This window comes from Pseudomonas sp. PDM19, assembly GCF_014852215.1.
In the GTDB taxonomy this organism is placed as follows: Bacteria; Pseudomonadota; Gammaproteobacteria; order Pseudomonadales; family Pseudomonadaceae; genus Pseudomonas.
On sequence record NZ_JACVBG010000005.1, the window covers coordinates 393,070 to 448,075 of the forward strand.

At 66.4% G+C, this 55,006-nt stretch carries 55 protein-coding genes and 2 pseudogenes (2 of these 57 running past the window's edge); 19 read left to right on the plus strand and 38 right to left on the minus strand.

Translation table 11 applies throughout. The annotated features are described in order from the left end of the window. The 15 genes from IB273_RS28225 to IB273_RS28295 all read right to left on the minus strand — a co-directional run. On the minus strand, nucleotides 1-649 hold the 5' portion of the coding sequence (locus IB273_RS28225) for a FliA/WhiG family RNA polymerase sigma factor (protein WP_081518780.1). Its footprint begins 113 nt before the window's first position; only the first 649 of its 762 coding nucleotides appear in the window; its start codon is at nucleotides 647-649; the stop codon falls past the left edge of the window. A gap of 6 nt (nucleotides 650-655) precedes the next feature. Next, a complete protein-coding gene (locus tag IB273_RS28230) occupies nucleotides 656-1,144 on the minus strand; it encodes a flagellar basal body-associated FliL family protein (RefSeq protein ID WP_192225553.1) in 489 nt (162 codons plus the stop codon). Between the two features lie 44 nt (nucleotides 1,145-1,188). Continuing rightward, complete coding sequence (locus IB273_RS31790) at nucleotides 1,189-2,349, minus strand: flagellar hook-length control protein FliK (protein WP_192225554.1); 1,161 nt, start codon at nucleotides 2,347-2,349, stop codon at nucleotides 1,189-1,191. A 3-nt stretch (nucleotides 2,350-2,352) separates the two neighbouring features. Continuing rightward, on the minus strand, nucleotides 2,353-2,670 hold the full coding sequence (locus IB273_RS28240; protein WP_081518783.1) for a hypothetical protein: 318 nt from the start codon (nucleotides 2,668-2,670) through the stop codon (nucleotides 2,353-2,355). Beyond that, a complete protein-coding gene (fliS, locus tag IB273_RS28245; RefSeq protein ID WP_192225555.1) occupies nucleotides 2,654-3,052 on the minus strand; it encodes a flagellar export chaperone FliS in 399 nt (132 codons plus the stop codon). The genes IB273_RS28240 and fliS overlap by 17 nt, the downstream gene beginning before the upstream one ends. Beyond that, complete coding sequence (gene fliD, locus IB273_RS28250) at nucleotides 3,049-4,398, minus strand: flagellar filament capping protein FliD (RefSeq protein ID WP_081518785.1); 1,350 nt, start codon at nucleotides 4,396-4,398, stop codon at nucleotides 3,049-3,051. Before fliD ends, fliS begins: the two co-directional genes overlap by 4 nt. Nucleotides 4,399-4,725: 327 nt before the next feature. Next, complete coding sequence (gene flgN, locus IB273_RS28255) at nucleotides 4,726-5,166, minus strand: flagellar protein FlgN (RefSeq protein ID WP_081518786.1); 441 nt, start codon at nucleotides 5,164-5,166, stop codon at nucleotides 4,726-4,728. Then, nucleotides 5,163-5,447: a flagellar biosynthesis anti-sigma factor FlgM gene (gene flgM, locus IB273_RS28260; protein WP_081518787.1), complete on the minus strand. Its 285-nt coding sequence runs from the start codon at nucleotides 5,445-5,447 to the stop codon at nucleotides 5,163-5,165. Before flgM ends, flgN begins: the two co-directional genes overlap by 4 nt. Nucleotides 5,448-5,619: 172 nt before the next feature. After that, a complete protein-coding gene (locus tag IB273_RS28265; RefSeq protein ID WP_192225556.1) occupies nucleotides 5,620-6,042 on the minus strand; it encodes a flagellar FliJ family protein in 423 nt (140 codons plus the stop codon). After that, nucleotides 6,042-7,373, minus strand: coding sequence for a flagellar protein export ATPase FliI (fliI, locus tag IB273_RS28270; RefSeq protein ID WP_081518788.1), 1,332 nt, complete (start codon nucleotides 7,371-7,373; stop codon nucleotides 6,042-6,044). The genes IB273_RS28265 and fliI overlap by 1 nt, the downstream gene beginning before the upstream one ends. A 2-nt stretch (nucleotides 7,374-7,375) precedes the next feature. After that, complete coding sequence (gene fliH, locus IB273_RS28275) at nucleotides 7,376-8,074, minus strand: flagellar assembly protein FliH (RefSeq protein WP_081518789.1); 699 nt, start codon at nucleotides 8,072-8,074, stop codon at nucleotides 7,376-7,378. A gap of 6 nt (nucleotides 8,075-8,080) precedes the next feature. Next, on the minus strand, nucleotides 8,081-9,121 hold the full coding sequence (locus tag IB273_RS28280) for a FliG C-terminal domain-containing protein (RefSeq protein ID WP_045213334.1): 1,041 nt from the start codon (nucleotides 9,119-9,121) through the stop codon (nucleotides 8,081-8,083). After that, the gene (gene fliF / locus IB273_RS28285; RefSeq protein ID WP_151188969.1) at nucleotides 9,099-10,799 is read right to left on the minus strand and encodes a flagellar basal-body MS-ring/collar protein FliF; all 1,701 of its coding nucleotides are present in this window, start codon (nucleotides 10,797-10,799) and stop codon (nucleotides 9,099-9,101) included. The genes IB273_RS28280 and fliF overlap by 23 nt, the downstream gene beginning before the upstream one ends. A gap of 9 nt (nucleotides 10,800-10,808) precedes the next feature. Beyond that, nucleotides 10,809-11,144, minus strand: coding sequence for a flagellar hook-basal body complex protein FliE (locus IB273_RS28290; RefSeq protein WP_081518791.1), 336 nt, complete (start codon nucleotides 11,142-11,144; stop codon nucleotides 10,809-10,811). A gap of 22 nt (nucleotides 11,145-11,166) precedes the next feature. Next, nucleotides 11,167-12,567 (minus strand): sigma-54 dependent transcriptional regulator, encoded by a 1,401-nt coding sequence (locus tag IB273_RS28295; protein WP_151188968.1) that lies wholly within the window; start codon nucleotides 12,565-12,567, stop codon nucleotides 11,167-11,169. Between the two features lie 452 nt (nucleotides 12,568-13,019). Here IB273_RS28295 and IB273_RS28300 point away from each other — a divergent pair, with 452 nt between their 5' ends. Genes IB273_RS28300 through IB273_RS28330 form a run of 7 tightly spaced genes read left to right on the plus strand, consistent with a single transcriptional unit; the run spans nucleotide 13,020 to nucleotide 19,304 of the window. Further along, on the plus strand, nucleotides 13,020-13,859 hold the full coding sequence (locus IB273_RS28300; protein WP_081518792.1) for a FliM/FliN family flagellar motor switch protein: 840 nt from the start codon (nucleotides 13,020-13,022) through the stop codon (nucleotides 13,857-13,859). Continuing rightward, nucleotides 13,856-14,227, plus strand: coding sequence for a flagellar motor switch protein FliN (fliN, locus tag IB273_RS28305; RefSeq protein WP_081518793.1), 372 nt, complete (start codon nucleotides 13,856-13,858; stop codon nucleotides 14,225-14,227). Before IB273_RS28300 ends, fliN begins: the two co-directional genes overlap by 4 nt. Continuing rightward, nucleotides 14,227-14,979 carry a flagellar type III secretion system pore protein FliP gene (gene fliP, locus IB273_RS28310; RefSeq protein WP_151188966.1) on the plus strand — a complete coding sequence of 251 codons (753 nt, stop codon included), beginning with the start codon at nucleotides 14,227-14,229 and terminating at the stop codon, nucleotides 14,977-14,979. The genes fliN and fliP overlap by 1 nt, the downstream gene beginning before the upstream one ends. A 22-nt stretch (nucleotides 14,980-15,001) precedes the next feature. After that, nucleotides 15,002-15,274, plus strand: coding sequence for a flagellar biosynthetic protein FliQ (locus IB273_RS28315; RefSeq protein ID WP_045213351.1), 273 nt, complete (start codon nucleotides 15,002-15,004; stop codon nucleotides 15,272-15,274). Between the two features lie 4 nt (nucleotides 15,275-15,278). Further along, nucleotides 15,279-16,079, plus strand: a complete 801-nt coding sequence (fliR, locus tag IB273_RS28320) for a flagellar biosynthetic protein FliR (protein WP_081518794.1) — start codon at nucleotides 15,279-15,281, stop codon at nucleotides 16,077-16,079. Then, nucleotides 16,072-17,205: a flagellar biosynthesis protein FlhB gene (gene flhB / locus IB273_RS28325; RefSeq protein ID WP_192225557.1), complete on the plus strand. Its 1,134-nt coding sequence runs from the start codon at nucleotides 16,072-16,074 to the stop codon at nucleotides 17,203-17,205. The genes fliR and flhB overlap by 8 nt, the downstream gene beginning before the upstream one ends. Nucleotides 17,206-17,207: 2 nt before the next feature. Further along, entirely contained in the window at nucleotides 17,208-19,304 is a 2,097-nt protein-coding gene (locus IB273_RS28330; protein WP_192225558.1) for a flagellar biosynthesis protein FlhA, read from the plus strand. A 212-nt stretch (nucleotides 19,305-19,516) separates the two neighbouring features. Here IB273_RS28330 and IB273_RS28335 read toward each other — a convergent pair whose 3' ends face one another. Next, the gene (locus IB273_RS28335) at nucleotides 19,517-19,879 is read right to left on the minus strand and encodes a PilZ domain-containing protein (protein ID WP_017521274.1); all 363 of its coding nucleotides are present in this window, start codon (nucleotides 19,877-19,879) and stop codon (nucleotides 19,517-19,519) included. Between the two features lie 213 nt (nucleotides 19,880-20,092). Beyond that, nucleotides 20,093-21,022: an AEC family transporter gene (locus tag IB273_RS28340; RefSeq protein WP_192225559.1), complete on the minus strand. Its 930-nt coding sequence runs from the start codon at nucleotides 21,020-21,022 to the stop codon at nucleotides 20,093-20,095. 101 nt (nucleotides 21,023-21,123) lie between these two features. On the opposite strand from IB273_RS28340, the gene IB273_RS28345 reads away from it, so the two are divergent. Beyond that, nucleotides 21,124-22,005 (plus strand): LysR substrate-binding domain-containing protein, encoded by an 882-nt coding sequence (locus IB273_RS28345; protein WP_192225560.1) that lies wholly within the window; start codon nucleotides 21,124-21,126, stop codon nucleotides 22,003-22,005. A 154-nt stretch (nucleotides 22,006-22,159) separates the two neighbouring features. Here the strand turns inward: IB273_RS28345 and IB273_RS28350 are convergent, their stop codons facing one another. Both IB273_RS28350 and IB273_RS28355 read right to left on the minus strand, forming a co-directional pair. Further along, nucleotides 22,160-22,840 (minus strand): SDR family NAD(P)-dependent oxidoreductase, encoded by a 681-nt coding sequence (locus tag IB273_RS28350; protein WP_192225561.1) that lies wholly within the window; start codon nucleotides 22,838-22,840, stop codon nucleotides 22,160-22,162. A gap of 138 nt (nucleotides 22,841-22,978) precedes the next feature. Next, the gene (locus IB273_RS28355; RefSeq protein ID WP_081518807.1) at nucleotides 22,979-23,929 is read right to left on the minus strand and encodes an adenosine deaminase; all 951 of its coding nucleotides are present in this window, start codon (nucleotides 23,927-23,929) and stop codon (nucleotides 22,979-22,981) included. Between the two features lie 198 nt (nucleotides 23,930-24,127). On the opposite strand from IB273_RS28355, the gene IB273_RS28360 reads away from it, so the two are divergent. The 4 genes and pseudogenes from IB273_RS28360 to IB273_RS28370 all read left to right on the plus strand — a co-directional run bounded on the left by IB273_RS28360 (nucleotide 24,128) and on the right by IB273_RS28370 (nucleotide 26,293). Continuing rightward, the gene (locus IB273_RS28360) at nucleotides 24,128-24,607 is read left to right on the plus strand and encodes a hypothetical protein (RefSeq protein ID WP_192225562.1); all 480 of its coding nucleotides are present in this window, start codon (nucleotides 24,128-24,130) and stop codon (nucleotides 24,605-24,607) included. Between the two features lie 94 nt (nucleotides 24,608-24,701). Then, nucleotides 24,702-25,289: pseudogene (locus IB273_RS32040) on the plus strand (calcium:proton antiporter); the annotation flags it as partial. A gap of 60 nt (nucleotides 25,290-25,349) precedes the next feature. Further along, a pseudogene (locus IB273_RS32045) lies at nucleotides 25,350-25,784 on the plus strand (calcium:proton antiporter); the annotation flags it as partial. Between the two features lie 2 nt (nucleotides 25,785-25,786). Continuing rightward, the gene (locus IB273_RS28370) at nucleotides 25,787-26,293 is read left to right on the plus strand and encodes a nucleoside 2-deoxyribosyltransferase (protein ID WP_192225563.1); all 507 of its coding nucleotides are present in this window, start codon (nucleotides 25,787-25,789) and stop codon (nucleotides 26,291-26,293) included. A gap of 106 nt (nucleotides 26,294-26,399) precedes the next feature. Here IB273_RS28370 and IB273_RS28375 read toward each other — a convergent pair whose 3' ends face one another. After that, complete coding sequence (locus tag IB273_RS28375; protein WP_192225564.1) at nucleotides 26,400-27,422, minus strand: energy transducer TonB; 1,023 nt, start codon at nucleotides 27,420-27,422, stop codon at nucleotides 26,400-26,402. Between the two features lie 85 nt (nucleotides 27,423-27,507). Continuing rightward, entirely contained in the window at nucleotides 27,508-28,470 is a 963-nt protein-coding gene (locus tag IB273_RS28380; protein WP_192225565.1) for a CobW family GTP-binding protein, read from the minus strand. 77 nt (nucleotides 28,471-28,547) lie between these two features. On the opposite strand from IB273_RS28380, the gene IB273_RS28385 reads away from it, so the two are divergent. Next, nucleotides 28,548-28,904, plus strand: a complete 357-nt coding sequence (locus IB273_RS28385; RefSeq protein ID WP_192210449.1) for an NADH:ubiquinone oxidoreductase — start codon at nucleotides 28,548-28,550, stop codon at nucleotides 28,902-28,904. Nucleotides 28,905-29,041: 137 nt separating this feature from the next. Here the strand turns inward: IB273_RS28385 and IB273_RS28390 are convergent, their stop codons facing one another. The 3 genes from IB273_RS28390 to dksA are packed head-to-tail and all read right to left on the minus strand — an operon-like array spanning nucleotide 29,042 to nucleotide 31,301. After that, the gene (locus IB273_RS28390; RefSeq protein ID WP_151188959.1) at nucleotides 29,042-29,674 is read right to left on the minus strand and encodes a DUF1826 domain-containing protein; all 633 of its coding nucleotides are present in this window, start codon (nucleotides 29,672-29,674) and stop codon (nucleotides 29,042-29,044) included. Further along, on the minus strand, nucleotides 29,674-30,876 hold the full coding sequence (gene zigA / locus IB273_RS28395; RefSeq protein WP_192225566.1) for a zinc metallochaperone GTPase ZigA: 1,203 nt from the start codon (nucleotides 30,874-30,876) through the stop codon (nucleotides 29,674-29,676). The genes IB273_RS28390 and zigA overlap by 1 nt, the downstream gene beginning before the upstream one ends. Before the next feature lie 20 nt (nucleotides 30,877-30,896). Beyond that, the gene (gene dksA / locus IB273_RS28400; protein ID WP_081518815.1) at nucleotides 30,897-31,301 is read right to left on the minus strand and encodes an RNA polymerase-binding protein DksA; all 405 of its coding nucleotides are present in this window, start codon (nucleotides 31,299-31,301) and stop codon (nucleotides 30,897-30,899) included. A gap of 115 nt (nucleotides 31,302-31,416) precedes the next feature. On the opposite strand from dksA, the gene IB273_RS28405 reads away from it, so the two are divergent. After that, entirely contained in the window at nucleotides 31,417-31,818 is a 402-nt protein-coding gene (locus tag IB273_RS28405; RefSeq protein ID WP_192225567.1) for a hypothetical protein, read from the plus strand. 69 nt (nucleotides 31,819-31,887) lie between these two features. Continuing rightward, nucleotides 31,888-32,775, plus strand: coding sequence for a GTP cyclohydrolase FolE2 (folE2, locus tag IB273_RS28410; protein ID WP_081518817.1), 888 nt, complete (start codon nucleotides 31,888-31,890; stop codon nucleotides 32,773-32,775). On the opposite strand, the gene IB273_RS28415 is transcribed toward folE2, so the two are convergent. Together IB273_RS28415 and cfaB are read right to left on the minus strand one after the other, a co-directional pair. Further along, complete coding sequence (locus tag IB273_RS28415) at nucleotides 32,772-33,248, minus strand: GNAT family N-acetyltransferase (protein ID WP_192225568.1); 477 nt, start codon at nucleotides 33,246-33,248, stop codon at nucleotides 32,772-32,774. The genes folE2 and IB273_RS28415 overlap by 4 nt on opposite strands. 131 nt (nucleotides 33,249-33,379) lie before the next feature. Further along, the gene (gene cfaB, locus IB273_RS28420; protein WP_192225569.1) at nucleotides 33,380-34,564 is read right to left on the minus strand and encodes a C17 cyclopropane fatty acid synthase CfaB; all 1,185 of its coding nucleotides are present in this window, start codon (nucleotides 34,562-34,564) and stop codon (nucleotides 33,380-33,382) included. 380 nt (nucleotides 34,565-34,944) lie between these two features. Between cfaB and IB273_RS28425 the strand changes: the two genes are divergently transcribed. Then, complete coding sequence (locus IB273_RS28425; protein ID WP_263866276.1) at nucleotides 34,945-36,417, plus strand: MDR family MFS transporter; 1,473 nt, start codon at nucleotides 34,945-34,947, stop codon at nucleotides 36,415-36,417. Between the two features lie 15 nt (nucleotides 36,418-36,432). On the opposite strand, the gene IB273_RS28430 is transcribed toward IB273_RS28425, so the two are convergent. The 8 genes from IB273_RS28430 to IB273_RS28465 form a co-directional block, all read right to left on the minus strand. Beyond that, nucleotides 36,433-37,737: an MFS family transporter gene (locus IB273_RS28430; RefSeq protein ID WP_138213292.1), complete on the minus strand. Its 1,305-nt coding sequence runs from the start codon at nucleotides 37,735-37,737 to the stop codon at nucleotides 36,433-36,435. Between the two features lie 534 nt (nucleotides 37,738-38,271). Then, nucleotides 38,272-40,107: a glutamine--fructose-6-phosphate transaminase (isomerizing) gene (gene glmS, locus IB273_RS28435; protein ID WP_192225570.1), complete on the minus strand. Its 1,836-nt coding sequence runs from the start codon at nucleotides 40,105-40,107 to the stop codon at nucleotides 38,272-38,274. A gap of 15 nt (nucleotides 40,108-40,122) precedes the next feature. After that, nucleotides 40,123-40,893, minus strand: a complete 771-nt coding sequence (locus IB273_RS28440) for a DeoR/GlpR family DNA-binding transcription regulator (protein WP_081518822.1) — start codon at nucleotides 40,891-40,893, stop codon at nucleotides 40,123-40,125. 158 nt (nucleotides 40,894-41,051) lie between these two features. Next, nucleotides 41,052-43,052, minus strand: a complete 2,001-nt coding sequence (locus tag IB273_RS28445; RefSeq protein WP_192225571.1) for a GGDEF domain-containing protein — start codon at nucleotides 43,050-43,052, stop codon at nucleotides 41,052-41,054. Beyond that, nucleotides 43,049-43,921: an endonuclease/exonuclease/phosphatase family protein gene (locus IB273_RS28450; protein WP_192225572.1), complete on the minus strand. Its 873-nt coding sequence runs from the start codon at nucleotides 43,919-43,921 to the stop codon at nucleotides 43,049-43,051. Before IB273_RS28450 ends, IB273_RS28445 begins: the two co-directional genes overlap by 4 nt. 12 nt (nucleotides 43,922-43,933) lie before the next feature. Further along, entirely contained in the window at nucleotides 43,934-44,575 is a 642-nt protein-coding gene (locus IB273_RS28455) for a thiol:disulfide interchange protein DsbA/DsbL (protein ID WP_192225573.1), read from the minus strand. A gap of 179 nt (nucleotides 44,576-44,754) precedes the next feature. Then, the gene (locus IB273_RS28460) at nucleotides 44,755-45,360 is read right to left on the minus strand and encodes a c-type cytochrome (protein ID WP_081518826.1); all 606 of its coding nucleotides are present in this window, start codon (nucleotides 45,358-45,360) and stop codon (nucleotides 44,755-44,757) included. Nucleotides 45,361-45,406: 46 nt separating this feature from the next. Then, nucleotides 45,407-45,697 (minus strand): c-type cytochrome, encoded by a 291-nt coding sequence (locus tag IB273_RS28465; protein WP_017521244.1) that lies wholly within the window; start codon nucleotides 45,695-45,697, stop codon nucleotides 45,407-45,409. A 180-nt stretch (nucleotides 45,698-45,877) separates the two neighbouring features. On the opposite strand from IB273_RS28465, the gene yihA reads away from it, so the two are divergent. Beyond that, nucleotides 45,878-46,540, plus strand: a complete 663-nt coding sequence (yihA, locus tag IB273_RS28470; protein WP_045213409.1) for a ribosome biogenesis GTP-binding protein YihA/YsxC — start codon at nucleotides 45,878-45,880, stop codon at nucleotides 46,538-46,540. Nucleotides 46,541-46,817: 277 nt separating this feature from the next. On the opposite strand, the gene polA is transcribed toward yihA, so the two are convergent. After that, the gene (gene polA / locus IB273_RS28475; RefSeq protein ID WP_192225574.1) at nucleotides 46,818-49,568 is read right to left on the minus strand and encodes a DNA polymerase I; all 2,751 of its coding nucleotides are present in this window, start codon (nucleotides 49,566-49,568) and stop codon (nucleotides 46,818-46,820) included. Nucleotides 49,569-49,642: 74 nt separating this feature from the next. Between polA and IB273_RS28480 the strand changes: the two genes are divergently transcribed. Next, a complete protein-coding gene (locus tag IB273_RS28480; RefSeq protein ID WP_192225575.1) occupies nucleotides 49,643-49,930 on the plus strand; it encodes a DUF2782 domain-containing protein in 288 nt (95 codons plus the stop codon). A 34-nt stretch (nucleotides 49,931-49,964) separates the two neighbouring features. Beyond that, nucleotides 49,965-50,915 (plus strand): homoserine kinase, encoded by a 951-nt coding sequence (locus IB273_RS28485; RefSeq protein ID WP_192225576.1) that lies wholly within the window; start codon nucleotides 49,965-49,967, stop codon nucleotides 50,913-50,915. Between the two features lie 167 nt (nucleotides 50,916-51,082). Here IB273_RS28485 and IB273_RS28490 read toward each other — a convergent pair whose 3' ends face one another. The 3 genes from IB273_RS28490 to znuA all read right to left on the minus strand — a co-directional run. Continuing rightward, nucleotides 51,083-51,769: an NrdJb gene (locus IB273_RS28490; RefSeq protein ID WP_017521239.1), complete on the minus strand. Its 687-nt coding sequence runs from the start codon at nucleotides 51,767-51,769 to the stop codon at nucleotides 51,083-51,085. A 17-nt stretch (nucleotides 51,770-51,786) separates the two neighbouring features. Then, the gene (locus tag IB273_RS28495; RefSeq protein WP_192225577.1) at nucleotides 51,787-53,934 is read right to left on the minus strand and encodes an adenosylcobalamin-dependent ribonucleoside-diphosphate reductase; all 2,148 of its coding nucleotides are present in this window, start codon (nucleotides 53,932-53,934) and stop codon (nucleotides 51,787-51,789) included. A gap of 467 nt (nucleotides 53,935-54,401) precedes the next feature. Continuing rightward, nucleotides 54,402-55,006 carry the 3' portion of a zinc ABC transporter substrate-binding protein ZnuA gene (gene znuA / locus IB273_RS28500; RefSeq protein WP_192225578.1) on the minus strand. It continues 328 nt past the right edge of the window, so the window shows 605 of its 933 coding nt (coding positions 329-933); its start codon lies beyond the right edge, outside the window; the stop codon is at nucleotides 54,402-54,404.

Genomic DNA, 55,006 nt, shown 5'->3' on the forward strand with positions numbered 1-55,006 from the left:
TCAGCTCGTGCTGGTAATACAGGTTGAGGATCAACCGCTCGCGCTCGTTGAGGCGCTCCAGCGCCTGGGCCAGCAGGCGCTCCTTGAGCACACGTTCTTCCAGTGCGTCACCGCTGCCCTGCACGCCGTCGTGGCCGTTCTGCAGCAGCGCATCGAAACTCTCGATGGCCTCGGAGGACTCGGCGCGCAGGTAATCCTGGTAGCCCGCCTCGTCGAGGCCGGTGGCGGCGAGCACTTCCTCGTCGCTGGGCACGCGGCCGAGCTGGCGTGCCAGCGCGCGGATGACGTCGCGCACCTTGTGCGCCTGCTGCCGCACCTGGCGCGGGCGCCAGTCCTGGCGGCGCAGTTCGTCGAGGATGGCGCCGCGAATGCGCAGCGCGGCAAAGCGGCCGAACTGCTCATCCGGCTCGCCGTAGCGGCGCAGCCCTTCGAGCAGGCCCATCAGGCCGATCTGTTCCATGTCCTCGCGATCCAGCACCTGGTTGGCCTGCAGCGACAGCTGGCTGACGATGCGCCGCACCAGCGGCAGGTACTGCATCATCCAGCGCTGCTCGGCCGCCGGCGACAGGCGCGCGTGGCCGCCTTCGGCGCTGGCGTAGCCAGCGGCGCCACTGGCATAGCTGAGGGCAGGATCGCGAAGGGCGTGCATGACGGCTTACTGGACGATCATCTTGCTGAGCATCACATGCTCGAAGGGCACCATCACCTTGCGCGCGGCGAAGTCGTCGATCACCGCCTTTTCCAGGCGCGTCTGCACGTCGCCGATGGGCATCGCACGCAGCACTTCGAACTTCTCCGGGGTCAGGTTGGCGACCACCGAGCTGCGCACCATCGGCGCGACGCTCTCGAGCTTCTTGCGCTCCTGCTCGGCCTTGGCCTGCAGCACCAGGTCGATCACGAAGTAGTGCTCGCGATCCTCGCCACGGGAGCTGACGATGATCTTCTCCACCGGCACGAAGAGGTACTCGGCACTCTCCTGCTCTTCCTCCTCCTTGGCGTCGTCCTTGCCACCCTCCTTGCCGGAAGCGGCGGCGGCCGGGGCGAGGCTGGCGGACTTGATCATCTTGTAGTTGACGAACACGCCACCCAGCACGACGGCGATATTCACGATGAGCATCAGTAGAACGAGACGCGGCGTGGTCATGGGGTTTCTCGAAAAATCCTGTGGGAGTACGGGCCGCTGGCGGCCTACACGGTAATCAGTACGTCGCTGTCGCCACGCGGCGAGGAGCGTTCGCCCGCCTGCGCATCGCGTGGGTTGGCGGCCACCGCAAGCTGTTCCTCGGCGAAGCGCTGGCGGTTCTGCTGGCCCTGCTGGCCGGACTGCGAATCGGATGAGACCTGCACGTTGACCTGCAGGAAGTTCTGCCCGACCAGCTCCTGGCGCAGGCGCTCGCTGGTGTTCTGCAGCAGGCGCACCACGTCGCCGTTGGACGCGGATATCTGCACGTTGAGCTGGCCGGCCTCGTGGCGTACGAGGATCTCCAGGGCACCCAGCTCCGGCGGATCGAGGCGGATCGTGGCGTTCTGCACGCGCTGGCCGAGTTGCAGCTCGACGTTGTCGCGCAGCGCACTGACCATCTGCTCACCCCAGTGGGCGTCGTTGTTGCCCTTGAGGTGCAGCGGCCTGTCGAACAACGGCGAGGCCGGTGTCGAGGCGGCGGGCTGGGCATTGCCGTCGGTGGCCGGCAGGCGCGGATCGAGCGCAGCGCCCGGCAGCGCTGGCATGCTGGAATCCGATGCCTGTGTGGCAACGGCCAGGTGCTGTTGCAGCAGCGTCTGCGCCTGGCTCTGGGTTGCCTCGCGGGGTGTCGGCGCCGTGACCTTGCCGGGTTCATCGGAGAGTTCGGCAGGCGGCAGCAGCACATCCTCCGGCCTCACCGCGGCGGGCGCCGGTTGCGCAGATGAATCGGCGGCCTGGGTGGCGAAGCCGGCGACGTGCGCGCTGGTCTGCTCGGACGGATTGTCCCGCGCCTGCACCACCAGACCCGCCTGGCTGAGCATGCCGGCGAGCCAGCTCTCGGCACCGGAGGGCGAAGCCTCTTCGGCCTGCTGGTCCGGCGTAGCGCTGTCGCGCATCTCCGCGGGCAGTGCTTCAGGCGTGGCCGGCACCGTAGCGCTGGGCTGCTGCAGCGATTCCTCGACCTGCGCGGTGTCGAACTGCGCGAGGAAGGACTGCACGCTGATGGTCCGTTCGCCGGCATTCGACTGCGCCGGTTGTTGCGCGCCGAAGCCGGCAACGCTGACCGCGCCGGCATCACCACGACGCGAATCCTGCGGGCGCGCTTCGGCCACCGGCGCGCCATCGCGGTCGGCACTGGGCAGGGATTGGGTCGGTAGCTGGATCACGGTCTATCGACCCTCCTGGTACGTATCCACCTGCATGTATGCCGAGCGTCCCTCGGCATATTCCAGGTGCGAGAGCAGGAGGCGGCGCAGGCGCTCGCACTCCTCGGCGCAGGCCTGCGACGCCTGCTCATGCAGGCGCTTCAGGTGCTTCTTGGCGAGCAGCACATCGGCGGCCAGCCCGGCCTGCGACGACATCGCCACCAGTTGTGCGCGGATCGCCAGGTCGACCTGCCCCATGGCTTTCCAGTCCTTGCGCTGCAGCGCCCCACCCAGCCGTTCGTACAGCTGCAGCAGGCGCTGGCGATCATCCACGTCCGGCACTCACGCCCTCCCAGCCCTCACGCAGGATGCCCAGCAGGCGCACCACTTCGTCGATGCCGGCGACATCCAGCGACACGCTGACGTCGGAGATCCGGTAGATGCAGTAGTCGTAGAGACGCGCCAGGCCCTGCACGGTCTCGCCGCCGTTCTCGTAGTCGAGCGCAACGTTGAGGCCGTTGAGGATGTTCAGGCACTTCTCCAGGGAGCGGCCCTTCTGCTGGTAGCGCTTGTGCTCGATGTGCCCGCGGGCGCGGGCCAGCTCGTCGAGCAGGCCGTCGAACAGCACCAGCACCAGTTCATAGGGCGAGGACGACGCGGCCCTGGATTCCAGGTCGATCATCCGGTAACTGTCGTAGCTTTCGTTCATGCCGTAGGCGGTCATCCGAACATCCCGCTGGTCTGGTCCATCGACTGCATGGTCTGCATCATCGAGGTGTATTGCTTGAGGTAGCGCGCGTAGTAGGTGTCGTACTGCTTCTGCAGGTTGTCGTAGTCATCGTTGACTCGCTTCAGACTGCTGTTGAGCGACTCCTTGCGGTTCTTCAGCACGCCGTTGACGCTGCTGGTGTAGAGCGACAGCGCCTTGTCGGTGCTGTCGAGCAGGTTGCCCTTGCCCATGAACAGCTTGTCGAGCCCTTCCGGGTCGGCGGCGATGGCCTTCTCGAAGCGCGTCGAATCCAGGGTCAGCTTGCCGTTGCGGTCGGCACTGATGCCGAAGCTGATCAGGTTGGCGCCATTGAAGGTGGTGCGCAGCATCTGGTTGAGGCTGTTCTCGATGGCCCGCACGCTGGAGTCGCCGGCCAGGGCGCCACGGGAGTTGCCGCTCTGATCGCCCGAGGCGGTCAGGCTGTCGATCTGGCTGGCCAGGGCGTTGAACGCGTCGATGAAGGTCTGCACCTTCTTCTTGGTCTCGCTCTGGTCCTGGGAAATGGTCATGGAAATCGGCTGCTCGCCGGATTTCTGCGCCTGGGTGAAGGTGACGCTGACGCCATCGATGATGTTGTCGAAGGTGTTGCTGGCATTGGTCAGCAGCATGCCGCTCTCGCCACCCAGGCGGACGCGGGCGTCCTGTGCCCTGGACAGCTCCTGCGGGTTGCCGATGGCAGTCTCGAAGGCGCTGTTGGCGCTGTCGGTGCCGCTCAGCGACAGGCTGATGGCATTGTCCGCACCGGACTTCTCGGCACCCAGCACCAGCGAGACCTGGCCATTGCTGCGCACCAGGGTGGCCTTCACGCCGGTGTTGTCGGTGGCCTTGTTGATCGCCGCGGCCAGCTCGTCCATGGAATTGGCGCCGTCGCCGTCGGTGTCGACCTTGCTCAGGTCGATGTCGAAGGACTTGCCGTTCTGGGTCAGGGTCAGGGTGCCCTGGGTGTCGATGTCACTGGTCTGCAGGCCGGAGAAGGACAGCTGGTGGCTGGTGGCGAGCTGCTCGACGAAGAAGTCGTAGCGACCGGCGACGGCACTCTTGCCGACGGTGGCGGTGAGGTAGCCGTCCTTGCTCATGGTCGCGCTGTTGACCAGCATGCTGGTGTTGCTGCCGGTGGTGCCCTGCAGGCCTTTCACTGCAGTGGAGAAAGTCTTGAGCGCGGTTTCCAGCGAGGTCACGGCGGTCAGCTGGGCCTGATAGGAGGCCTTGTTGCGATCGGCCTTGTTCAGCCCGCTCTGCACATCGTACGTGGCCAGTTGCTGGGCCATCTGCTTGACGTAATCGGAATCTATGGTCGCCATGTGAATCCACCTCTTTGGGTCGGAAGAGCAATTACGGTGCCAATGCCGGAAGGCCCGCCGTACGGGGCTTTCGGGACTACCGGGGAGAAGCTTCACTTCCGCCCGGCGTACTTTGGCGCGCAGCGGGAAGCGGCATTTCCGCCTACTGACCGCGCACGCTGATGCAGGGAAAGGGCGACCATGGGGAGGGGTTCGTTAAGGGATTTCGACGGGGTTTCTCGCAGCCGCGCTTTTTGTAGGAGCGCGCCATGCGCGCGATCGCGGGCATGGCCCGCTCCTACAGGGGAGTCCAGTGCTGAGCCTGATCGCAGCTCGCCCTGCGGCGGCTCAGTACAGCTGCCGCGAATACACCGGCTGTTCGCGCGGGTCGCCCATGAGCTGGCTGAGGATGTCGTGGTGCATCGCCAGCAGCTTGCCGTTGCGCTCGTTGAGGCGCTTGCACTGGGCGGTGAGCTGGCCCAACTGCAGCCACTCCTGCTGCAGTTCCTCGCGACGTGGCGGCTGGTAGTTGGACAGCAGCGTGCGCATGCCGTCGGCGTCCATCGGCAGGTGGAAGGCACGCAGCACGCGGCTGCGGCGCTGGGCGCGGCCGGCCACGGCTTCGAGCAGCGCCTGGATGTCCGGGTTCAGCGCTTCGATCTGCGCGCTGTCCCGCGCCAACAGATGGCGATACAGCTCCTGCAGGCGATCGCGCAGCGCCAGGCAATCGCGGCCATCCTGCTGGACGTCCTGCTCGATCACCTGCAACAGCCGCGCGCGCTGGGTCATGCGTCGCTGCCGCGGTGGTAGGAGAGGATGCTGGTGGCAAGCACGCTGGTGTCGTTCTGCAGCTCGCCATTCATCAGCGCGCGGCGGATTTCGGCGACGCGGCTCTGGTCCACGTCGGGCATGGCGCGCAGGGTTTCCTGCATTTCGTCCAGGCGCAGCGAATCGCTGACCGGCGCACTGGCGCTGGTCTCCGCCACCGGGGCGGCGCGCTCGTTGCGCGCGCTCTTGGCGGACTCGCTGGTGGCCAGCGCGACGCTGGTCAGTTGCCGGGTGATTTCCATGGTCGGTATCCGAATGTTTTTGGGCCTTTCCCTCAGAGGGCGACCGCCTCGAAGCAAAACTTAAATGCCGATTTTCGCGGAACAAACGGCGGATAACCGCTAGCGGTTATTCGCCCTACGGGTCACCCCGTCGTAGGGCGCATAACTCGGAACGAGTTATCCGCCGTTGCCTTCACGCTCGCGCCCGCCACCAGGACTGCGCGGCGAGGCCATCCTGGATTTTCTGCTCCTGCTGCGCAAGTTGCAGCTGCCACTGGCCGACCTTGGCCTCGATCACCCGGGTGAGCACCTTCTCGCTGCGCATGGCCGCCATCAGCTCGCCCTGGATGCGCACCAGGGTCTGTTCGGCAACTGCCAGCTCGCGGCGCTGCAACTGCAGCATCTTGTGCAGGGTGGCCTTGTACTGCTGCTGGTTGTGCCGCTGCAGCGGCGTGCTGGTGGCCACGCTGAAGCCGCACAGGCGGTCCAGCCCGGTGATGTTGTTGCGGTAGCGCTGGCAGAGATTCTGCTGGTAATTCACCCGTCCCAGCAGCTCGCGGACCTTGCCGCCGCGCACGTCGGCCAGGCGCCCGAGCATGTCGATCTGCGTCTTCATCAGCGGCCCCCGACGATGCTTTGCAGGGTGGCGACGCTGTTGCCCAGCTCCGCGCCGTCGGCGGTCTCCTGGCGCAGGTAGCGTTCCAGCATCGGCGCCAGCTGCACGGCGCGGTCGGTCTTCACGTCCATGCCCGGCGTGTAGCCGCCCAGCGGGATCAGTTCCTTGATGCGCTCATAGGTGCCGCTGAATTCCTTGAACTGCCGCGCCGCCGAGAGGTGCAGCGGGTCCGCCACCTGGCTCATGCAGCGGCTGACCGAGGCGCCGATGTCGATGGCCGGGTAGTGCCCGACGTCCGCCAGCCGGCGCGACAGCACGATGTGCCCATCGAGGATGGCGCGGGCGCAGTCGACGATCGGGTCCTGGTGATCGTCGCCCTCGGCCAGCACCGTGTAGATGGCGCTCAGGCTGCCGGCTTCGCCCTCGCCGTTGCCGGCGCTTTCGACCAGCTCCGGGAGCATGCCGAACACCGACGGCGGGTAGCCCTTGGTGGCCGGCGGTTCGCCCAGGGCCAGGGCGATCTCGCGCTGGGCCATGGCGTAGCGGGTCAGGGAGTCGACCAGCAGCAGCACGTCCTTGCCCTGGTCGCGGAAGTAGGCGGCGATGCTGTGGCACAGTTCGGTGGCCTTCAGGCGCATCAGCGGCGATTCGTTGGCCGGCGCCACCACCACCACGGCCTTCTGCAAGCCTTCCGGTCCGAGGGAATGCAGGATGAACTCCTGCACCTCGCGGCCGCGTTCGCCGATCAGCCCGACCACCACCACGTCGGCCTTGGTCTGCCGGGTGATCATCCCCAGCAGCACGCTCTTGCCCACGCCACTGCCGGCGAACAGGCCGACGCGCTGGCCCTTGCCCAGGGTCAGCAGGCCATTGATGGCGCGCACGCCGACATCCAGCGGCTCGGACACCGGGCGCCGGCGCAGCGGGTTCACCTGCGGCAGCTCGGTGGGCAGTGGGTGGCGGCCGGCGAGCTTGCCGAGGCCGTCCAGGGGTTCGCCGAGGCCGTTGACCACGCGCCCCAGCCAGGAATGATCGATGTGCAGCACGGCTTCGTCCGGCGCCGGGAAGACCCGCGAGCCGGAGGTCAGGCCGACGGGCTTCTTGAAGGGCATGAGGTAGGTGATGTCACGGTTGAAGCCGACCACCTGCGCCTCCAGGCGCTCGCCGTCGGCGACTTCCACGTAGCAGCGCTGGCCGGTCATGCGCCGGCAGCCGAGGCTTTCCAGCAACAGGCCGGAGACACGCACCAGGCGACCGCTGACCCGCGCCAGCTGGACCGAGTCCAGCGAGCGCAGCGCTTCTTCGAGCTTGAAGCCGTCGCCCAGGGCCATCTTCAGTCCTCGTCCTGCAGGTGCGCGCTCAGCGCTTCCATGCAGCTGTCCAGGCGCTGCTGGCAGCCGATGTCGGCTTCCGCCTGGGCGGTGACCACGCGGCACTCGCCCAGCGCCAGGCGTTCGTCCGGCACCAGGCGCCACTTGGCGGCGCGTTCGGGGTTCAGCTCGCGGATACGCGCGCATTCCTCCGGGTTGAGCAGAATCTGCACCTCGCCCTGCTCGCCCGGCATGGCCGCCAGGGCTTCCTCGGCCAGGGTCAGCAACTGGGTGGGGTTGAGCGTCAGTTCGACCCGGATGACCTGTTTCGCGACCTTCTGCACCAGCTCCAGCAGCTCCTTCTGGCGGCTGCGCTGGAAGGCCTGGTGGTACTCGCCGAAGGCCTCGACGGCGGCCTGCAACGGTGCGCTGGCCTCGTCGAACACCTGGCGGCCGGTGGCGCGGCCTTCCTCGCGGCCCTTGCGCAGGCCGTCCTGGCGACCGGCTTCGAAGCCCTCGCGCAGGCCGGCTTCACGGCCTTCGCCGACGCCGTCCTGGTAGCCGCGTTCCAGGCCTTCCTGGAAGCCCTCGGAGATGGCCCGCTGGCGCGCTGCCGGGTCGCTGTCCCAGCCATGGTTGTCGGCGCTGGCCGTGGCGCAGCGCGGCGGGAAGCGGTAGGGGCGCCAGGCGCGGCTGTCGGCCTTGATGACTTTGATCGCCATGCGCGGTTACTCCACCGTCTGCTCGCGGAACAGCTGTACCTGCAGGTCGCCCTCGGCGGCCAGCTCGCGCACCACGCCCATGATGTCCTTGCGCACCTGCTCCACGCGGCTCAGCGGCACCGGGCCCTGGCGGCGGTTGATGGACTCCATCTGCTGCGCCTGGCGCTTGGGCATGGCGCCCTGGATGGCGCGCACCAGCTCGGGCTCGGCGCCCTTGAGGGCGACCACCCATTCGTCCAGCGGGATGACTTCCAGCAGGGTCTGCAGCACTTCCTGGTTCTGCCGGGAGAGGATGAAGAAGTCGTACATCTCGTCTTCGATCTTGCCGACCAGGTCGTCGTTGTGGGCGCGCAGCAGCTCGAACATCTGGTTACGGTCGCCCTTGAAGCGGTTCATGATGTCCGCCGCCTGCTTGACCCCGCGCACCTGCGAGCCCTGGGTGGAGAGCACGCGCAGGCTGCGGTCGATCAGTTGTTCCAGCTCGGCAATGACATCGCTGTTCACCTCGCTGAGGTTGGCGATGCGGAACAGCAGCTCGTCCTGGCGCTCCGGCGGCATGGCTTCGAGCACGTCGGTGGCCATGCCCGGCGGCAGGAAGGCGAGGAACACCGCCTGCATCTGCGCGTGTTCCTTGGCGATCAGCGCGGCGAACTGCTTGGGATCGATCCACTCCATGCGCGCCATCTTGGCGCGGATTTCCTCGCCATAGATGCTGTCCAGCAGGTTGCGCGTGATGTCGCTGCCCAGCGCCTTGCCGAGCATGCCGGCAAGGTAGGAGCGCGAGGCGCCCTTGATGCTGGACTGCAGCTTGTAGTCGTCGAAGAACCGGCCGATCACGTCGGAGACGGTGTTCTGCTTGACGTTCGACAGCCGCGCCATCGCCTGGCTGATGCTGACGATCTCCTCGCGGCTGAAGTTGCGCAGGATGCCGGAGGAAGCTTCGTCACCCATGCTCAGCATGAGGATCGCCGCCTGTTCCAGGGAGCTCACGGCGCGCATCTGCGGGCCGCGCTTTTTCGTTTCTTCAGGCAGGCTCGTGTCGGTCATTGCGGCCAATCCAGTGCTTGATCACTTCCGAGACCCGTTCCGGGTCGTTCTTCGCCAGCATCTGCAGATGCTCGATCTGATGCTCCAGGCCCGAGCCCGGCGCCGGCAGGCGGATTTCCGAGAGCGGGTTCAGCTCGCCGAGCACGTTGAGCCCGCCGACGCTTTCACTGCCCAGCGACAGGCGCCGCTCGGCATCCAGCGCCAACGGATACTCGGCGCCGCCTTCAGGCAGCTCGGCGGTGGCCGTCGGCTGCACGCGCTGGGTCAGACTGCGCACGGCCGGGCGCACGCCGAACAGCAGGAACAGCAGCGCAATCAGGCCGAGCACGGTGTAGCGCACCAGCGACTGCAGGGCGCTGCTCTCCCACCAGCTGGCGGCGGACTCTTCCACCGCCGTGGCGGCGAAGGGGAACACGCTGACGGTGATCAGGTCGCCGCGCTGGGCATTGAAGCCCACGGCGCTCTTCACCATGGTTTCGAGGTCGGCGCGGGCCTTGTCGGTCCAGCCGCCCTCGGGCGCGGTGGAGGCGTTGATCACCACGGCGACGCTCTGCTGGCGCAGGGCGAAGGCCGGGTACTTGATGTGGGTGACGCTCTGGTCGAAGTCGTTCTGCCGGGTGGCTTCCTCGCGGGTCGAGGTCGCGGCCTTGTTGTCGGTATTGGCGACCTTGCCGTTACCCGGAGCAGCCTGGTTATTACCCTGGGCGTTGTTCTGCCCCTGCTGCTGTTGCGGCGGCGGCTCCGGCGGACGGTTGCTCAGCGAGCCGGGTACGCCAAGGGCGAGCTGGTCCAGCGTGCTCTCGTTGCGCAGCACTTCGCTGCGCAGGCGCGGCGCTTCGCCGTAGGCCTGCAGGGTTTCTTCCTTCTGGCTGAAGTCGATGTCGGCAGACACGCTGATGCGGTAGTTGCCCAGGCCGAGCACCGGCGCCAGCACTTCCTCGACATTGCCCACGGCCTTGCGCTGATACTCGTCCACCGCCTGCCAGTTCTGCGAGGGGCCGCCGACGCCACTGATGCCGCGCGACAGCAGCACGCCGTTCTGGTCGACCACGCTGACGTCTTCGGGCTTCAGCTGCGGCACGCTGCCGGCCACCAGGTTGACGATGGCGCCGACCTGCTCGGAGCTCAGCCGCTGGCCGGGCGCCAGTTGCAGCAGCACCGAGGCCTTGGCGGGGTCACGCCGGCCGACCACGAAGGAATTGCTGTCTTCGCGGGCGACGTGCACGCGCGCCTGCTCGATGCCTTTCAGGCCCATGATGGTCCGGGCCAGCTCGCCTTCCAGGCTGCGCTTCAGGCGCACGTCCTGAAGGAAGTGGCTGGTGCCCAGCGGCTCGTCCTTGTCGAACAGCTCGTAGCCGGCCGGCATGGACACCTTCACACCCTTGGCTGCGAGCAGCATGCGGGCGCGCGCCAGGTCTTCCTCGCGCACCAGCACCTGGCCGCTCTGCGGGTGCAGGCGGTAGTCGAAGGCCTCGGCGTCCAGCACCTGCATCACGTCAGCGGCCGGGTAGGCTTCGCCGGCGCCATACAGCGGACGGTAGGCACCCTGGTCGCGCCACAGGTAGAAGACCACGGCAGCGGCCAGCAGGGCGGCGCCCAGGGCGATGCCAAGCAACCCCAGGCGCGGGTCGAGCTTGAGTTTGTCGAGCGGCAGGCGCCCTTTGAGATTCTGCAGCACTGTCAGTCCTTACAGCGGCATGCGGATGATGTCGTCGAAGGCGCCGGTGAGCTTGTTGCGCACCTGCAGCAGCGCGGAGAACGACACGCTGGCCTTCTGGCTCTGGATCATGGCGCCGACCAGGTCTTCGCTCTGGCCGCTGTCCACCGCGGCCATGGCGGCGCTGGACTTGTGCTGTTCGGCGTCCACCGAGCGCAGCGCCTGCTCGAAGCTGGCGCCGATGCCCGGAGCCTGCGCGCTGCCGGAGAGCTGCGCGGCGGGCCGCACGGCCGGGCCGCTGGCGAGGTCGGCGTAACGGTTCATCCGGTCCAGCATGTCCTGCTGCACCTGCATGATCGAACTCATGGAAGTTTCCCCCGGAAACGAATCAGAACTGCACCTGCACGCCCTGCTCACGCATCGCGTTGAGCCGGTAGCGCAGCGCGCGGGTGGTCATGCCCAGGCTTTCGGCGGCCTTGGTCTTGTGCCCGCCGAAGCGGCGGATGGTGTCGATGACGTGCTGGTACTCGGCGAGCTTGCCACTGGCGCGCAGCGCGGCGCGGCCACCTTCGGCCGCCAGCGGGATCACCGCCGCGACGGTGGCCAGCGGCAGTTGCGGCGCGGCCAGGCCGAGGTCGCGGGGCTGGATGAACAAGCCGTTGCGCAGCACCAGGGCGCGTTGCAGGGTGTTCTCCAGCTCGCGCACGTTGCCCGGCCAGTCGTGTTGCAGCAGCGCGCGGCCGGCGGCTTCGGTGAGCAGGTCGTGCTCGGCATCCTGCGGGGCGTACTGGCGGATGAAGCGGCGCGCCAGCGGCAGCACGTCTTCCTTGCGCTCACGCAGGGGCGAGATGTGCAGCGGCAGCACGTCGAGGCGGAACATCAGGTCGGCGCGGAAGCGCCCCTCGCTGACTTCGGCCTGCAGGTCGCGGTTGGTGGCGGCGATGATGCGCACGTCCAGTTCGATCTCGCGGCGGCCGCCCAGGCGCTCCACGCGCTGTTCCTGCAGCACACGCAGCAGCTTGGCCTGCAAGGCCAGCGGCAATTCGCCGATTTCGTCCAGCAGCAGGGTGCCGCCGTTGGCCAGTTCGAACTTGCCCGGCTGGGCAGTCACCGCGCCGGTGAAGGCGCCGCGTTCGTGGCCGAAGAGGATGGATTCGAGCATCGCCTCGGGAATCGCCGCGCAGTTCACCGCGATAAAGGGCGCGTCCGGGCTGGCGATACCGTGGATGTAGCGTGCCAGCAGTTCCTTGCCGGTACCGGTTTCGCCGGTGACCAGGATCGGTGCGCGGGTCTGTGCGACCCGTTGCGCCATGGCCAGCAGGCGGCGGCCGGCCTGGGAGCGCGAAACGAACAGCTCCTGGGCGGCGCTGGAGGCTTCCTGGCGGCGCAGCAGTGCGGCCAGCTGGCCGGCGCCGAAGGGCGAGAGCAGGTAGTCGACACAACCGAGGTCGAGCAGGGTGGCGGCCTTGTCCTGCTCTTCATAGCCGACGATGGGCACCACGTCGCGCTCGCGGCCATCGCTGAGCAGCGCGCCGACCTGCGCATAAAGGTCAGGGGCGGGGAAGGCGCCGGCGAGGATGAACAGCAGGGCAGCGTCACTGCGTGCACGGGCCAATTCGGCGAAGCCGGAGAAGCGCTCGACGCGGCAGCCTTCGGCCAGCAGCGTCTGCAAAAGGAGGGCGTGAGCGGCGTCCGAGGACGGCCCGATGATCGCAACTTTTTTCTGCGCCGGCCGCTCTTCGAGCAGCGTTTCACATAATTGGTCGATCGACTGGCTTAAACTGTTCACCGCAACTTTCCATTCGCTAGTGCGTTCGACAACCCTCCTTCGCTCAACGCCAGCATCGACCGAAAACTGTTATCGGCGACTGCGGAACTTCTTTGCGGATCGGCTATCTCACGGGTGGCATTGCAACAACTTCGTCACAACTGAAGTCGCTGCAACCTGTAACTAACTCACCCACACTAACAAGTGCCAGCACTACGCCATAGCTTCCCGCCGATTAATTTAAATCAATAGACAAAAAGTTCCGTCAAAAACAGCATTTGATATCTATTGATTTAATCGCACGACCTCAGATCGCTATCATTGCGCCACGTCAGCAGCCTGTGACGCAGCAGTCACGGGCTTCCTGAAAGACAGAGCATGCCGCGAGCAACGATCAGCCGATCCCGGCGGTCATGACACCTCCCGTGTCCTTGGGCAGATGGCAGATCGAACCTGGAAGTACGACGCTGAGCATGACTGGTAAATCAAAAGTCCACCATGGCGTGCCCGCCGATAGTCTGATTCGACTGAAACCGCAGAAACTCGGCCGGCATTATCACAAGATTCCGCAGTACATCAAAGAGATCTCCGGGAAGTATCCGAGGATCATCAGCGACTACTTCCTGCGGCATTATCGAATCAATCTCGAACTGGACAACCTGAGCATTCACGAGGAACTTCCCCGTGAGCTGGAGTGTTTATTCGATTCGCCCCTGGGCAAGTTCGGTTTCGCCATGGACCGCGCCCTGCTCACCGAAGTCATCGAGTGCTATTACGGCGGCACCGTGGTCGCCAATCGCGACACGCCGCCGATCAGCAGCTCCGAGCAGCGCATGCTCGACCGCCTCGGCCTGGACGTGGTGGACCTGTTCGGCCGCGCCCTGCTGATGGGCGAATCGGTCGGCCGTCTGCAGCAGATCGACCCCACCTATGAAGAAGTGCAGTGGGAGTACGTCGCCGAGTTCAGCTACGTCAGCCACCTGACGGGCGAGCGCTCCTCGCTCTACCTCTACCTGGACAACCCGCTGGCGGACGAACTGACCCGCCGCCTCGCCGGCCCGCCGCCGCCGCGCCTCACCGGCAACCCGGTGGAGCACATCAAGCACCTGCCGCTGCGCCTGGACTGCGTGGTCGCCGCCGCGCGCCTGCCGCTGTCGCAGGTGTTGGCCCTGGAGCCGGGCGATGTGCTGACGATCCGCCCGCTGGAGCGCGTCGAAGTGCGGGTCAACCAGCAGAAGCTGTTCCGCGGCGCCATCTTCGAAGACGACGGCACCCTCTTCCTCTCCTCCCTGGAAAGCGTGAAAAACCCATGACCGGTTCTCTCTCCGACTCCGAGTTCGAGTCGCTGATCAACGACGGCGACCTGGGCCTCACCCAGGACGTCACCGATATCCCCGCCGAGCCCGTGCGCGCACCGCTGCCGCAGCAGGACCTGAGCTTCTTCGGCAAGATCCCGGTGAACGTCACCCTGGAAGTCGCCTCGGTGGAAATCTCGCTGAAGGAGCTGATGGACGTGGACGGGGGCAGCGTGATCATCCTCGACAAGCTCGCCGGCGAGCCGCTGGACGTGAAGGTCAACGGCGCGCTGTTCGCCAAGGCCGAGGTAGTCGTGATGAACGGCAACTACGGCCTGCGCGTGCTCGAACTGTGCGGCGCCAGCCTCGACGCCCTGACGGCGTGATGCTGTCCCGCTGCCTGGCCACGCTTGGCCTGCTCATCGCCGCGCTCTGCCCGCTCTACGCGCAGGCGGCCGGCGGCGAGGTCACGCTGTTCAACCTGCACGATACGGCGGACGGCCAGGCCTTCAGCGTCAAGCTGCAGATCCTCATCGTCATGACCCTGCTGGGCTTCCTTCCGGCGATGCTCATGCTGATGACCTGCTTCACCCGCTTCGTCATCGTGCTGGCAATCCTGCGCCAGGCCATCGGCCTGCAGCAGAGCCCGCCGAACAACGTGCTGGTGGGCATCGCCCTGGTGATGACCCTGCTGGTCATGCGCCCGGTCTGGCAGGACGTCTACAGCAACGCCTACCAGCCCTTCGAGGCCGACCAGATCAGCCTGGAAGACGGCCTGGGCCGCGCCAAGCAGACCCTCAGCCGCTTCATGCTCGCGCAGACCAACCGCACCTCGCTGGAAACCATGGTCAGCCTGGCCGGCGAGACGGTGCCGGAGAACCTCAACGACCTGGACTTCTCCCTGCTGCTGCCGTCGTTCGTGCTCAGCGAGCTGAAGACCGCGTTTCAGCTGGGCTTCATGATCTTCATCCCGTTCCTGGTGATCGACCTGGTGGTAGCCAGCGTGCTGATGGCGATGGGCATGATGATGCTCTCGCCGATGATGATCTCGCTGCCGTTCAAGCTGATGATCTTCGTGCTGGTGGACGGCTGGGCCCTGATGATGGGCACGCTGACCAGCAGCGTGCAGCCGTTTTAGCGGCCCTGACGGAAAACCAAAGATGCTCACTCCGGAAAGCGCCGTCGATATCGTCTCCAACGCCGTGCACATCACCGCGCTGATCGTCTGCGTGCTGATCGTGCCCAGCCTGATCGGCGGCCTGCTGGTGAGCATTTTCCAGGCGGCCACGCAGATCAACGAGCAGATGCTCAGCTTCCTCCCGCGCCTGCTGATCACCCTGGGGATGCTGGTGTTCGCCGGCCACTGGATCCTGCGCACGCTCTCGGAGCTGTTCATCGAGTCGTTCCACCAGGCGGGCCGCCTGGTCGGCTGATGCCATGCAGCAAGGCGCATCCATCCTGCAGGCCTTCGACTACCTGCAAACGCTGCAGGCCTGGTGGTGGCCCTTCTGCCGGATCATGGCGGTGTTCGCCCTGGCGCCGATCTTCAGCCACAAGGCGATCCCCATGCGCCTGCGCATCCTCCTCGGCCTGGCCCTGACCGTCGCCCTGGGCGCCGCGCTGCCGCGCCCGCCGGCCATCGATCCGCTGTCCGCGCAGGGCCTGCTGGTGGCGCTGGAGCAGATCGTCTTCGGCCTGATGCTGGGCCTTTCGCTGATGCTGGTGTTCACCGTGTTCACCCTGGTGGGCGACGTGATATCCACCCAGCTGGGCCTGAGCATGGCGGTGTACAACGACCCCATGAACGGTGTGTCGTCGTCCTCGATCTTCTACCAGCTGTACTTCATCCTGCTGGTGTTCCTGTTCCTCTCCATCGACGGTCACCTGCTGGTGGTGAGCATCCTCTACCAGAGCTTCATCTACTGGCCGGTGGGCAGCGGGCTGCATTACCTGGGACTGGAGTCGGTGGCCGGCAGCCTCGCCTGGGTGTTCTCCGCCGCCGTGCTGATCACCCTGCCGGTGGTGTTCTGCATGACCCTGGTGCAGTTCTGCTTCGGCCTGCTCAACCGCATCTCGCCGGCACTCAACCTGTTCTCCTTAGGGTTTCCCATGGCGATCATCGCGGGCCTGGCGTGCATCTGGCTGACCCTGCCGGACATCCCCGAGAACTACCTCAAGCTCACCCGCCAGTTGCTCGATGCCATCGGCGTGATCTTCCGCGAGGGGCGCCATGGCTGACCAGCACAGCGCCCAGGAGAAAACGGAAGAGGCCTCCCAGCAGAAGCTGAAAAAGAGCCGAGAGGACGGCCAGGTCAGCCGCTCCAAGGACCTCTCCACCACCCTCTCGCTACTGGCCACGCTGGTCGCGCTGAAGTTCTGCGTGGAGCACTTCTACGATGGCATCAGGCAGGGCTTTGCGCTGTCCTTCATCGATCTGCGGAACAGCGAGATCGGCCTGGACGACCTGCCGCTGGTGCTAGGCCACCATCTGGTGCTGTTCATCACCACGCTGCTGCCGCTGCTGGTCACGCCGCTGCTGGTGGTGCTGTTCTCGATGATCCCCGGCGGCTGGATCTTCTCCAGCAAGAACTTCATGCCCAAGCTGTCCAAGCTCAACCCGATCACCGGGCTTGGGCGCATCTTCTCGATGCAGAACTGGACGGAGCTGGCCAAGTCGCTGCTCAAGATCGTCGTGCTGATCCTCGTCGCCCTCTATCAGTTGCACGGCGCCCTGCCCGGCCTGCTGGCGCTGCAGCGCAGCAACGTGCACAGCGCCATTGCCGCCGCCTTCGGCACCTTCTACGACATCACCCTGTCGCTGCTGGTGGTGTTCATCCTGTTCTCGGTCATCGACATCCCGATCCAGTACTTCTTCTTCAAGAAGAAGCTGCGCATGACCAAGCAGGAGCGCAAGGAAGAGCACAAGAACCAGGAAGGCCGACCGGAAGTGAAGGCGCGCATCCGCCAGATGCAGCGCCAGCTGGTGCACCGGCAGATCAGCAAATCGATCAGGACCGCCGACGTGGTGATAGTGAACCCGGTGCATTTTGCCGTGGCGCTGCGCTACGACCCGAAGAAGGCCCAAGCGCCCTACGTGGTCGCCAAGGGCCTGGACGAGACCGCGCTGTACATCCGCAAGCTGGCCAAGGCCCATGACCTGGAAGTGCTCGAATTGCCGCCGCTGGCGCGCGCCATCTACGCCACCACCCAGGTGAACCAGCAGATTCCTGCGCAGCTGTACAAGGCCGTGGCCCACGTCCTCACCTACATCCTCCAGCTCAAGGCCTGGCGCTCCGGGCGCCGTGAGCGGCCGGAGCTGATCAAGAACGTCCCCATTCCCGAAGAACTGCTGAACAGAGTCTGACCATGCGCCTACTGCAGTCACTATTGCCGACCTTCCAGAGCGGCCGCATCGGCATCCCGCTGATCATCCTGTCGATCCTCTCGATGATCATCCTGCCGCTGCCGCCGCTGGTGCTGGACGCCCTGTTCACCTTCAACATCGTGGTGGCGATCCTGGTGCTGCTGGTCAGCGTGTCGTCGAAAAGTCCGCTGGACTTTTCCCTGCTGCCCACGGTGATCCTGGTCACCACGCTGCTGCGCCTGACCCTCAACGTCGCTTCCACCCGCGTGGTGCTGCTCGACGGCCACACCGGCACGGGCGCGGCCGGCAAGGTGATCGAAGCCTTCGGCCACGTGGTGATCGGCGGCAACTTCATCGTCGGCCTGATCGTCTTCGTGATCCTGATGATCATCAACTTCATGGTCATCACCAAGGGCGGCGAGCGCATCTCCGAGGTGACCGCGCGCTTCACCCTGGACGCCCTGCCCGGCAAGCAGATGGCCATCGACGCCGACCTCAACGCCGGCCTGATCGACCAGAACGAAGCCAAGCGCCGCCGCTCGGAAGTGGCCAAGGAAGCCGACTTCTACGGCGCGATGGATGGCGCCTCGAAGTTCGTCCGCGGCGACGCCATCGCCGGCATCCTGATCCTGCTGATCAACCTGTTCGGCGGCCTGGCCATCGGTGTGTTCGTCTACGACCTGCCGGCCGGTGCGGCCTTCCAGCGCTACGCCCTGCTGACCATCGGCGACGGCCTGGTGGCGCAGATTCCGGCGCTGCTGCTGTCCACCGCGGCGGCGATCATCGTCACGCGGGTCAACGAGTCGGCGGAAATCACCAGCCTGGTGCGCAAGCAGATGCTGGCCTCGCCGTCGCTGCTGTACACCGTCGCCGGCATCCTCGTGGTGCTCGGCCTGGTGCCGGGCATGCCGCACATCGCGTTCTTCGCCTTCGCCGCACTGGTGGCCTTCATCGCCTGGCGGCTGTCGCTGGCCGGCCCGCCCATCGAGGCGCAGACGCTGGAGCAGACCCAGGCGCTGACGCAGGCCATGGACCAGGAGCGCGCGCAGCAACTGGGCTGGGAAGACATCCCGCTGGTGGAGCGCCTGTCGATCTCGCTGGGTTACAAGCTGGTCAGCCTGGTCAACGAGGCCAGCGGCGCGCCGCTGCCGCAACGGATTCGAGGGGTGCGCCAGACGCTCTCGGAAAGCCTGGGCTTCCTCCTGCCGGAAGTGCAGATCCGCGACAGCCTGCGCCTGAAGGCCTCGCAGTACGCCATCCACATCAACGGCGAGCGCATCGACGGCGCGGAAATCCACGCCGACCGGCTGATGGCGATTCCCTCGCCGGAACTCTACGGCGAGATCGACGGCATCCTCGGCGTCGATCCAGCCTACCGCATGCAGGTGGTGTGGATCCTGCCGGCGGACAAGTCCCGCGCGCTGAACCTGGGCTACCAGGTGATCGACTGCGCCAGCGTGGTCGCCACGCACCTGAACAAGGTGGTGCGCGAGCACCTGCCGGACATCTTCAAGCACGACGACGTCGAGCACCTGATGCAGCGCCTGACCCTGCAGGCGCCCAAGCTGGCCGAATCGCTGAAGGCGCAGCTGACCTACTCGCAGCAGCACCGGGTATTCCGCCAGCTGCTGCAGGAGGAAGTGGCGCTCAAGGACATCGTCACCATCGCCAGCGCCCTGCTCGAAGGCAGCGAGACCACCAAGGACCCGGTGCTGCTGGCCTCCGATGTGCGCTACGCGCTGCGCCGCAGCATCGTCTCGTCGATTGCCGGCGACCGCCCGGAGCTGAGCGTGTTCGTGCTGGAGAACGCCCTGGAGAACACCCTGCTCGGCGCCCTGAGCATCGCCCAGCAGGCCGGCCCGGTGAGCCTGGACAACATCCCGGTGGAACCCAGCCTGCTCAACCAGCTGCAGCACAGCATGCCGGTGGTGAAGGAAAAGCTGCGCAAGGAAGGCCACCCGCCGATCCTCACCGTGATGCCGCAGCTGCGACCGCTGCTGGCGCGTTACGCGCGGGTGTTCAGCCCGGGGCTGCACGTGCTGTCGCAGAACGAGATTCCGGAGCGGGTGGGGGTGCAGATTATGGGGACGCTGGGGTAGGGAGTTCCTGGGAGCCCGGAGCTGGGTGTTGCCCTCTCCCTAACCCTGGCTGCGCGCCCCGCTCCGAAGGGAGAGGGGACTGATCGGCATGGGTAGGAAGATCAGCGCTCGCCGGTTAACGCTGTGGTTGCAGTGCACACCGAACGACTCCCTCTCCCTTCAGGGAGAGGGCTGGGGAGAGGGTGCATCAGACTGCACCCAAGCCAACCCCATCACGACAACCGCGCCCGCCCCAGCAGACTGCGGTTGAAACTCACCGACATCGACGTCACCAGCTCGGTGAACGCCGCGCTCGGCCGGTCCAGCTTGAAGCCCTGTTCGAAGCGCGCATTCTTCGCGTCCTTCTTCGACCACTGGCAGATCGCGGTGATGTCCACCGAGCGGGTGTGATCCTCGCGCACCGGAATCTCCAGGCGCATGTCGTAGCAGCTGCCCGGCGCCAGCGGCTCCTCCGTCACCAGCCGCAGGCCACCCATCGAGACATCCAGGACCACCCCCATGGGGTCGCCGCTCAGGCGGTTGGTCACGTTGATCTGGCCGATGTGGCGGAAGGTCAAACGGCGGTGCTTGCGCATGGCGGCCTCTTGTAGGGAACGGGCTCTGGGACAGGCGCTTCAGGGAGCGAAACGCGCGCGCATCCTAGCAGCGCCAGCACCTCAAACGAACTCAAAAGCTATCAACTGGCCAGTATTCGCCACGAAATCGCCACGCCTTCCATCGCCCGGCGCGGCGCTGCAGCCGTGCAGCGGACTCCTGCGATCCGCGAGTCCGCTCCTACGCCACATCTGCTATCGGGCGATCCACAGCAGGCACAGGGAGAGCGTGACCAACGACCCCAGCGTCGACACCAGAATGCTCCGCGACACCACCGCGGCCTCGCGCTGGTAGTACTCGGCAAGCATGAACGGCCCGGTGCCAGTGGGCAGCGCGCTGAGCAGCAGCGCCGAATCCGCCCACAGCGGTGGCAGGTCGAAGACCTTGTAGGCGAGGAAACCGGTGAGCAGCGGCTGGCCGACCAGCTTGATCGCCACCAGCGGCCAGGCGCCGACCTGCTCGCCCTCCTGCTTCTGCGCCAGGAACAGGCCCAGCGAGACCAGCGCGCAGGGCGTGGTGGCAGCGGCGAGCATGTCGAGGAAGTGCAGCAGCGGCACTGGCAGGCCGATACCGGTCACTGCCCAGAGGCCACCGATGATCGGCGACACCACCAGCGGGTTCTTGCCCAGCGCCTTGCTCACCACCCAGATGGCGCGGCCGATGTGTTTCTCTTCCTGCAGCCCGACCTCGATGCAGACCACGGCGATGGCGAACAGCACGCAGACCACCAGCAGCGAGGCGATCAGCGCCGGCTCCAGGCCGTCCTGGCCGAACACCAGCAGGCACAGCGGAATGCCCATGTACCCGGTATTGGCGTAGGACGCGCTGAGGCCGTCGATGCTCGCCGCCGGCAGCGCACGGCCCTGCATCAGGCGCCAGACGAGGGTGGCGAAGAACACCAGCAGGCAGCCGCCGGTAAAGGCGGCGAGGAAGCCCGGCTGCCAGATTTCCGCCCAGGTCGCGGTGGCAGTGACCTTGAACAACAGCGCCGGCAGGCACAGCCAGACCACCAGCTTGTTGATCTCCGAGGCCGCCTGCGGGCCGAGGCGGTTGGTGCGCCGGCACAGCCAGCCGACCAGGATCAGCGCGAAGATCGGCAGGACGACGGCGAACACGGTGTGCATGGCAGGGAACCTGGAGAGCGGGAGCGGCAGGCGAGCATAGGGTTGCCAATCGATACCGTCCAATGCTTACTAAAGCGCCAATCCATACCCAAACCGTATCGATGATCGACTTCCGCCAGCTGCGCTATTTCCTCGCCCTCGCCGAGCACCTGCACTTCGGCCGAGCCGCCGAGGCGCTGCACATCACCCAGCCGCCGCTGAGCCGGCAGATCGCCGCGCTGGAAGAAGAACTGGGCACGCCGCTGTTCGCCCGGCATTCGCGCTCGGTGGAGCTGACCGCCGCCGGCCGCGACTTCCAGCAGCAGGCCCGGGCGCTGCTCGCCGGTCTCGATCTTGCCGTGCGTTCGGCACGCGCCACGGCACGCGGCGAGCGCGGCGAGCTGCGCATCGGCTTCACCATGCTGGCTGCCTGGACGCTGCTGCCGCGCCTGCTGAAAATCTTCGCCGACGGCCACCCGGAGGTGAAGCTGGTGCTCAACGAGATGCTCCCGCGCGACCTGGGCCCGGCGCTGGACAGCGGCGAGGTGGACGTCGCCCTGACCTTCCCCGAACGCGAACCGGGCCAGCGCCTCTATCGCACGCTGCAGCGCGAGCCGCTGTGCGCGGTGTTGCCGGCCGAACACGGCCTGGCGCAGGAAGCAGAACTGGACGTGACCAAGCTGGCCGGCGAACCCTTCATCACCTTCCCGCCGGCCACCGCACCGGCCCTGCACGAATCGGTGATGGAGTGCTGCCGCCAGCACGGCTTCGCACCGGCGGTGCGCATGGAGACACACCTGCAGCAGACCATCGTCAACCTGGTGGCCGAGGGGCTGGGCGTGTCGCTGGTGCCGGACTCGATGCGGCGCATGCAACTGCCCGGCGTGGCCTTCCGCGCCATCGGCCGGTCGCCGCAGGTGGAGTACGGCGCGGCCTGGAGCCCGCACAACGACAACCCGTGCCTGGCGGCTTTCCTGCGCAGCGCGGGGGCCGTCGAGGCCTGAGGCCTCGGGTTCACATTGCAGGAGCGCGCCATGCCCGCTCCTACAGGTTTACGCCGGCGCCGATGAACACGTAGGGCGCATAACGCCTATGGCGTTATCCGCCAGCGCGGCGGATAACCCGTGCCGGGTTATGCGCCCTACGGAAGCCGCGCAATCAAACGCGGCCGGTCACCGGGATGCACGCACCGGTAATGGCCGCCGCAGCGTCCGAGGCGAGGAACAGCAGCGTCGCCGCCAGTTGCTCCGGCTTCACCCAGCGGTCGAATTCCGCAGTGGGCATGTCGGCGCGGTTCTGCGGGGTGTCGATGATGCTCGGCATCAGCGCGTTGACGGTGATCCGCGCGTCCTTCAGTTCCTCCGCCAGCGCTTCGGTCAGGCGCATGACGCCGGCCTTGGACGCCGCATAGGCCCCCATGCCCAGCGCCGCGCGGGTTGCAGCTGCGGCAGCGATATTGAGGATGCGCCCGTGTCCGCGCGCCTTCAGGTGCGCCAGCGCAGCCTGGCTGGAGACCACGGCGGTGCGCAGGTTGATGCGGTACATCAGGTCCCAGGTGTCGATGTCACCATCGCCCAGGGTTTCCCAGTGGAAGCCGCCGGCCACGTTGATCAGCGCGTCGAGGCCGCCGAAATGCTCGTTGACCTTTTCCAGCGCGGTGCGGGCGGCGTCCGGGTCGGTGAGGTCGATGCCGCCGATGGACAGCGCGCCGGCCTGTGGATAACGCGGGCCGACGGCGCGGTCGAGCAACGCGACCTGCCAGCCGGCGTCGGCGAACGCCTGGCCGACCACGCTACCCAGATGGCCGAAGCCGCCGGTGATGGCGACGATCCTGTTCATGCTGCTACCTCGTGTCGGTGGGAGAGGCGTTCTTATAGGGGTAGCAGGGGTTGCGCGAAAGGTCGCGGGCGCCAGATCAGGGGACGGATCGGGACGGCGAGCAGGCCCTCTCCCAGAGGGAGAGGGTCAGGGTCGGCCTTACTTCACCAACCGCGCATCCAGGCTGTTCTGCGCCAGCCGCTGCGCCTGCTCCTTCGTCATCCCCAGGTGCTCGTGCAGGGCCTGGAAGTTCTCGGTGACATAGCCGCCGAAATACGCCGGGTCGTCCGAGTTCACCGTCACCTTCACGCCGCGCTCGAGCATGTCGAGGATGTTGTGCTCGCGCATGTGGTCGAACACGCAGAGCTTGGTGTTGGACAGCGGGCAGACGGTCAGCGGGATCTGCTCGTCGATGATGCGCTGCATCAGTCGCTCGTCCTCGATGGCGCGCACGCCGTGGTCGATACGCTCGATCTTGAGCAGGTCCAGGGCTTCCCAGATGTACTCTGGCGGGCCTTCCTCGCCGGCGTGGGCGACGGTGAGGAAGCCTTCGGCGCGGGCGCGGTCGAACACGCGCTGGAACTTGCTCGGCGGATGGCCGACTTCGGAGCTGTCCAGGCCGACGGCGATGAAGGCGTCGCGGAACGGCATGGCCTGGTCGAGGGTCTTGAACGCCTCTTCCTCGGACAGGTGGCGCAGAAAGCTGAGGATCAGGCCATGGCTGATGCCCAACTGCTTCTCGCCATCCTTGAGCGCGCCCTGGATGCCACGCAGCACCACCTCGAAGGGCACGCCACGGTCGGTGTGGGTTTGCGGGTCGAAGAACGGCTCGACGTGGATGACGTTCTGCGCCTTGCACTTCTCCAGGTAAGCCCAGGTCAGATCGTAGAAGTCCTGCTCGGTACGCAGCACGTCGGCGCCGGCGTAGTAGAGGTCGAGGAATTCCTGCAGGTTGTTGAACGCATAGGCCTTGCGCAGGCTCTCGACATCGCCCCAGGGCAGGGCGACCTTGTTGCGCTCCGCCAGGGCGAAAAGCAGCTCGGGCTCCAGCGAACCCTCCAGGTGCAGGTGCAGTTCGGCCTTGGGCAGGGCATTGAGCCAGTCGTACATGGGTGAGGTCTCGTTATCGGTGGGTCAGGCGCCGGTGATTGGCACACAGGCGGACCCGGCAAGCAATTGGCAGCGGGGCGACGAGCCCCATCACGCAGTGGACAGAGATAATTCTGACGCAAAAGACAGATATCCGCGAAATCTTCCGACCGGGTCCCTTTCTAGAATCGCCTTCCACCTATCCACCCGGCCCGCCTCATGAACAAGACTCTCCTGGCCCTGCTGCTGCCGCTGGCCCTGATCGCCTGCGGGCAGCCCGGTGACCTGAAATACAACGAGGTGGTGACCTCCGCCTTCCTCTCCAACGTGCAGCGCATCGACCGGGACATGGAAGGCCTGATCAACGGCGATTTCGACCCCGGCCACAACCCAGGCCGCGGGGCGCCGGCAAAGAGCCCCGGCGAGCATATCGCCGAGCTCGAAAGGAACCTGAACCAGGTGCAGCAACTCCCGCACAGCGAGGACGCCGGCCCGTTCGCCAGCAGCCTGTCCCGTTACTACGAACTGCAGATCGGCTACTACCAGCAGCTCAAGCGTTACGCGGAGACCACCGACCAGGCGAACAAGGAGACCCTGGCGCAGAGCCTGGCGACCACCTACCGGAGCTTGCGGGCAATGCCCGAACAGATCTTCGCCGCGCAGAAGCAGTTCCTCGAGCGCACCAGCCGGCTTCACTGAGGGCCCGCGCGGCACGCCGTCGCGCGCTGGTGCGCTTACCGGGCATTGCCTAAGATGGCGAACTCGCCTCTTACGCCAATGGACATCCCCCTCGATGCTGCGCGCGCTCAAAGAAGAAAAATTCCTCCTCCTTGCCCTGCTGGTGGCGATTGCCGTGTACCCGCTGGAGCACAGCCTGCTGGGTGGCGGCAAGATGCTCGCGGGGATCGCCGCCAGCGCGCTGCTGGCGGTGATCATCGGCGTATCCCTGCGCGTGGCGCACCACGCCGAGATTCTTGCGGAGAAGGTCGGCGAGCCCTACGGCACCATGATCCTGACCCTGGCGGCGGTGCTGGTGGAGGTGGTGATCCTGGCGATCATGATGAACCACAACCATTCGCCGACCCTGGCCCGCGACACCATCTACGCCGCGGTGATGCTCGACATGAACGGCATCCTCGGCCTGGCCGCGCTGCTGGGCGGCCTCAAGCACGGCGAGCAGTCGTACAACGACGACTCCGGCAAGACCTACGTGACCATGATCCTCACCGCCGTGGGCATCTCGATGGTGGTGCCGGAGCTGATCCCGGCCGAGCAGTGGAAGCTCTACTCGTTCTTCACCATCGGCTGCATGGTCATGCTCTACGCGCTGTTCCTGCGCATGCAGACCGGCCAGCACAGCTACTTCTTCAGCTACAACTACGCCACCCACGGCGAGCATGGCGAAGGCCACGAGGCTCCCGGCAGCAGCAAGCAATCCATGGCCCTGCTGGTGGTCGGCGTGGTGCTGATCGGCGCGCTGGCGGAGGTGATGTCCAAGGCCCTGGACGTCGGCCTGGAAGGCAGCGGCGTACCGCCCATCGTGCCAGCGCTGCTGGTGGCGGCGATCTCCGCCAGCCCGGAAATCCTCACCGCCCTGCGCGCGGCCATGGCCAACCGCATGCAGCCGGTGGTCAACATCGCCCTGGGCGCGTCGCTGTCCACCGTGATCCTCACCGTGCCGGTGATCGAGGCGCTGGCGCTGTTCAAGGGCCAGCCGATCCAGATGGCGATGACCCCGCTACAGACCGGCATGATGTTCATCACCCTGATGGTCGCCGGCTACAACCTGCACGACGGCAAGACCAACGCCATCGAGGGCATGACCCATTTCGTGCTGTTCGCCACCTTCCTGATGTTGTCGTTCATGGGACTCTGACCATGCTCAAGATCTACCTCGCCGGCCCCGATGTATTCCGACCCGACGCCCTCGCCCAGGGCGAAAAGCTCAAGGCGCTGTGTGCCGAGTTCGAACTGCAGGGCCTCTACCCGCTCGATCACTCGGTGCCTGAAGGCATCGCCAATCCGCCGGAGCAGGCGCTGTGGATCTACCAGGCCAACCTCAACCTGATCGCCGAGGCGGACGTGGTGCTGGCCAATCTCAATCCCTTCCGCGGCGCCGAGCCGGACAGTGGCACGGCCTTCGAGCTGGGCTACGCCGCCGCGCTGGGCAAGCCACTGTTCGGCTACATTGATGAAGGCGGCAGCTGTGCGGAACGCCTGCCCTGCGAGTGGCACGGCGAAGAGCCGGGTCGCGACCGCGACGGCAACCAGATCGAGGGCTTCGGCCTGCCGCTGAACCTGATGCTCGGCGTGCCGGTTCGCATTGCCGTGGGCGGGCCGCGGGAAGCGCTGGAACTGCTACGCGCGGAACTGATGCCCCTGTAGGAGCGGGCCATGCCCGCGATCCGCGCCGCAGGGCGCGCCTGCCGGCCGATCATCAGCAACAAAAAACGCGCCCTGGGGCGCGTTTTTCGTTTCACTCGGCAGGCCGTCAGCGACGCCCTTCGAGCTTGAAGAAGAACACCTTGGTCGCCTGGCGGGCGACGATCCGCCCACCGCTGACGCGTGGCTCGAAGCGCCACTTGTCCATGGCATCGCGCACGGCGTTGTCGAACATGCGCGGCGGCGAGGACTCCAGTACCTGGATGTCGGCGATGCGGCCATCGCTGGTGATGGTGAACAGCACCTTCACCCGGCCTTCGATGCCACGGTTCAGCGCCATGCGCGGGTAGACCGGCGGGTCCATGCGCAGCGGCTTGATGTCGCTGTCGTTGAGGCTGCCGGTGGGCAAGCCGGCCGGGCCCTGGGAACCGGCCGGCGCGGCCTGGGCACCCTGGGTGAACTGGCCGACGGTGGGCGCAGCGGGCGGCGGCGGTGCAGCCGGGGCCGGCGGTGCGACGGCTTCCTCGGCGGGCTCCGGGTCCGGCTCGGGCTTGGGTTTCGGCTTGGGCTTGGGCGATACCTTGGGCACGGCCTTCTCGGGCGGCTTGGGTTTCGGCTTGGGCTTCTCCACCGGCTTGGGCGGCTCGATCGGTTTCGGCGGCTCGGGCTCCGGCGGCGGCGGAGTCGGCGCGGCGGCGGGCGGCTGCTGCACTTCGGGCTTGGGCGGCAGGGTGACGACACTCACCTGCATGGCCTTGGGCATCTCGCCGGCGCCCAGATTCAGTTCGGCCGGCGTGGGCATCACCCAGACCAGCGCCGCGACGATGGCCAGGTGCATGCCGATCGCCAGGCCCGAGGACTTCCACCAGCCACCGGGGGGCGGCGGCTGTTCGCCGTCTTCCACGCCTTCGACCGGCGCGGCGTAGGGAATCAGGACCTCTTCGGGAACCACTTCCTCGTCGCGGCGGGGGCCGGCACAACTGACGAGACGCAGGGTGCCCTCATTGACGCGCTGGGCGTTCACGCTGGGCAAATGGGCGCCGTCATCCGCCGTGGCGGAAGTGAACAGCTGTTCCTCAGCGTCCACGGCAAGACTGGCGTCCGCCGCTTTGCGCGGTTGGGGTAACGACATGAGAAAGCCTGCGGGAAGAGTTCACGAAGCAGTATCTGCTGATAATTATTATCATTCACTCGTTACGCGAGGGCAACCTTCTCTGTCAGGCCGGTGCGATCGCGCAGCGCAAAAGATCGGTCTGCAAGGCCTGTGGATCAAGTTCGGCGGCCAGGATCAGCTCTATCCGGCTGTCCTTGCGCCAGGCACTGGGCGTCCACGGCGCCGGACCAACGGTACGGTTGCAGGCCAGCCAGGCGTCCTCGCCGTGCAGCACCGCCTTGGCCCGCAACAGGCCGGGAAGCCCGGCCAGCCAGGCGTCCAGCTCGGCCGTGCGGAAGCGCCAGTCACGGTGGAAGCGCCATCCGACCGCCTGTCGGCCCTCTTCGACGCGCACCTGACGCAGCGGCGACTCTCGACGCAACAGCATCGCCGGTTCGATGGACGAAGCGCCCTGCGGCAAATCAGCGCCCGTCACTTCAAGCGGCGTACTCGGCAGCTCGCCCAGCAGTAATCGGCCGTGGGTCGTCCAGCGCAACGCCGCCTCCGGCAAGCGCGCCACCAGGGCCGCACGCGCCGCGTCATCCAGCGCTTCGGACTTGTTCATCAGCAGCAGCGCCGTCTCGCCCAGCGCCAGCTGCTGCGCCTCGGGCAAGGGCTGCCCGGCGGCCAGTGCGGCAGCATCGAGCACCATCACCAGCGGCTGCACCGCCAGCACGCCCTGCCAGGGCGCGGCGCGCAGTTGCGCCAGCAGTTGCGCGGGATGGCCGAGGCCGGAGGGCTCGATGAACAGCCGTTGCGGCCTGGCCTTGCGCAGCAGCCGGCCGAGGCCGACCTGGAACGGTGCGCCGTTCACGCAGCACAGACAGCCGCCGGCGACTTCGCCCAGGGCGATGCCGTCGTCGTCACGGGACAACAACGCGGCATCCAGGCCGACCTGGCCGAATTCGTTGACCAGCACGGCCCAGCGCTCACCCGCCGGGCGTTGCCCCAGCAAGTCCTGCAGCAGGCTGGTCTTGCCCGCCCCGAGGGGGCCGGCGATGAGATGAGTCGGGATCTGCTTCAACATTCGCCCATGGTGCCGCCTGACGCTCGCCGGGAAAAGCGCTAGAGTCGCGGCTCTCTCTCGCCAACCCCGGATCGATCATGCGCCTGTTGCTGCCTCTCGCCCTCGCCTGCCTGCCCCTGCTCGCCCACGGCGAGGCCTGCGTGGTGCACACCCAGGGCAAGGATGTCGACGTGAAGGTCTGTCAGCAGAACCGCACCATCCCGGAAAAACTCTTCCGCGAGGGTTTCTGCCAGCCGCAGCTCAAGGACCAGAAGGTCGAGGTGACCTACGCCGAGAATTGCCCCAGCGGCGCCTTCGGTGTCTGCGAGAACGCCCAGACCCAGGGCGTGCCCTATCGCCAGGACATCCACTACTACGGCGTGGCCAGCGACGCGCGCGTCCTCCAGCCCTTCTGCGAACAACAGAGCAACGGCCACTGGCGCAAACCGCAGTAACGGTCATCGCCCTGTCACACGACTCGGGCTTACTGACGTCGGGTACCTCACACCCTCCCGGCACCCCACGCCGGACATGATCTTGGTGAATTGGGCCGCTCTCCCCGGGCGGCCCATTTTTTTGCCCGCGCGAAACCTCAGCCGAGCCAGTCGAGCGTGAGCAGCAGGCGTCGCTCACCCGGCGCCGGCAGCGGCGAGCGGTGGACGATGCCGCCGCCGAGATTGCCGGCCCATTTCTCGCCCTTGAACAGCCCCACGTCGCCGGCGGCCATCTCGCGGATCTCGGCCCGGCTGACCGGTTCGGCTGCCGCATCGCCCAGCCGTGCGCGGGCCATGGCCCACTCCTCCAGCCATTGGCTGGCGGGGCCCGAGTAGGTCGTGACCAGGCGCAGCGGCACGTGATCGACGTGGAAGCGCGGACACATGGCCTTGTCCAGGCTGCGCAGGCGCAGGCCGATGCGCTGCGCACCGGTCAGACAGGCGAAGGCTTCGGCCAGCCATTGCAGGTCGCTGCGAAACAGCGTGCAGCCGTCGAGCATGGCGTACTGGCGCAGCAGGTCGCCCAGTTCGACGCGCTCATCGACCACCTCGAGGCTCTGCGTCAGGTCCAGCGCCTGGGTCCCCAGCCAGCCGGCGAAGCTGCTGATTTCCGGGTACAGCGTGCGTTGCCAGACGGCCAGGTTGACGTCTTCCTTGAGCACTTCGGCGAGCACCTGCGGATCGTCGCTGAGCACCTGGCGCGGCCAGACGGGGGTTTCGAGGGCGAGCATCAGGCGCCGGCCTCCCAGGGTTCGAAGGGATCGGGCAGGCGTTTCCAGGCGGTGGTGCCGGCGGCCATTTCTTCTTCGTCGAGCAGGCAGTCGTCCAGTTCGGCGAACAGCTGCGGGAAGTCCAGGTTCTGGCCGATGAACACCAGTTCCTGGCGGCAATCGCCGCTGTCTTCGCGCCAGTGGCGCAGCACGCCCTGCAGCTCGGTGGTGTCCTGCGGCCAGTGCTCGCGCGGGACGAAGCGCCACCAGCGCCCGGCCAGGCCGTGACGCATCAGGCCGCCGGCCTGGGACCAGCTGCCGGCCTCGCGGTAGCGGCTGGCGAGCCAGAAGAAGCCCTTGGAGCGCAGCAGCCGGCCGTTGCTCCAGGGCCGGGCGAGGAAGTCGTGGAAGCGCTGCGGGTGGAAGGGCCGGCGCGCCCGGTAGACATCCGAGGAGATGCCATAGGCCTCGGTCTCCGGCAGGTGCTCGCCGCGCAGTTCCTTGAGCCAGCCCGGCGCCCGCTCGGCGCGCTGGAAGTCGAAGCGGCCGGTGTCGAGGATGCTCGTTAGCGGCACCTGGCCCATGACCATGGGCTGGATGTCGGCGTCCGGGTTGAGCCGGCGCAGGATCGCCAGCAACTCGTCGCGCTCGGCGCTGCCGATCAGGTCGATCTTGCTCACCAGGATCACGTCCGCGAACTCCACCTGCTCCACCAGCAGGTCGCTGAGTGAGCGCTCGTCGTCCTCGCCGAGGGTTTCACCACGCTCGGCGAGGCTGTCGGCGCCCTGGTAGTCAGCGAGGAAGTTCAGCCCGTCGACCACCGTGACCAGCGTGTCCAGCCGCGCCAGGTCGGACAGGCTGCGGCCCTGCTCGTCGCGGAAGGTGAAGGTCTCGGCCACCGGCAGCGGTTCGGAGATACCGGTGGACTCGATCAGCAGGTAGTCGAAGCGACCTTCGCTGGCGAGGCGGCTGACCTCTTCCAGCAGGTCCTCGCGCAGGGTGCAGCAGATGCAGCCGTTGCTCATCTCCACCAGGCGCTCCTGGCCACGGTTGAGGCTGACATCGCGCTGCACCTCGCGGCCGTCGATGTTGATTTCGCTCATGTCGTTGACGATGACCGCGACCTTGAGGCTCTCGCGGTTCTTCAGCACATGGTTGAGCAGCGTGCTCTTGCCGGCGCCAAGGAAGCCGGACAGGACGGTGACGGGGAGTGGGGCGTTCACGGGGATCATCTCCAGGGAATTCAGGCTTCGCGGACGTGCAGTTCGCGCCGTTCCTGGCGCTCCTTGGCCTCGATGCACAGCGAGGCGGTGGGGCGCAGCAGCAGGCGGCGCAGACCGATCGGTTCGCCGGTTTCCTCGCACCAGCCGTAATCGCCCCGGGCCAGGCGCTCCAGCGCCTGGTCGATCTTGTCGAGCAGCTTCTTCTCGCGCTCCAGCAAGCGCAGTTGCCACTGGCGCGACTCCTCGCGGCTGGCGACATCGGCTTCGTCGCTGGCCCGCTCGGTGTCCTGCAGAGCCTGGAACTCCTCCTCGATGCGCCCTTGCAGTTCGTCGCGCTGGTCCAGCAGCAGTGCGCGGAAATAGCCCTGTTGCGCCTCGCTCATGTAGGCCTCGCCGGGCTGGGCGAGCAGTTCCTGTTCGGTCATGACCGTCTCCGGAAGGGAGTGATCTTTTATGTTATATTATAACAATGCACGCTCGACAATAGCCTGCCGACGTGCGATATCGACGCTTCGCTCCACCCATCTGCCGAGACCCTCGATGCTGCGCCGCGCCCTGCTGCTCTGCCTGTTCGCTCCCTTCGCCCACGCCGGCGGGTCCGCGCCACTGCCTTTCCCCGGCGAGGAACCGGCGCGCTGCGCCTGGTCGGCTTCGGTGCTGGCCTGCATGGACGATTCGGGAAATCTCTACAGCGTCGCCACCCAGGGCCACGACACCTACCTGCGCGGTTTCGAGGCGAGCAGCGGACGACGTTGGGCGCAGACCGGCACGCGCTACGGCAGGCTGACCTTCTTCAGCGGGGTGACCAGCGATGGCCAGGTGTGGGTCGGCACCAGCCGCGGGATCGGCTGGACCAACATCAGCCGCTTCAGCAGCTCCACGGGTGACAGTGCGCGCCTGACCTGCGGCCGGGTCAGCGGTTGCAAGCAGCACGAACGCTGACGAGCCCATTGCGGGATCGGCGGGAAGCAAATACGTTATATTATAACAATTTCCGACTGTGACCCGCCCATGACCGCCCTGCTCCCCGATATCGCCTGCCAATCGACCCGCCTGCCCATCCCGCTCGACTGGGTCGGCATGCAAGGCATCGCCGTGCCGCTGCGTATCGCTGGCGAGCGCGTTGCCGCCTATGCCGACGCCGGCGTCAGCCTCGACGAAGCCGACGCGCGCGGCATCCACATGTCGCGGCTGTACCTGGCGCTGGAGGCGCTGGCGGATGCGGAGCTTTCACCGGCGCTGCTGCGTGACCTGCTCAGGCAGTTCCTCAGGAGCCACGCGCAGCTTTCCCGGCGCGCCAGCCTGACGCTGCGTTTCGAACTGCTGCTGCGACGCCCGGCGCTGGTCAGCCCACTGAGCGGCTGGAAGCGCTACGCCTGCGAGATCCACGCGCAGCTGGAGGACGATGCGCTGCATCTGGAGTTGCACCTGAATCTGCCCTACTCCTCGACCTGCCCGTGCTCGGCGGCGCTGGCGCGCCAGCTGATCCAGGAGCGCTTCGACGCCGACTTCGCCGACCGCCCGCTGAAGGCCAGCGAGGTCCGCGCCTGGCTCGGCAGCCCGCAGGGCATAGTCGCCACGCCGCACAGCCAGCGCAGCGAGGCACAGCTGAACCTGCGACTCGACCCGACCGCACCGGCATTCGCTTTCAGCGAGCTGATCGACCACGCCGAAGACGCCCTCGGCACCGCCGTGCAGACGGCAGTCAAGCGCGCCGACGAACAGGCCTTCGCCCTGGCCAATGGGCAGAACCTGATGTTCTGCGAGGATGCCGCACGCCGGCTGCACCGGGCGCTGTTGCAGCGCGAAGAGGTGTCAGGCTTCGAGGTGCGCGTGGTGCATGCGGAAAGCCTGCACGCCCACGATGCGGTGGCGGTGAGCCGCTGGGTGCGCGACTAGGCGCCGAGGTCGAGCGCCAGGCGAATCTGGTCGCGGCACTGGATGCCGTTCTCGTAGATCGGCTCGGGGTAATGCCGCACGAAGTGATCCGGCTCGATGCCGACGATGCGGAAGCCCAGGCGCTGGTACAGGCCGAGCTGGGCCAGGCTGGAGTTGCCGGTGGCGATGATCAGACGCTGCAGGCCTGCCTCGCGCGCCTGCTCGATGGCCGCCAGCAGCAGGCGGCGGCCCAGGCCGCGCTCCTGCCATTCGTCTTCGACCGCGAGGCTGGTGATCTCGGCGACGCCGGACTCGCGGGGAGTCAGCGTCAGCACACCGCGCACGGAATCCGCCTCGTTCAGCGCCAGCAGGCGGGAATCGGGCAGGTAGCTCTCGATCTGTTCGCGGCTGGGGTCGGCCTTGAGCAACAGGGACCAGGGCGCCTGCGCGGGCGAGAGTTCGACGAGGGACAGGTCCGGGAAGAAATTCACCATGATTCATCTACCAAAGAGTCAGTGGGGAAAGGCGGTTTAGCCTCCCCGGCCCCCCGATGCAAGCCTTTTGCTGCGCGCCGTAAAGACATCGGGCCCGGCAAGCCGGGCCCGATGGCACGCCACGAACAGGCTCAGGCGTAGAGGTCGCGGCGGCTCCAGGGCACTTCGTGGCCGCCGTCGGTATGCGGCTTGCTGGCGAGAATCTGGTGCAGGTTGATCCAGCCCTTCTTGAAGCCGTAGGCACAACCGGCCAGATACAGGCGCCAGATGCGCAGGGCCTGGTCGGGCACCAGTTTTGCCGCCTCGGCCAGCCTGGCCTCGAGGCTGTTGCTCCAGAAGTCCAGGGTGCGCGCGTAGTGCAGGCGCAGCCCTTCGACGTCGACCACTTCGAGCCCCGCCTCGCTCATGCGGGCGACGGCCAGCGACAGGTGCGGCAGCTCGCCGTGGGGGAACACGTAGCGGTCGATGAAGTCACCCGCGCCGCGCCCGACCGGGCGGCCGTCGGTGTTGCTGGAGGTGATGCCGTGGTTCATCACCAGCCCGCCCGGCCGCACCGCGTCGTACAGGTGCTGGAAGTAGAGGCCCAGGTTGGCGTGGCCGACGTGTTCGAACATGCCGACGCTGACCACCTTGTCGTAGCGGCCATCGCGCGGCAGGTCACGGTAGTCGCGCAACTCCAGGGTCACCTTGCCTTCCAGTCCTTCCGCCTTGACCCGCTCGCGGCCGAGCCTGAGCTGCTCCTCGCTGAGGGTGATGCCGTGCACCTGTGCGCCGAACTCCCGCGCCGCCAGGCGCGCCAGCCCGCCCCAGCCGCAGCCGACGTCGAGCAGCTTCTCGCCCGGTTTCAGGCGCAGCTTGCGGCACAGGTGACGCAGCTTGGCGAGCTGGGCGCTGGCCAGGTTTTCGTTGCCGGTCTCGTAGTAGGCGCAGGAGTACACCATCTCCGGGTCGAGCCAGAGCTGGTAGAACGCGTTGGACAGGTCGTAGTGGTAATGGATGGCTTCGGCGTCGGTGGCCTTGTCGTGGCTTTCGCGCACGTAGTCGGCATCGTCGTCGTCATCACCCAGCGCGGCGCTCAGGGCGTCGGCCGTGGCGATCACTTCCTGAATCGGCCCCTCGATGTCCATGCGGCCCTCCACGTAGGCGCGACCGAGGATATCGAGGCTGGGATGGGTGATCTCGGTCAGCAGCGTGGAATCGCGGACAACCAGAGTTACCTGCGGGTCGGGGCCGAGATCGAAGACCTGGGCCTCGCCGATGCGGATACGCAGCGGCAACTGCAGGGACAGCAACTCAGAGGGCAGATTGGCTTTCATGCAAACCTCCTGGTCACAGGGCTGAAGAACTATAGACCAGCACTTCCATAGTCTTCGCCTATGGCCTGGCCCGCGGAAAACTATCGGGCGCCGACCGCAGCGGTGGACCTGCCGATTCCTTTGCTGTGGAGCGCCCCCCAGCGGGAGGCGTTCCAAAAGAATTCACAGGCCCCGTGCACGAAAGACCCTGCACGAAACAATAGTTCGCTACGCAAGCGTAGCAGCCACTTCGCCACCTATCGTTGCCAAGCCTGAGATAGAGCCTTTCCTGCCCGGTAACGATGATACCGATGTGACAGATCGTCACTCCATTGCACTACACTGTGGCCCCCTCCGCGCGCCTTCCGACCGGAGGGCCTCTGCCGTCCAAGGGGGCTGTCTTGACTACCTTCTCCGCGCCTCGCCCGGCGGTCCGCACCGTGCTGGTGGGGCTGATGCTGGCGATCTTCCTCGGTGCGCTCGACCAGACCATCGTCGCCGTTTCCCTCCCGGCGATCTCCGCAGGCTTCGGCGATTTCGACCTGCTGGCCTGGGTCATCTCCGGCTACATGGTGGCGATGACCATCTCCATGCCGATCTACGGCAAGCTCGGCGACCTCTACGGCCGCCGCGTGCTGATGCTCTTCGCCATCGGCCTGTTCACCGTCGCCTCGCTGCTCTGCGGCGCCGCCCAGAGCATGGAGCAGCTGGTGCTCGCCCGCGTCCTGCAGGGCATCGGCGCCGGCGGCATGATGTCGGTGAGCCAGGCGATCATCGGTGACATCGTCCCGCCGCGCGAACGCGGCCGCTACCAGGGCTACTTCAGCAGCATGTACGCAGTGGCGAGCATCGCCGGCCCGGTGCTGGGCGGGCTGCTCACCGAGTACCTGTCGTGGCGCTGGGTGTTCCTGATCAACCTGCCGGTGGGCCTGGTCGCCCTCGCGGTGTCGCGCCGGACCCTGCGCGGCCTGCCGGTGCCGGGACGCAAGCCGGTGATCGACTACCTCGGCACGATGCTGATGATCGCAGGCCTGGGCAGCCTGCTGCTGGCGATCACCGAGGTCGGCCAGGGCGCGCGCTGGAACGACCCACAGATGCTCGCGCTGTTCGTCGCCGCCGTGGTGCTGATCGCCCTGTTCGTGCTGCAGGAGCGCCGCGCGCCGGAACCCCTGGTGCCGATGCACCTGTTCGGTATTCGCGCAGCCACCCTGAGCTGGCTGATCAGCTTCTTCGCCAGCTTCCAGGTCATCTCGCTGTCGGTGCTGGTGCCGCTGCGCTTCCAGTCGGTGACCGGCGCGGGCGCGGACAGCGCCGCACTGCACCTGCTGCCGCTGGCCATGGGCGTGCCGATCGGCGCGTACTGCTGCGGCCGTCTCACCGCGATCATCGGCCGCTACAAGCCGCAGATCGTCGGTGGCGCGCTGCTGATGCCGCTGGCAATTGCCGGCCTGGCGCTGACGCCGCCGAGCGCGTACTTCATCTCGGGCGTCTGCATGCTGCTCACCGGCATTGCCGCCGGCACGCAGTTCCCCACCAGCCTGGTAGCGGCGCAGAGCGCGGTGGAGACGAAACACCTGGGCGTGGCGACCAGCAACATCACGCTGTTCCGCTCACTGGGCGGAGCGGTGGGGATCGCGCTGATGTCCGCGCTGCTGCTGGCGATGCTGCAGCCGCTGGCGGGCTCGGCGGGTCATGGTCTGTCGACCAGCGCACTGCTGGCCAGCCTCAGCGGAGCCGGCCACGAGGCGCAGCGGCTCACGCTGGATGGGGTATTCGGGCACCTGTTCCTGATCAACGCAGGCTTCGGCGCCCTCGCCCTGCTGATCGCCCTGTCGCTGCCCGACCACGCCCTGCGCGGCCGGGGCAACGACTAGCGCCGCCGGCGCAGGTCAGTCCTCGTCGTTGAGGTAGCTGACCTTGCGCAGGTCCGGCAGCAGCAGGCAGACCACCAGCGCCACGCCGCACATGACCGAAACGTAGATATAGAACACCTCTTCCATGCCCATGGTCTTCAGGCCCAGCGCGGCGTATTCGGCGGAGCCGCCGAAGATCGCGTTGCCCACCGCGTAGGACAGGCCAACACCCAGGGCGCGAATCTGCGGCGGGAACATCTCCGCCTTGATCAGGCCGCTGATCGAGGTGTACAGGCTGACGATGGCCATGGCCGCGATGATCAGCACGAAGGCCAGGTACGGGCTGCTCACCGCCTTCAGCGCGGAAAGGATCGGCCAGGTGAAGATCAGCCCGAGAGCGCCGAACCAGAGCATCGAGGTCTTGCGGCCGATGCGGTCGGACAGTGCGCCGAACAGCGGCTGCATGCACATGTAGCAGAACAGCGCGAAGGTCATCACGCCGCTGGCCACCTTCGGGTCCATGCCGGCGGTGTTCACCAGGTATTTCTGCATGTAGGTGGTGAAGGTGTAGAAGATCAGCGAGCCGCCGGCGGTGAAGCCGAGCACGGTGAAGAAGGCGCGCTTGTGGTGGGTGAACAGTTCGGAGAGGGTGCCCGATTCCTTGCGGTTGAGGTTCGACTCCTTGGCCGTCTCGTGCAGCGAACGACGCAGGTAGAAGGCGATCACCGCAGTGATCGCGCCGACCACGAAGGGAATCCGCCAGCCCCATTCCTTCAGCTCGTCGGTGGTCAGCAGTTGCTGCAGGACCACCACCACCAGCACGGCCAGCAGCTGGCCGCCGATCAGGGTCACGTACTGGAAGGAAGCGAAGAAGCCGCGCTGGCCCTTGAGCGCCACTTCGCTCATGTAGGTCGCGCTGGTGCCGTACTCGCCTCCCACGGAAAGGCCCTGGAACAGCCGCGCCAGCAGCAGCAGCGCCGGCGCCGCGACGCCGATGGTGGCGTAGGTCGGCATCACCGCAATCGCCAGCGAGCCGCCGCACATCATCAGCACCGAGATCATCATCGCGGTCTTGCGGCCCTTCTTGTCGGCGATGCGGCCGAACAGCCAGCCGCCGATCGGACGCATCAGGAAGCCCGCGGCGAATACCCCGGCGGTGTTGAGCAGCTGCACCGTCGGATCGTCCGAGGGGAAGAAGGCGTGGGCGAAGTACAGAGCGGTGAAGGCGTAGACGTAGAAGTCGAACCACTCCACCAGGTTGCCCGACGAGGCGCCGACGATGGCGAGGATGCGCGAGCGACGCTCGTGGGCGGAGTATTGCGGTACGGCAGGTGTGTTCATGGGGATTCTCTTGTCAGTTGGAACAGCGTCCCGTCTTGATGGACGGAAATCCTTCTGCCGTCCGTGCCCGAGCGTCGCTCCAGGAGCGGAGTTTTCCCGGACACAATCAGAAACAGTATAGACACCTCCGATAGCCGGCTAACGAAATCCGCGGTCCCGACCGGCCCTTTTGGTTCGAATATCGGACACTTGCGAACGCGCGTTTGTCGTTTCCGATTGACCGGCCACTAGCCAGCTTCTATCGTTGGCGCGCTCCCCGCCCTGCGGGAGACTTGTCAGGTACCCCTCGCAGGGCCGGAGCCCGACCTTGTCCACAAGACAAGGTCGATTTCCATTCCCCTCGTGTAGCGGCCTCTGCCGCCTGGCCTCGGTGCCCCGTCCACACCCCCGGACGTGCAGGCACCGGGGGAATGTTGATCCGTCCCCTCGCCTTTCCCCCTGAATTTCCACGCCCTGAAACGAAAAAAGGCCCCCGAAGGGACCTTTCTCGTCACGCACGTCTGAACGCTTATCGGCTTATTCCACCGTCACGGCTTATTCCACGGTGACCGATTTGGCCAGGTTGCGCGGCTGGTCGACGTCGGTGCCCTTGAGCACGGCGACGTAGTAGGACAGCAGCTGCAGCGGCACGGTGTAGAGGATCGGTGCCAGGCAGTCGTGGATTGCCGGCATGCCCACCACGTGGGTGCCCTCGCCATTGGCGATGCCGCTGCCGCCTTCGGCGAAGACCACCAGCTCACCGCCACGGGCGCGGACTTCCTGCAGGTTGGACTTGAGCTTCTCCAGCAGTTCGTTGTTCGGCGCCACGGTGACCACCGGCATGTCGGCGTCGACCAGCGCCAGCGGGCCGTGCTTGAGCTCGCCGGCCGGGTAGGCCTCGGCGTGGATGTAGGAGATCTCCTTGAGCTTCAGCGCGCCTTCCATCGCCACCGGGTACTGCGCGCCACGGCCGAGGAACAGGGTGTGGTGCTTCTCGGCGAACAGCTCGCTGACCTTCTCCACCACTTTGTCCATCGCCAGGGCTTCTTCCAGATGGGTCGGCAGGCGGCGCAGCTCGCTCACCAGCTCGGCCTCGACGCCGTCGTTCAGGCGGTTCTGCACCTGGCCGATGCCCAGGGTCAGCAACAGCAGGGCGACCAGCTGGGTGGTGAAGGCCTTGGTGGAGGCCACGCCGATTTCCGGGCCGGCGTTGGTCAGCAGGGTCATGTCCGACTCGCGCACCAGCGAGCTGGTGGCGACGTTGCAGATGGCCAGGCTCGACAGGAAGCCCAGTTCCTTGGCGTAGCGCAGCGCGGCCAGGGTGTCGGCGGTTTCGCCGGACTGGGAGATGGTGACGAACAGGGAATCCGGGTGCACCGCAACCTTGCGGTAGCGGAACTCGCTGGCGACTTCAACCTGGCAGGGGATGCCGGTCAGGCTTTCCAGCCAGTAACGGGCGACCATGCCGGCGTGGTAGCTGGTGCCGCAGGCGACGATCTGCACGGTGCGCACCTTGGCCAGCAGCTCGCGGGCCTGCGGGCCGAAGTTGTCCACCAGTACCTGCTGGGCGCCCAGGCGGCCTTCCAGGGTGCGCTGTACCACGGCGGGCTGCTCGTGAATCTCCTTGAGCATGAAGTGGCGGTAGCCGCCCTTGTCGGCCGCCTCGGCGCCTTCGTGGTAGCGCACTTCCTCGCGCTGCACCGGGTTGCCCTTCACGTCCCACAGCTGCAGGCCGTCGCGACGGATTTCGGCGATGTCGCCTTCTTCCAGGTAGATGAAGCGGTCAGTGACCTGGCGCAGCGCCAGCTGGTCGGAAGCGAGGAAGTTCTCGCCATGCCCCAGGCCCACCACCAGCGGGCTGCCGCTGCGTGCGGCGAGGATGCGGTCGGGTTGCTTGCTGCTGATCACCGCCAGGCCATAGGCACCGTGCAGTTCCTTGACCACCGCCTTGAGCGCGACGCTCAGGTCGCCCAGCTCACCCAGGCGCAGGTGCAGCAGGTGGGCGATGACCTCGGTGTCGGTCTGTGAGGTGAACTCGTAGCCGCGCGCCTTGAGCATTTCACGCAGGGGCTCGAAGTTCTCGATGATGCCGTTGTGCACCACCGCCACCTCGCCATGGGAAAAGTGCGGGTGGGCGTTGGCCTCGGTGGGCGCGCCGTGGGTGGCCCAGCGGGTGTGGGCGATGCCCAGGCGACCGAGCAGCGGCTGCTCGGTAATGGCCTGTTCGAGACTGGAAACCTTGCCGGCGCGGCGGCGGCGATCCAGCGCACCGCTATTGTCGATCACCGCCACACCGGCGCTGTCGTAGCCACGGTATTCCAGGCGCTTGAGGCCTTCGACGAGGATCGGGGTGATATTGCGCTCGGCGATGGCGCCTACGATTCCACACATGGCTTGGCTCTCCTGTCAGTCTTCGCAGCGCGCGCGGATCACTTTCACGCCGCGCGCCTGGATCAGTTCGAACGCTTCATCGCTCAGGCGTTCGTCGGTAATCAGGGTCTGGACGCTGCTCCACGGCAGCTCCAGGTTGGGAATGCGCCGGCCCAGCTTGTCAGCCTCGGCCATGACGATCACCTCGCGGGCGACCTCGGCCATGACCCGGCTCAGGCCCAGCAGTTCGTTGAAGGTCGTCGTGCCTCGCTCCAGGTCGAGCCCGGTGGCGCCGATGAACAGCTGATCGAAATCGTAGGAGCGCAGCACCTGTTCGGCCACCTGGCCCTGGAACGACTCCGAGTGCGGGTCCCAGGTGCCGCCGGTCATCAGCAGCACCGGTTCGCGCTCCAGCTCGCGCAGGGCATTGGCCACGCTCAGGGAATTGGTCATCACCACCAGGCCGGGCTTGCGGCCCAGCTCCGGGATCAACGCGGCGGTGGTGCTGCCGCTGTCGATGATTATCCGCGCATGCTCGCGGATGCAGGCCGCCGCGGCACGGCCGATGGCCTGCTTGTAGCGCGACAGCGGCTGGCTCGGCTCGGCGATCAGCTCATGGGGCATCGGCACCGCGCCACCGTAGCGACGCAGCAGCAGGCCGTTGCCTTCCAGGGCGGCCAGGTCCTTGCGGATAGTCACCTCGGAGGTGGCGAAGCGGCGCGCGAGATCGTCCACGCTGACTTCGCCCTGTTCGGCGAGCAGCGCCAGGATGTCGTGGCGGCGTTGAGGTGTGTTGCGTTTCGACATGAACGATCAAGTTTCGATTCGAAAGATAAGTGTGCGAATCAAAACCTATGTTCTTTCGTTCGTCAAGAATTTCCGGTGTGATTGAAATCTCTTTCTGTAGGAGCGCGACATGCGCGCGATCGCGGGCATGGCCCGCTCCTACAGGGAAAGAATCGCGCTCAGTCGACTTCCAGGCGATTGCGCCCGCCGCGCTTGGCACGGTACAGCGCCTGGTCGGCGCGCTCGAACACGGCTTCGGCGCGCTCGCCTTCGCGGAACGCCGTCAGGCCCGCCGAGCAGGTGATGCTCAGGCGTTCGCCCTTGAAGTGGAACGGGCAGGCTTCGATGGCGCCGCGCAGCACGTCGAGCAGTTGCTGTCCGCCGTCCAGCGGCGTGGCGGGCAGCAGCACGACGAACTCCTCGCCGCCGTAGCGGGCGATGAAATCGGTCTTGCGCACGCGCTTGGCCAGTTCGTTGGCGATGATCTTCAGCACCTTGTCACCGGCAAGGTGGCCGAAGTCGTCGTTGATGCGCTTGAAGTGGTCGACATCGAGCACCGCCAGCAGCAGGTCGCCGCCGTAGCGCTCCCAGCGCGAGACCTCCAGCTCCAGCCGCTCGCTCAGCGCGGCGCGGTTGGGCAGGCCGGTCAGGGCATCGGTCATGGCCTTCTGGCGCTGGTCCTCGATGTTCGCCTGGAAGGTGCGGGCCTCCTCTTCCATGCTGGTGACGCGGGTCACCAGCGACTGGATGCGCTCGCCCACCTCTCGCTCACGGACTTCGCGCTCCTCGCGGAAGCGGTCCATGGTGCCGACCAGGCCCTGCAGGCGCGACTCGACATTGCGCTTGAGGCCCTCAAGGTCGGTGGCTTCGAGCACGCTTTCCTTCAGGCCGCTGACCTGTTCACGCAGGGTATCGTCAAGGTCGCGGGCGCTGGAGCTGGAGCCGCTGTGATTCTCCTGGACCGCCTGCAGGCCGTCGAGGAAGGTGCCCAGGCGTTCGTTGAGCTGGTGCAGGTAGCCTTCGAACTCGCGCTGGCCGCTGTCGTTGAGCGACAGCACCAGGACGCCCAGGTCGTCCAGCACCGGCACCAGTTCGTACCAGTTGAGGCTGCCATGGATGCGCGAGCGCAGCTCCTCGGCCTGGATCTGCTGGGCGGCCGGCAGGTGCATCTCGTCCAGCAGGCGCAGCAGGCTCGCCTCGATGTGTGGCGCCACAGCGCTGTAACCGGGCTCCGGGCGCGGCGGCAGGGCGTAGGGATCGTTGGCCTGGCGCGCGTCTTCCGGCGTGCCGAACAGGCCGGGCGGCACCGGCAGGCTGTCGAGCAGCTTGGAATCGTCGCGGGCGACAGACTCCGCCACGCGCGCCGGGACCAGCACTTCCGCCATGGCGACAGCTTCGCCCGGCGCGGCCGGGGACAGTGCGGCGACGGGCTCTGGCGCAGAGGCCGTGGCAAGGGCGCCGGCCCGCTCCATGACGGGCTCGGCAACCGCCTCAGCGACCACCGACGCGGCAGGTGCAGGTGCAGGTGCAGGTGCAGCAGGTTGCCCGACGGCGGGCACAGGTTCATCCACCACTACTTCGTCGAAGGGCGCTGCCTCTGCCGTTGCGGCGGGCGCAGTGGGCAGCGATTCCGGCAAGTCTGCGTCGTCGTTGTCCCGGCTGCCGAACAGCCGTTGAAGGAAGCCGGGGCGCTGCTCGCCGCCACCATTGCCGAAATGATCCAGCACCTGGCGCTGCAGGCGGCTCAGTTCGGCCAGCAGGGCCGGCAGTTCACGGGAAGAGCTGCCACGGCTGGGAATGTCCTTGGCCAGGCGCTTGAGTGGCTTGCGTACGTCACCCGGCATGTCCAGGGACAGCAGTTGCTGCGACAGCTGGCCCAGCGCGGCGATGTTCTGCTCGACGCGCTGCTGGCGGCGCTGCTCGGAGTCGAGCACGGCCTTTTCCAGCTGCGGGATCAGGCGCGACAGGCCGGCGTCCATCTCGTCGCGGCGCAATACCTCGCGCAGCTCCTTCATGCACGCGTCCACCGCCTTGTCGCTGCCTTCGGCGGCGAGGCTGCTGCGCACCAGGCCGCGACGCAGCAGGTCGAGGCGGGCATCCCAGCGGCGTTCGAGCTTCTCCTGCTGCTCGAGGTTGTCCAGGTACTTCTGTTTCCAGCGTTGGTCGTCGTCGCGACTCATTCAGGGGCCTCGCCGCGCAAGACGAGCGACGAGGACGAACGCAGGGCATCCGGCAGGCGGATTTCCACAGCCACGGGCAGGTGGTCGGAAATCGGGTGCGGGAGGACACTGACGCGTTCCAGCGCCAGCTCGGAACTGAGCAGGATGTGGTCCAGGCAGCGCTGTGGGCGCCAGCTGGGGAAAGTGGCCTCGACCTGCGGGGCGATGAGCTGGAGGTCGCGCAGCGGCGAGCTTTCCAGCAGGTCGGTGGCATGGGTGTTCATGTCGCCCATCAACACGTGGTGGCGGTAGTCCTGCAGCAGCTCGCGGATGTAGGCGAGCTGGCGGGTGCGGGTCCGCGCGCCGAGGGCCAGGTGCATCATCACCACGGCCAGCGCGTCACGGCCTTCGCCGAAGCGCATGAGGATCGCGCCGCGTCCGGGCGGGCCGGGCAACGGGTGGTCTTCCAGGGCGGTGGGCTGCAGGCGGCTGAGCAGGCCGTTGCTGTGCTGGGCGATGCGCCCGAGATTGCGGTTGAGCTGCTGGTACCAGTAGGGGAAGGCGCCGAGCTGGGCCAGGTGTTCGACCTGGTTGATGTTGCCGGAGCGGATGCTGCCGCCGTCGGCTTCCTGCAGGGCGACCACATCGTAGTCGTGGAGCAGTTCGCCGATGCGCTGCAGGTTGCTGGCGCGCCCGGCGGCCGGCAGCAGGTGCTGCCAGCCGCGGGTCAGGTAGTGGCGGTACCTTTCGGTACTGATCCCTACCTGGATGTTGAAGCTGAGCAGGCGGAGCCGGCCGTCGTCGGGCAGGCCGGCGGGTGTCCCATGGGCGGCATTCACCCGCGGGACGCAGGCCCCCGCGACACGATCACGAGTCCGCCGGCGCAGCATCGTCGTCGGACCTTACTGAGCGGCCTTGGCGCTGGCGCGTTCCTTGGCGATCAGCTGGTCAGCCAGCTGCAGCGCCTCGTCCGGGCCACCGGCCGAGCCGATGTCGAAGCGGTACTTGCCATTGACCACCAGGGTCGGCACGCCGCTGATCTGGTAGGCCATCGCCAGTTTCTTGGCCTTTTCGATCTGGCCCTTGATGGCGAAGGAGTTGTAGGTGCTCAGGAACTTGTCCTTGTCCACGCCCTGTTCGGCGACGAAGTCAGCCATTTCTTCCGGGGTGGTCAGGGCTTTCGGGTTGTTGTGCAGCTTCTCGAAGATCGAGTGGTGCACCTTCTTCTCCACGCCCATGGATTCCAGGGTCAGGAACAGCTGGCCGTGGATGTTCCACAGGCCGCCGAACATGGCCGGAATGCGCACGAAGTGAACGTCGGCCGGCAGCTTCTCGACCCACGGGTTGATGGTCGGTTCGAACGCGTAGCAATGCGGGCAGCCGTACCAGAACAGCTCCACCACCTCGATCTTGCCGGGCTGGGAGACCGGGACGGCCTGGTTCAGCTCGGTGTAGTTCTTGCCCGCTTCGAAGTCGGCGGCGTTCGCGTTGACGGCGAACAGGCCGGCGAAGGCAAGAGCGGCGGTGAAAATCAGGTTACGCATGGTTCACTCCTTGGCTGAGCGGAACCGCCACGCTGCACGCGGCGGGATGAAGCGGTTTGACCGGAGGGGCCAGACACGGTTCCAGCATTGTAGTGGGGGCGGATGCAAAAAAGGGCGGCCTGAGCCACCCTTTTTTTCGAAGCAGATTTTCGATCTGGCGTTTCCGCCACAAGGGCTGCTTAGTGCAGGCCTTCGATGTAGCTGGAGATCGCGGCGATGTCCTTGTTGGACAGCTTGGCGGCGATGCTGCGCATGATCATGGCGTCGCCGTCGTTGGTGCGCTCGCCTTCGCGGAAGGCGGTCAGCTGCTTGGCGGTGTAGGCCGCGTGCTGGCCACCCAGGTGCGGGAAGCCGGCTTCGGCGTTGCCCTGACCAGCCGGGTTGTGGCAACCGGTGCAGGCCGGCATGCCTTCGGCGAGCTTGCCGCCGCGGAACAGGGCTTCACCCTGGGCGACCAGCTTGGGATCGGCTGCGCCGACGCTGGGGTTCTGGCTGGAGAAGTAGGCGGCGATGTCTGCCAGGTCCTCATCGCTGAGGTTGGTCAGCAGGCCGGTCATTTCCAGCACGGTCCGCTTGCCGTCCTTGATGTCGTGCATCTGCTTGAGCAGGTAACGCTCACCCTGCCCGGCCAGTTTCGGGAAGTTGGGCGCCATGCTGTTGCCATCGGCGCCGTGGCAGGCACCACAGACAGCAGCTTTCGCCTGACCGGCCTTGGCATCGCCAGCGGCGTTCGCCACACCGACAAGACCCAGGGTCAACAGCAGACTCACGATCAATTTGTTCATCAGCTAATCCAATAACGGCTAAGGGTGAAAGAGTAAGGCCTGGGAGTTACTTCGACATCCACTGGATAATTGTCTGGTAATCCTCGGCGCTGCAGTCGGTGCACAGGCCGCGAGGCGGCATCGCGTTGAAACCGTTGGTCACATGTTGCACCAGCGTGTCCATGCCCTTGTCCAGGCGTGGCTTCCAAGCGGCGGCGTCGCCCTTTTTCGGCGCCATTGGCAACTGACCATTGTGGCAGGCGCCACAAGCTCTGTTGAAAACGGCTTCCGGATCCTGGGCCGCCAGGGCGCTGGATGCCAGCGCGGCAACGATGGCTGCGAACAGCAGTTTCTTCATGATTATCCTCATCGCAGGGAACATCCGCGTTCTTGATTGCGCGGACTCCAACGTTCCCGTGTGGCTCGACCCTGGGGGATAAAGCGCACACAAAATCCGCGGCATTATATACTTCAGATGCCCAAACGGAAACGAAACCGCCCCCCGCGACACCGCGTCGCACCCGCTGCGAAGTTACCCATGTCCTCAAATAACGCTACGAAAAACCCGATTCTCGGCCTCTGCCAACAGGCCACTTTCCTCATTTCCGCCGCCAAGGTGAACCAGTGCCCGGAAGACTCCGGCCTGGAAGTCGCCTTCGCCGGCCGCTCCAACGCGGGCAAGTCCAGCGCGCTGAACGCGCTGACCCACGCGAACCTGGCGCGGACCTCCAAGACCCCCGGCCGCACCCAGTTGCTGAACTTCTTCCGCCTGGATGACGAACGCCGCCTGGTCGACCTGCCCGGCTACGGCTACGCCAAGGTGCCGATCCCGCTGAAGCTGCACTGGCAGCAGCACCTGGAAGCTTATCTCTCCAGCCGCAATGCGCTAGCCGGCGTGGTGCTGATGATGGATATCCGCCACCCGCTGACCGATTTCGACCGCCTGATGCTCGACTGGGCGCAGGCCAGCCAGCTGCCGATCCACGTGCTGCTGACCAAGGCCGACAAGCTGGCCTACGGCGCGGCGAAGAACGCGCTGCTCAAGACCCGCAAGGAAATCCTCGACGGCTGGGGCGATGTCGCCACCCTGCAGCTGTTCTCGGCACCCAAGCGCCAGGGCGTGGAGGAGGCGCAGCTGGTCCTGGCCGGTTGGCTGGGGCTGCTGGACGAGGAAGAAGAGGAGGCCGGCGAGGAGGCCTGAGGCCAAATCGCAGGCAAAAAAAACCCCGAGCTTCGTATGGGGAGGGGGAAGTTCGGGGTTTAAGTCCGGACCGCTAGGGCGGGGTCCAGTAATCTGCCAACACTAAACACTGCAAAGGAGCATCGAAGGGCTTCACCAGCCATTCACGAGTTCTGACTCGGCTCCGCGCGGGAAAGTTCAGCGGGTCACAAAAGATTTTTTCAGGCCGCCCCCGAAGGGCTTGAACAATCGTGCCAGAAGGCCCGGCTGGCGGGCCTTGTGACCGTTCGTCCAGTCGTCAGTGCGCCTCGTCCCAGTTCGCCCCGACACCGGCTTCGACGACCAGCGGTACATCCAGTTCCGCCGCACCGCTCATCAGTGGCCGAATGCCATCGCGGACCTGATCCACCAGGTCCTCGCGCACTTCCAGGACCAGTTCGTCGTGTACCTGGAGGATGACGCGGGCATCGATGCCGCTTTCCTGCAGCCAGTTATCCACAGCCACCATGGCGCGCTTCATGATGTCCGCGGCCGTTCCCTGCATCGGTGCGTTGATCGCGGTGCGTTCGGCGGCCTTGCGCATGGCGCCGTTCTTCGAGGCGATTTCCGGCAGGTACAGGCGACGACCAAACAGGGTTTCGACGAAGCCCTGCTCGGCGGCCTGGGCGCGGGTGCGTTCCATGTAGGCCAGCACGCCCGGGTAGCGGGCGAAATAGCGGTCGATGTAGGCCTGGGCCTCCTTGCGCTCGACGCCGATCTGCTTGGCCAGGCCGAAGGCGCTCATGCCGTAGATCAGGCCGAAGTTGATCGCCTTGGCGCTGCGGCGCTGGTCGGAGGTGACCTCTTCCAGCGGCACGCCGAAGACTTCGGCGGCAGTGGCGCGGTGCACGTCGCGGTCATGGCGGAAGGCGTCCAGCAGGCCTTCGTCCTTGGCCAGGTGCGCCATGATGCGCAGTTCGATCTGCGAGTAGTCCGCCGCCAGCAGCTGGTAGCCCTTGGGCGCGACGAAGGCCTGGCGGATGCGCCGGCCTTCGGCGGTACGGATCGGGATGTTCTGCAGGTTCGGGTCGCTGGAGGACAGCCGGCCGGTCGCCGCCACCGCCTGGTGGTAGCTGGTGTGGATGCGCCCGGTGCGCGGGTTGATCTGCTCCGGCAGCTTGTCGGTGTAGGTGCTCTTGAGCTTGCTCAGGGAGCGGTACTGCATGATCACCTTGGGCAGCTCGTAATCCTGCTCGGCCAGCTCGGCGAGGACGGCCTCGGCAGTGGACGGCTGGCCGGTGGCGGTCTTGGACAGCACCGGCAGGCCGAGCTTTTCATAAAGGATGGCGCCCAGCTGCTTGGGCGAGCCGAGGTTGAACTCTTCACCCGCCAGCTCAAAGGCCTGGCGCTGCAGCTCGACCATCTTCTCGCCCAGTTCGACGCTCTGCTTGCCCAGCAGGTTGGCATCGACCAGCGCGCCGTTGCGCTCGATGCGCGCCAGTACCGGCACCAGCGGCATCTCGATCTCGGTGAGCACCTTGGCCAGGGACGGGATGGCTTCCAGCTTCTGCCACAGGGTCTGGTGCAGGCGCAGGGTCACGTCGGCGTCTTCGGCGGCGTAGGGACCGGCCTGCTCCAGGGCGATCTGGTCGAAGGTCAGCTGCTTGGCGCCCTTGCCGGCGATGTCCTCGAAGCGGATGGTGCTATGGCCGAGGTACTTGAGCGCCAGGCTGTCCATGTCGTGGCGGGTCGCGGTGGAGTCCAGCACGTAGGATTCGAGCATGGTGTCGTAGGCGATACCCTGCACGGCGATGGGCGTCGAGGCGTTGGCCAGGACGTTCATGTCGTACTTGGCGTGCTGGCCGACCTTGCGCTTCTTCGGGTCTTCCAGCAGCAGCTTGAGGGCCTTGAGCACGGCGTCGCGGTCCAGCTGCGCCGGCACACCCATGTAGCTGTGGGCCAGCGGCACATAGGCGGCTTCGCCTTCTTTGACTGCGAAGGAAACACCCACCACCTGCGCCTGCTGCGGGTCGAGGCTGGTGGTCTCGGTGTCGAAGGCGATCAGCTCGGCGGCTTCCAGCTTCTTCAGCCAGGCGTCGAACTGGGGTTGCTCCAGAACGATCTCGTAGAGCTTCTCGGCCGCGGCAGCCGGGGCCTCTTCCAGCGCCAGCTGCGGGCTGCCGGCCTTGGCCGCCTGGCGTTGCAGATCATCCAGCCCGGTCTTGAATTCCAGGGTGCGATACAGCTCGGTCAGGGCCTCGCGGTCCGGCTCGCCGGGGTGCAGGGCTTCGATCTCGACGTTCAGTTCAACATCGCACTTGATGGTGGCGAGCTGGTAGGACAGGTAAGCCATGTCCTTGTGCTCTTCGAGCTTGGCCGGCAGGCCCTTGGCGCCGCGGATCGGCAGTTCGGGCACCTTGTTCAGGCTGGCGTAGAGCACATCGAGGCCGCCACCGACGCCGGTGAGCAGGCCGAGGGCGGTCTTCTCGCCGACACCGGGCACGCCGGGAATGTTGTCGACCTTGTCGCCCATCAGTGCCAGGTAATCGATGATCAGCTCAGGACCGACACCGAATTTCTCCTTAACGCCATCCACATCGAGCACGCTACCGGTCATCGTGTTGACCAGCGTAATGTGCCCGTCGACCAGCTGCGCCATGTCCTTGTCGCCGGTGGAGATCACCACCGCCCGACCGCCAGCCGCGCTCTGCCGGGCCAGGGTGCCGATCACGTCGTCCGCTTCCACCCCTTCCACGCAGAGCAGGGGCAGGCCGAGGGCGCGCACGGTGGCGTGCAGCGGCTCCACCTGCACGCGCAGGTCGTCCGGCATCGAGGGGCGATTGGCCTTGTACTCGGCGAACATCTCATCGCGGAAGGTCCCGCCCTTGGCATCGAAGACCACCGCGAAGGGGCTGTCCGGGTACTGCTTGCGCAGGCTCTTGAGCATGTTCAGCACGCCCTTCACCGCTCCCGTGGGCATGCCGCTGGAGGTCATCAGCGGCGGCAGGGCATGGAAAGCGCGATACAGGTAGGACGAGCCGTCCACGAGGACGAGGGGTGCTTGGCTCATGAGGGGAATCAACCTTTTCAGAAGGGCTCGGGCTAAAATGTCCGTAGCCAATTCGACAAAGGGACAAGGTTATCATGCGTACGTTGAACCGCCTGTTGCTCGCCGCTCTGCTGGGTCTTGGCGCGACCACCGTGTTGGCGGCGGACGATGCCCCGACGCCGGAACCGGATGTGACCATCCGCCAGGAGGGCGACAAGACCATCCAGGAATACCGCGTGAACGGATTCCTCTACGCCATCAAGGTCGTGCCCAAGCACGGCAAGCCGTACTTCCTGGTGCGCCAGGACGGCAGCGACGGCAACTTCATCCGCTCGGACCAGCCCGAAAAGCTGATTCCGCAGTGGCAGATCTTCAGCTGGTAAACCCTCCCCTCCACGACGCTCCAGAGGATTGAGCATGTCGGTATTCACGCCTCTGGAACGTCCGGTCCTGGAAGACTTCCTCGCCCCCTACGGCCTCGGCCGGCTGCGGGACTTCCGCGGCATCGCGGAAGGCTCGGAGAACAGCAACTTCTTCGTCAGCCTGGAACGGGGCGAGTTCGTCCTGACCCTGGTGGAGCGAGGTCCGGTGCAGGAGATGCCATTCTTCATCGAACTGCTCGACGTGCTGCACGAGGCTGACCTGCCAGTGCCCTACGCGCTGCGCACGAAGGACGGCGAGGCGCTGCGCCAGCTCGAAGGCAAGCCGGCGCTGCTGCAGCCGCGCCTGGCCGGCCGTCACGAACGCTCGCCGAACAACCATCACTGCCAGGAAGTCGGCGACCTGCTGGCACGCCTGCACCTGGCGACCCGCGAGCGGATCATCGAGCGCCCCAGCGACCGTGGCTTGAGCTGGATGCTGCACGAAGGCGAGACGATGCAGTCGCACCTGTCCGGCAACGCCGCGACCCTGCTGGGCGATGCCCTGGAGGAGATCGCCCGCCTGCTCGCCGAACAGCCGGCGCTGCCTCGCGCCAACCTGCACGCCGACCTGTTCCGCGACAACGTGCTGTTCGACGGCCCGCACCTGGCGGGGGTGATCGACTTCTACAACGCCAGCTCCGGCTGGATGCTTTACGACCTGGCGATCACCGTGAACGACTGGTGCTCGACGGACGACGGCGCCCTCGACGGCCCGCGCGCCCGCGCCCTGCTGGCGGCCTATGCGGCCAAGCGGCCGTTCACCGCGCTCGAAGCCGAGCTGTGGCCGGAGATGCTGCGGGTGGCTTGCGTGCGCTTCTGGCTGTCGCGACTGATCGCCGCCGAGGCATTCGCCGGGCAGGACGTGCTGATCCACGACCCGAGTGAATTCGAGCGACGCCTGGCGCAGCGGCAGACGGTGGGGATTCGTTTGCCGTTTGCCCTGTAGTTCAGCGACGGTTCGCGGACCCGGCCCACTCCTTTGAGCACTGCGCCTACCGGAAACTGATGAGCCCCTTGTAGGGGCGCGCCATGCGCGCTATCGCGGGCATGGCCCGCTCCTACAGGGAGCCCCGGTCGTCCATGGCCGGTCTTTCGAGATTGCTTAGCTCTGGCTCACCCGCACTTGGAATGCCCACAGTTCAGGCAGGTCGCGCAGCCATCCATCTGCACCACCGCCATGGTGTTGCACTTGCCGCACAGCTGCGCGCCGGCGGGGAAGCCTTCGCCGGGTTCGGCCTTGTTGGTGCCCTGGGCGGCTTCGTAGGCGGCGCGCTTCTCGGCGAGGTACAGGCGCTGCTCTTCGTCCAGCTGCGGGCCTTCCATCAGGCCGATGGCGACCAGGTGGCGCTCTACCACGGCGCCGATCTCGGCGACGATCGACGGCATATAGATGCCGCCACGCTTCAGGTAGCCGCCGCGCGGGTCGAACACCGCCTTCATTTCTTCCACCAGGAAGGTGCAGTCACCGCCCTTGCGGAATACCGCGGACATGATCCGGGTGAGCGCGACGATCCACTGGAAGTGGTCCATGTTCTTCGAGTTGATGAAGATCTCGAAGGGCCGGCGCTGCTCGTACGGGGTGTCCGGGTTGAGCACCACGTCGTTGATGGTCACGTACAGCGCATGCTCGAACAGCGGCGACTTGATCTTGTAGGTCGCACCGACCAGCAGCTCCGGTCGCTGCAGGGTTTCATCCATCTTCACCACGGCGGCCGCCGCGGCGGCTTCCACGCGGGCCTTTTCCTCGGCCACGTCCACCACCTGGAAGCCTTTGATCTTCTGGTTGATCTTGACGCTCATAGCATTCTCCAGGGGTATTAGTACTTGCCGTAATAGCCTTCTTTCAGGGCATCGAAGAGGTTGGCGGCGGTATGCATCTCGCCGTCGTACTCCACTTCCTCGTTGCCCTTGAGTTCCACCACGCTGCCATCTTCCAGCTCGAAGCGGTACAGGGTCTTCTCCAGGTCCGACTCCTTCACCAGCACACCCTGGAAGGCCGCCGGGTTGAAGCGGAAGGTGGTGCAGCCCTTCAGGCCCTGGCGCCAGGCATAGAGGTAGATGTCCTTGAAGTCCTCGAACGGGTAGTCGGTGGGGACGTTGGCGGTCTTGGAGATCGACGAGTCGATCCACTTCTGCGCGGCGGCCTGGATGTCCACGTGCTGCTGCGGGGTGATGTCGTCGGCGGTGATGAAGTAGTCCGGCAGACGGTGCTTCTCTTCCTCGGCGCCCGGTACAGCGTGGTTGTCGACCTGGTCACGGTAGGCCAGCAGCTCGTAGCTGAAGACCGAGATCTTCTCCTTGGTCTTGCGCCCGGCGCGGATCAGGTTGCGCGAATAGTGGTGGGCGAAGCTCGGCTCGATGCCGTTGGAAGCGTTGTTGGCCAGGCTCAGGCTGATGGTGCCAGTGGGCGCGATGGAACTGTGGTGGGTGAAGCGCGCACCGTGCTCGGCCAGTTCCTCGATCAGCTGCGGCGCATGCTCGGCGACACGCTGCATGTAGCGCGAGTACTTGGCGTGCAGCACGCGGCCCGCCACCTTGTCGCCGACCTTGAGGCCATCGGCTTTCATCTCCGGGCGCTTGCGCAGCATCTCGGCGGTGACGTCGTATTCCTTCACCAGGGCCGGCGCCGGACCTTTCTCGCGGGACAGCTCCAGAGCCACTTCCCAGCCGACCAGGGCCATCTCGCGCGCCACTTCCTCGGTGAACACGCAGGCTTCCGGGCTGCCGTAGCGCAGCTTGAGCAGGGTCAGCGCCGAGCCCAGGCCGAGGAAGCCCATGCCGTGGCGACGCTTGCCGAGAATTTCCGCGCGCTGCTGCTCCAGCGGCAGGCCGTTGATCTCCACCACGTTGTCGAGCATGCGGGTGAACACCCGGACCACTTCGCGGTAGCGTTCCCAGTCGAAGCGCGCATTGTCGCCGAAGGCATCGACCACGAAGGTGGTCAGGTTCACCGAGCCCAGCAGGCACGAGCCGTAGGGCGGCAGCGGCTGCTCGCCGCAGGGGTTGGTGGCACGGATCGCCTCGCACCACCAGTTGTTGTTCATCTCGTTGACCCGGTCGATGAGGATGAAGCCGGGCTCGGCGTAATCGTAGGTGGACACCATGATCATGTCCCACAGGTGCCGCGCCTTGACCCGGCCATAGACCTTGCAGGCCACGCGGCCGTCATCGCCCACCAGGTAGTCGTCGTGCAGCGGCCAGTCGCGCCAGACCACTTCCTCGGCGTTCTTCAGGTCGACTTCGTCACGCTCCTTCTGGTGGATCGGGAACACCAGCGGCCAGTCCTCGTCGTCCTCCACGGCGTTCATGAAGCCGTCGGTGATCAGCAGGCTGAGGTTGAACTGGCGCAGGCGGCCGTCTTCGCGCTTGGCGCGGATGAACTCGCGCACGTCCGGATGGCTGACGTCGAAGGTGCCCATCTGCGCGCCGCGCCGCCCCCCGGCGGAGCTGACGGTGAAGCACATCTTGTCGTAGATATCCATGAACGACAGCGGCCCGCTGGTGTGCGCGCCGGCGCCGGAGACGTAGGCGCCACGCGGGCGCAGGGTGCTGAACTCGTAGCCGATGCCGCAGCCGGCCTTGAGCGTCAGCCCGGCCTCGTGGACCTTCTCCAGGATGTCGTCCATGGAGTCGCGGATGATCCCGGAGACGGTGCAGTTGATGGTCGAGGTGGCTGGCTTGTGCCCTTGGGCGCCGGCGTTGGAAATGATCCGCCCGGCCGGGATGGCGCCGTTGCGCAGGGCCCAGAGGAAGCGCTCGTACCAGTGCTCGCGCAGCGCCTTGTTGGCCTCGACGTCGGCCAGGGCGCGGGCAACGCGCTGCCAGGTCTCGTCGACGCTGCCGTCGATGGGGTCACCGCTCTTGTGCTTCAGGCGGTACTTGCTGTCCCAGATATCCTGCGAGGCAGGCTGCAGGGCGAGAACTCCTGGGTTGGCGCCGCGTTGGCGCGCATCGGTCTTGGCCATCCGGGAAATAACCTCCTGTCGGTTGGGTGGCAGGCGCAAATGGAGCGCGAGTAGACCCCATATGTAGGCATAGATTCCTGATCACCATCAACATCTTGTGTCAGGCAACCCCAACTAGACACCATAGACAATTGAACGGCGAACGCCGTCAAAGCTGCGAAAAGCCGACGATTGGCGGGGAATCAGGGGAGGAAAGTGCAGGAAATTTCAGGCGGGGGCAGTGCGACGATCGGGCGCGGATATGGCGTTGCGCCTCGGCCGATTCCGGGGATGAATTGCAGGAGCGCGCCATGCGCGCGATCGCGGGCATGGCGCGCCCTTACAGGGGGAAGCCCGGAGCCGCGGATTACTCAGCAACGTAGTGCGGATAAAGCGGAACGCTTTATCCGCCATCCGAGGCCCAACGGCGGATAACGCCCGAGGCGTTATCCGCCCTACGAGCGAGGAAGCTTGGGTAGAGGGCCGACTCAGAGCTTCTCCAGACACCCCGCGAACTCGTCCGCCAGGTTGCCCAGCAGGTTTTCGTAGCCCTGGGCATCCACCTTGACGCCCACGCCCAGGTCATCCAGCTCGGCCAGGCGCACCGGCAGGCCCTGGCTCAGGGTGTCGGCCAGGCGCGGGCGGATCGGTGGTTCGCTGAAGATGCAGGACGGGCCGGCCTTCTGCAGCTGCGCACGCATCATGGCCACGTGGCGGGCGCCCGGCTGCACGTCGGCGGACACCGCGAAGACGCCGGCATGGCGCAGACCATAGGCCTCTTCGAAGTAGTCGAAGGCCTCGTGGAAGACGAAGAACGGCTTGCCCTTGAGCGGATCGATGCGCTGTTTCAGGCGCGCGTCGAGGGTTTCCATGCGCTCGTCGAAGGCCTTCAGATTGGCCTGGTAGCGGCTGGCATTGGCCGGGTCGGCGATGGCCAGGTCCTCGGCCATGCGCGCGGCGATCACCTGGGCGTTGGCCGGCAACAGCCAGAGGTGGGCGTCGATCATGCCCGGCCGGTGGTCGTGGTCATGCCCCGTATCGTCATCATCGTGGTCCGGGTGATTGGACTCGCTGAAATCGGCGAACTTGCGCA

Coding starts and splice junctions, on each gene's coding strand:
- IB273_RS28230 (WP_192225553.1), bottom strand. CDS start 1,144: ATGACCACGCCGCGTCTCGTTCTACTGATGCTCATCGTGAATATCGCC.
- fliS (WP_192225555.1), bottom strand. CDS start 3,052: ATGACCGCCTACGGCATGAACGAAAGCTACGACAGTTACCGGATGATC.
- fliD (WP_081518785.1), bottom strand. CDS start 4,398: ATGGCGACCATAGATTCCGATTACGTCAAGCAGATGGCCCAGCAACTG.
- flgN (WP_081518786.1), bottom strand. CDS start 5,166: ATGACCCAGCGCGCGCGGCTGTTGCAGGTGATCGAGCAGGACGTCCAG.
- flgM (WP_081518787.1), bottom strand. CDS start 5,447: ATGGAAATCACCCGGCAACTGACCAGCGTCGCGCTGGCCACCAGCGAG.
- IB273_RS28265 (WP_192225556.1), bottom strand. CDS start 6,042: ATGAAGACGCAGATCGACATGCTCGGGCGCCTGGCCGACGTGCGCGGC.
- fliI (WP_081518788.1), bottom strand. CDS start 7,373: ATGGCCCTGGGCGACGGCTTCAAGCTCGAAGAAGCGCTGCGCTCGCTG.
- fliH (WP_081518789.1), bottom strand. CDS start 8,074: ATGGCGATCAAAGTCATCAAGGCCGACAGCCGCGCCTGGCGCCCCTAC.
- IB273_RS28280 (WP_045213334.1), bottom strand. CDS start 9,121: ATGACCGACACGAGCCTGCCTGAAGAAACGAAAAAGCGCGGCCCGCAG.
- IB273_RS28290 (WP_081518791.1), bottom strand. CDS start 11,144: ATGAGTTCGATCATGCAGGTGCAGCAGGACATGCTGGACCGGATGAAC.
- IB273_RS28300 (WP_081518792.1), top strand. CDS start 13,020: ATGACTGGTAAATCAAAAGTCCACCATGGCGTGCCCGCCGATAGTCTG.
- fliN (WP_081518793.1), top strand. CDS start 13,856: ATGACCGGTTCTCTCTCCGACTCCGAGTTCGAGTCGCTGATCAACGAC.
- fliP (WP_151188966.1), top strand. CDS start 14,227: ATGCTGTCCCGCTGCCTGGCCACGCTTGGCCTGCTCATCGCCGCGCTC.
- IB273_RS28315 (WP_045213351.1), top strand. CDS start 15,002: ATGCTCACTCCGGAAAGCGCCGTCGATATCGTCTCCAACGCCGTGCAC.
- fliR (WP_081518794.1), top strand. CDS start 15,279: ATGCAGCAAGGCGCATCCATCCTGCAGGCCTTCGACTACCTGCAAACG.
- flhB (WP_192225557.1), top strand. CDS start 16,072: ATGGCTGACCAGCACAGCGCCCAGGAGAAAACGGAAGAGGCCTCCCAG.
- IB273_RS28330 (WP_192225558.1), top strand. CDS start 17,208: ATGCGCCTACTGCAGTCACTATTGCCGACCTTCCAGAGCGGCCGCATC.
- IB273_RS28335 (WP_017521274.1), bottom strand. CDS start 19,879: ATGCGCAAGCACCGCCGTTTGACCTTCCGCCACATCGGCCAGATCAAC.
- IB273_RS28340 (WP_192225559.1), bottom strand. CDS start 21,022: ATGCACACCGTGTTCGCCGTCGTCCTGCCGATCTTCGCGCTGATCCTG.
- IB273_RS28345 (WP_192225560.1), top strand. CDS start 21,124: ATGATCGACTTCCGCCAGCTGCGCTATTTCCTCGCCCTCGCCGAGCAC.
- IB273_RS28350 (WP_192225561.1), bottom strand. CDS start 22,840: ATGAACAGGATCGTCGCCATCACCGGCGGCTTCGGCCATCTGGGTAGC.
- IB273_RS28355 (WP_081518807.1), bottom strand. CDS start 23,929: ATGTACGACTGGCTCAATGCCCTGCCCAAGGCCGAACTGCACCTGCAC.
- IB273_RS28360 (WP_192225562.1), top strand. CDS start 24,128: ATGAACAAGACTCTCCTGGCCCTGCTGCTGCCGCTGGCCCTGATCGCC.
- IB273_RS28370 (WP_192225563.1), top strand. CDS start 25,787: ATGCTCAAGATCTACCTCGCCGGCCCCGATGTATTCCGACCCGACGCC.
- IB273_RS28375 (WP_192225564.1), bottom strand. CDS start 27,422: ATGTCGTTACCCCAACCGCGCAAAGCGGCGGACGCCAGTCTTGCCGTG.
- IB273_RS28380 (WP_192225565.1), bottom strand. CDS start 28,470: ATGTTGAAGCAGATCCCGACTCATCTCATCGCCGGCCCCCTCGGGGCG.
- IB273_RS28385 (WP_192210449.1), top strand. CDS start 28,548: ATGCGCCTGTTGCTGCCTCTCGCCCTCGCCTGCCTGCCCCTGCTCGCC.
- IB273_RS28390 (WP_151188959.1), bottom strand. CDS start 29,674: ATGCTCGCCCTCGAAACCCCCGTCTGGCCGCGCCAGGTGCTCAGCGAC.
- dksA (WP_081518815.1), bottom strand. CDS start 31,301: ATGACCGAACAGGAACTGCTCGCCCAGCCCGGCGAGGCCTACATGAGC.
- IB273_RS28405 (WP_192225567.1), top strand. CDS start 31,417: ATGCTGCGCCGCGCCCTGCTGCTCTGCCTGTTCGCTCCCTTCGCCCAC.
- folE2 (WP_081518817.1), top strand. CDS start 31,888: ATGACCGCCCTGCTCCCCGATATCGCCTGCCAATCGACCCGCCTGCCC.
- IB273_RS28415 (WP_192225568.1), bottom strand. CDS start 33,248: ATGGTGAATTTCTTCCCGGACCTGTCCCTCGTCGAACTCTCGCCCGCG.
- cfaB (WP_192225569.1), bottom strand. CDS start 34,564: ATGAAAGCCAATCTGCCCTCTGAGTTGCTGTCCCTGCAGTTGCCGCTG.
- IB273_RS28430 (WP_138213292.1), bottom strand. CDS start 37,737: ATGAACACACCTGCCGTACCGCAATACTCCGCCCACGAGCGTCGCTCG.
- glmS (WP_192225570.1), bottom strand. CDS start 40,107: ATGTGTGGAATCGTAGGCGCCATCGCCGAGCGCAATATCACCCCGATC.
- IB273_RS28440 (WP_081518822.1), bottom strand. CDS start 40,893: ATGTCGAAACGCAACACACCTCAACGCCGCCACGACATCCTGGCGCTG.
- IB273_RS28445 (WP_192225571.1), bottom strand. CDS start 43,052: ATGAGTCGCGACGACGACCAACGCTGGAAACAGAAGTACCTGGACAAC.
- IB273_RS28450 (WP_192225572.1), bottom strand. CDS start 43,921: ATGCTGCGCCGGCGGACTCGTGATCGTGTCGCGGGGGCCTGCGTCCCG.
- IB273_RS28455 (WP_192225573.1), bottom strand. CDS start 44,575: ATGCGTAACCTGATTTTCACCGCCGCTCTTGCCTTCGCCGGCCTGTTC.
- IB273_RS28460 (WP_081518826.1), bottom strand. CDS start 45,360: ATGAACAAATTGATCGTGAGTCTGCTGTTGACCCTGGGTCTTGTCGGT.
- IB273_RS28465 (WP_017521244.1), bottom strand. CDS start 45,697: ATGAAGAAACTGCTGTTCGCAGCCATCGTTGCCGCGCTGGCATCCAGC.
- yihA (WP_045213409.1), top strand. CDS start 45,878: ATGTCCTCAAATAACGCTACGAAAAACCCGATTCTCGGCCTCTGCCAA.
- polA (WP_192225574.1), bottom strand. CDS start 49,568: ATGAGCCAAGCACCCCTCGTCCTCGTGGACGGCTCGTCCTACCTGTAT.
- IB273_RS28480 (WP_192225575.1), top strand. CDS start 49,643: ATGCGTACGTTGAACCGCCTGTTGCTCGCCGCTCTGCTGGGTCTTGGC.
- IB273_RS28485 (WP_192225576.1), top strand. CDS start 49,965: ATGTCGGTATTCACGCCTCTGGAACGTCCGGTCCTGGAAGACTTCCTC.
- IB273_RS28490 (WP_017521239.1), bottom strand. CDS start 51,769: ATGAGCGTCAAGATCAACCAGAAGATCAAAGGCTTCCAGGTGGTGGAC.
- IB273_RS28495 (WP_192225577.1), bottom strand. CDS start 53,934: ATGGCCAAGACCGATGCGCGCCAACGCGGCGCCAACCCAGGAGTTCTC.